Annotated in this window: 43 protein-coding genes, 1 tRNA gene and 1 pseudogene (1 of these 45 running past the window's edge); 31 read left to right on the plus strand and 14 right to left on the minus strand. The window is 65.5% G+C overall.

The annotated features are described in order from the left end of the window. The 14 genes from AC1DOP_RS23340 to AC1DOP_RS23405 all read left to right on the plus strand — a co-directional run. Positions 1–149 (plus strand): EF-Tu C-terminal domain-related protein (locus AC1DOP_RS23340; protein ID WP_477252125.1); only part of this gene is annotated, 149 nt, incomplete at its 5' end. A 110-nt stretch (positions 150–259) separates the two neighbouring features. Then, a tRNA-Trp gene (locus AC1DOP_RS23345) sits at positions 260–335 on the plus strand. Between the two features lie 37 nt (positions 336–372). Beyond that, the gene (gene secE / locus AC1DOP_RS23350) at positions 373–762 is read left to right on the plus strand and encodes a preprotein translocase subunit SecE (protein ID WP_442124886.1); all 390 of its coding nucleotides are present in this window, start codon (positions 373–375) and stop codon (positions 760–762) included. Next, positions 762–1,373 carry a transcription termination/antitermination protein NusG gene (gene nusG, locus AC1DOP_RS23355; RefSeq protein WP_442124885.1) on the plus strand — a complete coding sequence of 204 codons (612 nt, stop codon included), beginning with the start codon at positions 762–764 and terminating at the stop codon, positions 1,371–1,373. Before secE ends, nusG begins: the two co-directional genes overlap by 1 nt. A 112-nt stretch (positions 1,374–1,485) precedes the next feature. After that, entirely contained in the window at positions 1,486–1,917 is a 432-nt protein-coding gene (gene rplK, locus AC1DOP_RS23360; protein ID WP_258846865.1) for a 50S ribosomal protein L11, read from the plus strand. Continuing rightward, a complete protein-coding gene (gene rplA, locus AC1DOP_RS23365; RefSeq protein WP_442124884.1) occupies positions 1,918–2,613 on the plus strand; it encodes a 50S ribosomal protein L1 in 696 nt (231 codons plus the stop codon). It abuts the gene before it with no gap. Between the two features lie 355 nt (positions 2,614–2,968). Next, positions 2,969–3,505: a 50S ribosomal protein L10 gene (rplJ, locus tag AC1DOP_RS23370; protein WP_442124883.1), complete on the plus strand. Its 537-nt coding sequence runs from the start codon at positions 2,969–2,971 to the stop codon at positions 3,503–3,505. Positions 3,506–3,559: 54 nt separating this feature from the next. Then, positions 3,560–3,940, plus strand: a complete 381-nt coding sequence (gene rplL, locus AC1DOP_RS23375; RefSeq protein ID WP_442124882.1) for a 50S ribosomal protein L7/L12 — start codon at positions 3,560–3,562, stop codon at positions 3,938–3,940. A gap of 280 nt (positions 3,941–4,220) precedes the next feature. Continuing rightward, positions 4,221–8,330, plus strand: coding sequence for a DNA-directed RNA polymerase subunit beta (gene rpoB / locus AC1DOP_RS23380; RefSeq protein ID WP_442124881.1), 4,110 nt, complete (start codon positions 4,221–4,223; stop codon positions 8,328–8,330). A gap of 162 nt (positions 8,331–8,492) precedes the next feature. Then, positions 8,493–12,740: a DNA-directed RNA polymerase subunit beta' gene (rpoC, locus tag AC1DOP_RS23385; protein ID WP_442124880.1), complete on the plus strand. Its 4,248-nt coding sequence runs from the start codon at positions 8,493–8,495 to the stop codon at positions 12,738–12,740. Positions 12,741–13,133: 393 nt separating this feature from the next. Next, on the plus strand, positions 13,134–16,085 hold the full coding sequence (locus AC1DOP_RS23390; RefSeq protein WP_442124879.1) for an outer membrane beta-barrel protein: 2,952 nt from the start codon (positions 13,134–13,136) through the stop codon (positions 16,083–16,085). Positions 16,086–16,165: 80 nt separating this feature from the next. Beyond that, positions 16,166–16,723 (plus strand): cysteine hydrolase family protein, encoded by a 558-nt coding sequence (locus tag AC1DOP_RS23395; RefSeq protein ID WP_477253653.1) that lies wholly within the window; start codon positions 16,166–16,168, stop codon positions 16,721–16,723. 52 nt (positions 16,724–16,775) lie between these two features. After that, positions 16,776–17,360 (plus strand): helix-turn-helix domain-containing protein, encoded by a 585-nt coding sequence (locus tag AC1DOP_RS23400; RefSeq protein ID WP_442124877.1) that lies wholly within the window; start codon positions 16,776–16,778, stop codon positions 17,358–17,360. Beyond that, positions 17,357–17,878 (plus strand): N-acetyltransferase family protein, encoded by a 522-nt coding sequence (locus AC1DOP_RS23405; RefSeq protein WP_477253655.1) that lies wholly within the window; start codon positions 17,357–17,359, stop codon positions 17,876–17,878. Before AC1DOP_RS23400 ends, AC1DOP_RS23405 begins: the two co-directional genes overlap by 4 nt. On the opposite strand, the gene AC1DOP_RS23410 is transcribed toward AC1DOP_RS23405, so the two are convergent. Both AC1DOP_RS23410 and AC1DOP_RS23415 read right to left on the minus strand, forming a co-directional pair. Next, positions 17,879–18,406 (minus strand): DUF3828 domain-containing protein, encoded by a 528-nt coding sequence (locus AC1DOP_RS23410; RefSeq protein ID WP_477253657.1) that lies wholly within the window; start codon positions 18,404–18,406, stop codon positions 17,879–17,881. Positions 18,407–18,426: 20 nt separating this feature from the next. Continuing rightward, positions 18,427–18,816 carry a hypothetical protein gene (locus tag AC1DOP_RS23415; protein WP_477253659.1) on the minus strand — a complete coding sequence of 130 codons (390 nt, stop codon included), beginning with the start codon at positions 18,814–18,816 and terminating at the stop codon, positions 18,427–18,429. 213 nt (positions 18,817–19,029) lie between these two features. Between AC1DOP_RS23415 and sodC the strand changes: the two genes are divergently transcribed. The 3 genes from sodC (at position 19,030) to AC1DOP_RS23430 (ending at position 23,530) form a co-directional block, all read left to right on the plus strand. Then, positions 19,030–19,614, plus strand: coding sequence for a superoxide dismutase [Cu-Zn] SodC (gene sodC, locus AC1DOP_RS23420; protein ID WP_477253661.1), 585 nt, complete (start codon positions 19,030–19,032; stop codon positions 19,612–19,614). A gap of 187 nt (positions 19,615–19,801) precedes the next feature. Then, complete coding sequence (locus AC1DOP_RS23425) at positions 19,802–22,444, plus strand: hybrid sensor histidine kinase/response regulator (RefSeq protein ID WP_477253663.1); 2,643 nt, start codon at positions 19,802–19,804, stop codon at positions 22,442–22,444. Between the two features lie 69 nt (positions 22,445–22,513). Continuing rightward, entirely contained in the window at positions 22,514–23,530 is a 1,017-nt protein-coding gene (locus tag AC1DOP_RS23430; RefSeq protein ID WP_442124140.1) for a hypothetical protein, read from the plus strand. An 88-nt stretch (positions 23,531–23,618) separates the two neighbouring features. Here the strand turns inward: AC1DOP_RS23430 and AC1DOP_RS23435 are convergent, their stop codons facing one another. The 3 genes from AC1DOP_RS23435 to AC1DOP_RS23445 form a co-directional block, all read right to left on the minus strand. Further along, complete coding sequence (locus tag AC1DOP_RS23435) at positions 23,619–25,256, minus strand: M28 family peptidase (RefSeq protein WP_442124141.1); 1,638 nt, start codon at positions 25,254–25,256, stop codon at positions 23,619–23,621. A 52-nt stretch (positions 25,257–25,308) separates the two neighbouring features. Next, positions 25,309–27,660, minus strand: coding sequence for a M28 family peptidase (locus AC1DOP_RS23440; RefSeq protein ID WP_477253666.1), 2,352 nt, complete (start codon positions 27,658–27,660; stop codon positions 25,309–25,311). A gap of 76 nt (positions 27,661–27,736) precedes the next feature. Then, positions 27,737–28,411 carry an energy transducer TonB gene (locus AC1DOP_RS23445; RefSeq protein ID WP_477253668.1) on the minus strand — a complete coding sequence of 225 codons (675 nt, stop codon included), beginning with the start codon at positions 28,409–28,411 and terminating at the stop codon, positions 27,737–27,739. Between the two features lie 195 nt (positions 28,412–28,606). Here AC1DOP_RS23445 and AC1DOP_RS23450 point away from each other — a divergent pair, with 195 nt between their 5' ends. The 4 genes from AC1DOP_RS23450 to AC1DOP_RS23465 all read left to right on the plus strand — a co-directional run bounded on the left by AC1DOP_RS23450 (position 28,607) and on the right by AC1DOP_RS23465 (position 33,532). Next, positions 28,607–29,257 carry a response regulator gene (locus AC1DOP_RS23450; RefSeq protein ID WP_442124144.1) on the plus strand — a complete coding sequence of 217 codons (651 nt, stop codon included), beginning with the start codon at positions 28,607–28,609 and terminating at the stop codon, positions 29,255–29,257. Between the two features lie 128 nt (positions 29,258–29,385). Then, positions 29,386–30,276 (plus strand): hypothetical protein, encoded by an 891-nt coding sequence (locus tag AC1DOP_RS23455; protein ID WP_442124145.1) that lies wholly within the window; start codon positions 29,386–29,388, stop codon positions 30,274–30,276. Continuing rightward, positions 30,273–31,790, plus strand: a complete 1,518-nt coding sequence (locus tag AC1DOP_RS23460) for a sensor histidine kinase (RefSeq protein WP_477253671.1) — start codon at positions 30,273–30,275, stop codon at positions 31,788–31,790. The genes AC1DOP_RS23455 and AC1DOP_RS23460 overlap by 4 nt, the downstream gene beginning before the upstream one ends. Before the next feature lie 53 nt (positions 31,791–31,843). Continuing rightward, positions 31,844–33,532: a M14 family zinc carboxypeptidase gene (locus tag AC1DOP_RS23465; RefSeq protein WP_477253673.1), complete on the plus strand. Its 1,689-nt coding sequence runs from the start codon at positions 31,844–31,846 to the stop codon at positions 33,530–33,532. Positions 33,533–33,538: 6 nt separating this feature from the next. On the opposite strand, the gene AC1DOP_RS23470 is transcribed toward AC1DOP_RS23465, so the two are convergent. Then, the gene (locus tag AC1DOP_RS23470) at positions 33,539–34,072 is read right to left on the minus strand and encodes a hypothetical protein (RefSeq protein WP_477253675.1); all 534 of its coding nucleotides are present in this window, start codon (positions 34,070–34,072) and stop codon (positions 33,539–33,541) included. Positions 34,073–34,144: 72 nt separating this feature from the next. Between AC1DOP_RS23470 and AC1DOP_RS23475 the strand changes: the two genes are divergently transcribed. Further along, complete coding sequence (locus tag AC1DOP_RS23475; protein WP_477253677.1) at positions 34,145–35,845, plus strand: PQQ-dependent sugar dehydrogenase; 1,701 nt, start codon at positions 34,145–34,147, stop codon at positions 35,843–35,845. 147 nt (positions 35,846–35,992) lie between these two features. On the opposite strand, the gene AC1DOP_RS23480 is transcribed toward AC1DOP_RS23475, so the two are convergent. The 3 genes from AC1DOP_RS23480 to AC1DOP_RS23490 form a co-directional block, all read right to left on the minus strand. After that, positions 35,993–37,804 (minus strand): DUF885 domain-containing protein, encoded by a 1,812-nt coding sequence (locus tag AC1DOP_RS23480; protein WP_442124150.1) that lies wholly within the window; start codon positions 37,802–37,804, stop codon positions 35,993–35,995. An 85-nt stretch (positions 37,805–37,889) separates the two neighbouring features. Continuing rightward, positions 37,890–39,029 carry a branched-chain amino acid ABC transporter substrate-binding protein gene (locus AC1DOP_RS23485; RefSeq protein ID WP_442124151.1) on the minus strand — a complete coding sequence of 380 codons (1,140 nt, stop codon included), beginning with the start codon at positions 39,027–39,029 and terminating at the stop codon, positions 37,890–37,892. A gap of 50 nt (positions 39,030–39,079) precedes the next feature. Then, positions 39,080–39,565 (minus strand): Lrp/AsnC family transcriptional regulator, encoded by a 486-nt coding sequence (locus AC1DOP_RS23490; RefSeq protein WP_442124152.1) that lies wholly within the window; start codon positions 39,563–39,565, stop codon positions 39,080–39,082. Positions 39,566–39,727: 162 nt separating this feature from the next. Here AC1DOP_RS23490 and AC1DOP_RS23495 point away from each other — a divergent pair, with 162 nt between their 5' ends. Together AC1DOP_RS23495 and AC1DOP_RS23500 are read left to right on the plus strand one after the other, a co-directional pair. Then, the gene (locus tag AC1DOP_RS23495) at positions 39,728–41,818 is read left to right on the plus strand and encodes an aminotransferase class V-fold PLP-dependent enzyme (protein WP_442124153.1); all 2,091 of its coding nucleotides are present in this window, start codon (positions 39,728–39,730) and stop codon (positions 41,816–41,818) included. Between the two features lie 110 nt (positions 41,819–41,928). Next, the gene (locus tag AC1DOP_RS23500) at positions 41,929–42,822 is read left to right on the plus strand and encodes an outer envelope protein (RefSeq protein WP_442124154.1); all 894 of its coding nucleotides are present in this window, start codon (positions 41,929–41,931) and stop codon (positions 42,820–42,822) included. A 3-nt stretch (positions 42,823–42,825) separates the two neighbouring features. Here AC1DOP_RS23500 and AC1DOP_RS23505 read toward each other — a convergent pair whose 3' ends face one another. Then, positions 42,826–43,311 (minus strand): Lrp/AsnC family transcriptional regulator, encoded by a 486-nt coding sequence (locus tag AC1DOP_RS23505; protein WP_442124155.1) that lies wholly within the window; start codon positions 43,309–43,311, stop codon positions 42,826–42,828. Positions 43,312–43,386: 75 nt separating this feature from the next. Between AC1DOP_RS23505 and ilvB the strand changes: the two genes are divergently transcribed. The 3 genes and pseudogenes from ilvB to AC1DOP_RS23520 all read left to right on the plus strand — a co-directional run bounded on the left by ilvB (position 43,387) and on the right by AC1DOP_RS23520 (position 48,040). Further along, positions 43,387–45,138: a biosynthetic-type acetolactate synthase large subunit gene (ilvB, locus tag AC1DOP_RS23510; protein ID WP_442124156.1), complete on the plus strand. Its 1,752-nt coding sequence runs from the start codon at positions 43,387–43,389 to the stop codon at positions 45,136–45,138. Next, positions 45,135–46,130: pseudogene (gene ilvA, locus AC1DOP_RS23515) on the plus strand (threonine ammonia-lyase, biosynthetic); the annotation flags it as partial. The gene ilvB and the pseudogene ilvA, both read left to right, overlap by 4 nt. A 245-nt stretch (positions 46,131–46,375) precedes the next feature. Then, complete coding sequence (locus tag AC1DOP_RS23520; RefSeq protein WP_477253681.1) at positions 46,376–48,040, plus strand: CehA/McbA family metallohydrolase; 1,665 nt, start codon at positions 46,376–46,378, stop codon at positions 48,038–48,040. Here the strand turns inward: AC1DOP_RS23520 and AC1DOP_RS23525 are convergent. Next, the gene (locus tag AC1DOP_RS23525) at positions 48,037–48,612 is read right to left on the minus strand and encodes a TMEM165/GDT1 family protein (RefSeq protein ID WP_442124158.1); all 576 of its coding nucleotides are present in this window, start codon (positions 48,610–48,612) and stop codon (positions 48,037–48,039) included. The genes AC1DOP_RS23520 and AC1DOP_RS23525 overlap by 4 nt on opposite strands. 148 nt (positions 48,613–48,760) lie before the next feature. Here AC1DOP_RS23525 and AC1DOP_RS23530 point away from each other — a divergent pair, with 148 nt between their 5' ends. After that, the gene (locus AC1DOP_RS23530) at positions 48,761–50,377 is read left to right on the plus strand and encodes a serine hydrolase (RefSeq protein WP_442124159.1); all 1,617 of its coding nucleotides are present in this window, start codon (positions 48,761–48,763) and stop codon (positions 50,375–50,377) included. Positions 50,378–50,380: 3 nt separating this feature from the next. On the opposite strand, the gene AC1DOP_RS23535 is transcribed toward AC1DOP_RS23530, so the two are convergent. From AC1DOP_RS23535 to AC1DOP_RS23545, 3 genes are all read right to left on the minus strand, one after another. Next, entirely contained in the window at positions 50,381–51,310 is a 930-nt protein-coding gene (locus AC1DOP_RS23535; RefSeq protein WP_477253683.1) for a hypothetical protein, read from the minus strand. A gap of 2 nt (positions 51,311–51,312) precedes the next feature. Continuing rightward, positions 51,313–52,860, minus strand: a complete 1,548-nt coding sequence (locus tag AC1DOP_RS23540) for a S1C family serine protease (RefSeq protein ID WP_477253685.1) — start codon at positions 52,858–52,860, stop codon at positions 51,313–51,315. An 87-nt stretch (positions 52,861–52,947) separates the two neighbouring features. Next, positions 52,948–53,724, minus strand: coding sequence for a class I SAM-dependent methyltransferase (locus AC1DOP_RS23545; RefSeq protein WP_477253687.1), 777 nt, complete (start codon positions 53,722–53,724; stop codon positions 52,948–52,950). Between the two features lie 327 nt (positions 53,725–54,051). On the opposite strand from AC1DOP_RS23545, the gene AC1DOP_RS23550 reads away from it, so the two are divergent. The 3 genes from AC1DOP_RS23550 to AC1DOP_RS23560 all read left to right on the plus strand — a co-directional run. Beyond that, on the plus strand, positions 54,052–55,689 hold the full coding sequence (locus tag AC1DOP_RS23550; protein ID WP_477253689.1) for a TldD/PmbA family protein: 1,638 nt from the start codon (positions 54,052–54,054) through the stop codon (positions 55,687–55,689). Between the two features lie 17 nt (positions 55,690–55,706). After that, complete coding sequence (locus AC1DOP_RS23555; RefSeq protein ID WP_442124164.1) at positions 55,707–57,044, plus strand: TldD/PmbA family protein; 1,338 nt, start codon at positions 55,707–55,709, stop codon at positions 57,042–57,044. Positions 57,045–57,112: 68 nt separating this feature from the next. Further along, positions 57,113–57,671, plus strand: the beginning of a protein-coding gene (locus AC1DOP_RS23560) for a TldD/PmbA family protein (protein WP_442124165.1). Its footprint extends 1,079 nt past the window's final position; the window shows 559 of its 1,638 coding nt (coding positions 1–559); its start codon is at positions 57,113–57,115; the stop codon falls past the right edge of the window.

The raw sequence follows: 57,671 nt of genomic DNA on the forward strand, positions 1-57,671 counted from the left end.
CCGACAAAGAAATGGTGATGCCGGGCGATAACGTGTCGATCACCGTCAAGCTGATCGCCCCGATCGCGATGGAAGAAGGTCTGCGCTTCGCAATCCGCGAAGGCGGCCGTACCGTCGGCGCCGGCGTGGTTGCCAAGATCATCGCCTAAGTAGTAAATAGCTTCACACCGGGAGGGACGTTCCTGTTCCTCCCAACAACAGAGTGTTGCGCGGTGCGTCCGCACCGCGTATAATGCTCGATTCAGCTAGAAGTTTATGTAGGGGAGTAGCTCAATTGGCAGAGCGTCGGTCTCCAAAACCGAAGGTCGCGGGTTCGATTCCCTCCTCCCCTGCCACCGAATTCGGTGCTCAGCACCCGAAAGTAAATTAAGTATGTCTAATCAATCCGTGCAAACCGTCAGCACCTCGAACGACAAGTTCAAGGTTGCGCTGGCAGCGATTGCTACGATTGCAGGCGTGGTTGGCTTTTTCATTCTGAAAGGCCAGAACAAACCAGCTCTGGTGTGCGCAGGCGCACTCGTGGCTGGTTTGGTCGTTGCCGTCCTGCTGTTGTGGACTTCCGCTACCGGGCGCGACTTCCTGGGCTTCGCCAAAGAGGCCGTGCGCGAGACGAAGAAGGTTGTTTGGCCCACTCGCAAGGAAGCGACCCAGATCACCATGGTGGTTTTCGGTTTCGTCCTCGTGATGGCGATTTTCCTGTGGGGCACGGATAAGATTCTCGAATTCCTGATGTACGACGTGATCCTGGGGTGGAAACAATAATGAGCGAAAACGTGCAAGATAACGTGCCGGGCGACGCCCCGGCACAAGACGCTGGTGCGCCGCTGAGTACTCCGGTCAGCAACAAGCGCTGGTACGTCGTGCATGTCTATTCCGGCATGGAAAAGAGCGTGATGCGCGGCCTGACCGAACGCATCGAGCGCGGCGGCATGCAAGAACAATTCGGCCGCATCCTGGTCCCGACCGAAGAAGTGGTCGAGGTCAAGAATGGCAGCAAATCGGTGTCCGAGCGCCGCTTCTTCCCGGGTTATGTGCTGGTCGAGATGGAAATGACCGATGAGTCCTGGCACCTCGTGAAGAACACGCCGAAAGTCACCGGCTTCATCGGCGGCAAGAGCAACAAGCCGACCCCGATCCCGGCCCGCGAAATCGACAAGATCATGCAGCAGGTCCAGGAAGGCGTCGAAAAGCCGAGGCCCAAAGTGCTGTACGAAGTGGGCGAACAGGTGCGTATCAAGGAAGGCCCGTTCACCGACTTCAACGGCAACGTCGAGGAAGTCAACTACGAAAAATCGAAGGTGCGTGTCACTGTCACCATCTTCGGCCGCGCAACTCCGGTGGAACTGGAGTTCGGGCAGGTAGAGAAAGTCTAAAAGCGCTGAATCGGAGCGTCGCAGCAGCAAGGCGGAATCCGGTAAGAGGAGCTCCGCCTGATAAGTGGTACAGGTGGAGCGCTACCACTCAATCGAGAGATTAGGAGCCATCATGGCAAAGAAAATCATCGGTTTTATCAAGCTGCAAGTGCCGGCTGGTAAAGCAAACCCCTCCCCCCCGATCGGTCCGGCCCTGGGCCAGCGCGGTCTGAACATCATGGAATTCTGCAAGGCCTTCAATGCCAAGACCCAAGGCATGGAACCGGGCATGCCGATTCCGGTGGTGATCACCGCCTTCGCGGACAAGTCCTTCACCTTCGAGATGAAGACCCCGCCGGCGACCTACCTGATCAAGAAGCTGTCGGGCGTCACCAAGGGTTCGGCCAAGCCGCACACCGACAAGGTCGGCACCCTGACCCGTGCCCAGGCTGAAGAAATCGCAAAAACCAAACAGCCGGACCTGACCGCTGCCGACCTGGACGCCGCTGTGCGCGTCATCGCCGGCTCGGCACGTTCGATGGGCATCACGGTGGAGGGTATCTAAATGGCTAAGCTGTCCAAGCGCGTCAAAGAAATGAAAGCCAAAGTGGATCGTAACAAGGTCTACGCTTTCGACAACGCAGTCGCAATCGTCAAAGAATTCGCTACCGCCAAGTTCAACGAGTCGATCGACGTCGCCGTCCAGCTGGGCGTGGACCCGAAGAAGTCGGACCAGGTCGTTCGCGGTTCCGTCGTTCTGCCGGCAGGTACCGGCAAGACCGTCCGCGTCGCTGTGTTCGCACAGGGCGACAAGGCCGAGCAGGCTAAAGCCGCCGGCGCCGACATCGTCGGTATGGAAGACCTGGCAGAGCGCGTGAAGGCCGGCGACATGCCGTTCGACATCGTGATCGCTTCGCCGGACACCATGCGTATCGTCGGTACCCTGGGTCAGATCCTGGGCCCGCGCGGCCTGATGCCGAACCCGAAGGTCGGCACCGTGACCCCGGACGTCGCTACCGCCGTCAAGAACGCCAAGGCCGGTCAGGTTCAGTACCGTACCGACAAGGCTGGTATCGTTCACGCCACCATCGGCCGCAAGTCGTTCTCGGACGAACAGCTGAAGACCAACCTGGTCGCACTGATCGACGCCCTGAACAAGGCCAAGCCGGCATCGTCGAAAGGCGTGTACCTGCGCAAGGTCGCTCTGTCGTCGACCATGGGCGCTGGCGTCCGCGTCGACCAGGGCACCCTGGCTGCCTAAGAAATAACGGAGCGTTAGCGCTCTTCGACGAAGCCGGGTTGACTGGCTTCTTCGACGAAGCCAGGTTAACTGGCTTCGTCGTCCCCGCGAAGGCGGGGATCCAAGTTTTAGACCCTGTAGTTGTTACGCGGGGCAGATCTTTGGGCTGGTGGGGCAACCCGCCAGGCAATCAAAGACCGTTGGGCCGAAAGCAGAGCGAGTTTTAGCACTGGCCGGAGGTTAATAGACAAACCCAACGCAGATGGCGAACCCGAACAAGTTTTGTAGTCGATGCTTTTGTCGTACTTCTTAACTTCGGACGCCGTGTTCGAACCGATGCGGGGGATGTCCCTCACATCATTTAAGGAGATTGACCGTGGGTCTTAATCTGAATGACAAAAAGGTCGTCGTCGAAGAAGTTAGCGCAAAAGTAGCAACCGCGCAAACCATCGTCGTCGCCGAGTACCGTGGCATCCAGGTTAGTGCTCTGACGAAACTCCGTGCAAATGCTCGTTCGCAGGGTGTGTACCTGCGTGTTCTGAAGAACACGCTGGCACGTCGCGCTGTGGAAGGCACCCAGTTCGCACCGCTGGCTGAGACCATGGTTGGTCCGCTGATCTACTCGATCTCGGATGACGCCGTTGCCGCAGCTAAAGTGATCGCTGACTTCTCCAAAACCAACGACAAGCTGGTGGTGAAGGGCGGTAACTACGCTGGTAAGAACCTGGATGTCGCTGGCGTCACCGCGCTGGCAAGCATCCCGAGCCGTGAAGTCCTCATCGCCCAGCTGCTGGGCGTCATGCAGGCTCCGGTTTCCGGCTTTGCACGAGTTCTGGCTGCCGTGGCAGCACAAAAAGGCGAAGGTTCCGCAGCTCCGGCAGAAGCCGAAGCGGAACCGGCAGCGGCTGAATAAGCCCTGGCTTTTTTGCTCAAGTACTAATCACACACTAAATATTTGGAGTTTCAAATGGCAATTAGCAAAGAAGAGTTCCTGGACGCAGTTGGCGCAATGTCGGTCATGGAACTGAACGACCTGGTCAAGGCTTTCGAAGAGAAGTTCGGCGTGTCGGCAGCTGCAATGGCAGCCCCGGCAGCTGGCGGTGCCGCTGGCGCCGGCGCAGCCGCTGCTGAAGAGCAGACCGAATTCAACGTCGTGCTGGCTGAAGTCGGCGCGAACAAGGTCGGCGTCATCAAGGCCGTCCGCGAAATCACCGGTCTGGGCCTGAAAGAAGCCAAGGACCTGGTCGACGGCGCACCGAAGACCGTCAAGGAAGCCCTGCCGAAAGCTGACGCTGAAGCCGCCAAGAAGAAGCTGGAAGAAGCTGGCGCCAAGGCCGAGCTCAAGTAATACATATGCAAAGGGCGCTGGCAACGGCGCCCCGAGCCGGAGTCAAAGCTTGCAGACCCCCGCCGGAAGGTGGGGTATGCGGCTTTGGCTCTTTTGTCGTCCCTGCAGCACTTGTACTACCCCGGCAGCACAGCAGTAATCAGCAGTAATCGTATCACAGCAGTACCGGCTGTCCCTTAATACCTGGCGGAACGCGACGAGTTTTGAGGCCTTGCATGTGGTGCGTCGACCACTGGCAATTCCTGAAGTCTCATCCCTTTCTGTCACTCACGGAGTGTCCATGCACTACTCATTTACTGAGAAGAAACGCATTCGCAAGTCGTTCGCGAAGCGCGCCAACGTTCACAACGTTCCCTATCTCCTGGCTACGCAGCTGGAGTCTTACGAGAATTTCCTGCAGGCGGACGCAGGTCCCTCCGCACGCAAGAACGAAGGCCTGCAGTCGGCTTTCAGCTCCATTTTCCCGATCGTGTCGCACAACGGTTTTGCGCGCCTCGAGTTCCTCTCATACGTGCTGGGTGACCCCGCTTTCGATGTCAAGGAATGCCAACAACGCGGTCTGACCTTCGCGTCGCCGCTGCGCGCCAAGGTGCGTCTGGTGATCCTGGACAAGGAATCGCCGACCAAGCCGGTCGTGAAAGAGATGAAGGAACAGGAAGTGTACATGGGCGAACTGCCGCTCATGACCGCCAACGGCTCGTTCGTCATCAACGGCACCGAACGCGTGATCGTCTCGCAGCTGCACCGCTCGCCGGGCGTGTTCTTCGAGCACGACCGCGGCAAGACCCACTCGTCGGGCAAGCTGCTGTTCTCGGCACGTATCATTCCCTACCGCGGCTCCTGGCTGGACTTCGAATTCGACCCGAAGGACATCCTGTTCTTCCGCGTCGACCGCCGCCGCAAGATGCCGGTGACGATCCTGCTGAAAGCCATCGGCATGACGCCGGAGCAGATCCTCGCCAACTTCTTCGTGTTCGACAACTTCAATCTGCGCTCGGAAGGCGCGGAACTGGAATTCGTGGCCGAGCGCCTGCGCGGCGAAGTCGCGCGCTTCGACATCGTCGATCCGAAGACCGGCAAGACCCTGGTGCAAAAAGACAAGCGCATCAACGCCAAGCACGTGCGCGACATCGAAGCCGCCGGCATCACCTATATCTCGGTGCCCGAAGACTACCTGGTCGGCCGCGTGCTGGCCAATAACGTGGTCGACGGCGAAACCGGCGAGATCATCGCCAACGCCAACGACGAGCTGACCGACGAGCTGCTGGGCAAGCTGCGCGACGCCAACATCGCGTCCATCCAGACCCTGTACACCAACGACCTGGACCAGGGCGCCTACATCTCGCAGACCCTGCGCACCGACGACACCGCCGACCAGACCGCCGCACGCGTGGCGATCTACCGCATGATGCGTCCTGGCGAACCGCCGACCGAAGAGTCGGTGGAAGCCCTGTTCAACGGCCTGTTCTACAGCCCGGAACGTTACGACCTGTCGGCCGTCGGCCGCATGAAGTTCAACCGCCGTATCGGCCGTGACGAACTGGTCGGCGACATGACCCTGTCGAACGAAGACATCCTGGCCGTGATCAAGATCCTGGTCGAGCTGCGCAATGGCCGCGGCGAAGTCGACGACATCGACCACCTGGGTAACCGCCGCGTGCGTTGCGTGGGCGAACTGGCCGAGAACCAGTTCCGCGCCGGTCTCGTGCGCGTCGAGCGCGCCGTCAAGGAGCGTCTGGGCCAGGCCGAAGCCGACAACCTGATGCCGCACGACCTGATCAACAGCAAGCCGATCTCGGCCGCGATCCGCGAATTCTTCGGTTCGTCGCAGCTGTCGCAGTTCATGGACCAGACCAACCCGCTGTCGGAAATCACGCACAAGCGCCGCGTTTCCGCACTGGGCCCGGGCGGCCTGACCCGCGAACGCGCCGGCTTCGAAGTGCGCGACGTGCACCCGACCCACTACGGCCGCGTGTGCCCGATCGAAACGCCTGAAGGCCCGAACATCGGCCTGATCAACTCGCTGGCACTGTATGCCCGCCTGAACGAATACGGCTTCCTGGAAACCCCGTACCGCAAGGTCGAAGGTTCGAAAGTCACCGACAAGATCGAATACCTGTCGGCGATCGAAGAAGGCCGCTACATCATCGCCCAGGCGAACGCCGCGATCAACGCGGAAGGCCAGCTGGTCGACGAACTGGTGTCGGCACGTGAAGCAGGCGAAACCATCCTGGTCTCGCCGGAACGCATCCAGTACATGGACGTGGCCCCGGGCCAGGTCGTGTCGGTGGCAGCTTCGCTGATTCCGTTCCTCGAGCACGATGACGCGAACCGTGCACTGATGGGCGCCAACATGCAGCGCCAGGCCGTGCCTTGCCTGCGTCCGGAAAAAGCCTTCGTCGGTACCGGCATCGAGCGCACCGTGGCGGTCGACTCGGGCACCACCGTGCAGGCCACCCGTGGCGGCCTGGTCGACTACGTCGACGCCGGCCGTGTGGTGATCCGCGTGAACGACGACGAGGCGCAAGCCGGCGAAGTCGGTGTGGACATCTACAACCTGATCAAGTACACCCGTTCGAACCAGAACACCAACATCAACCAGCGTCCGATCGTGAAAGTGGGCGATCGCGTGGCACGCGGCGACGTCATCGCCGACGGCGCCTCGACCGACCTGGGCGAACTGGCACTGGGCCAGAACATGCTGGTGGCCTTCATGCCGTGGAACGGCCTGAACTTCGAGGACTCGATCCTCATCTCGGAGAATGTCGTCAAGGACGACCGCTACACCTCGATCCACATCGAGGAACTGTCGGTGGTTGCCCGCGACACCAAGCTGGGTCCTGAAGAAATCACCCGCGACATCTCGAACCTGGCTGAGAACCAGCTGGCGCGTCTGGATGAATCCGGCATCGTCTACATCGGCGCCGAAGTGCAGGCCGGCGACGTGCTGGTCGGTAAGGTGACCCCGAAAGGCGAAACCCAGCTGACCCCGGAAGAGAAGCTGCTGCGCGCGATCTTCGGCGAAAAAGCGTCCGACGTGAAGGACACCTCGCTGCGCGTGCCGTCGGGCATGGTCGGTACCGTGATCGACGTGCAAGTCTTCACCCGTGAAGGCATCGTCCGCGACAAGCGCGCCCAGCAGATCATCGACGACGAGCTGAAGCGCTTCCGCCTGGACCTGAACGACCAGCTGCGTATTGTCGAAGGCGACGCCTTCCAGCGTCTGGAACGTCTGCTGGTCGGCAAGACCGTCAACGGCGGTCCGAAGAAGCTGGCCAAGGGCGCCGTGATCAGCAAGGAATACCTGGCCGATCTGGACAAGTTCCACTGGTTCGACATCAGGCCGAGCGACGACGAAACCGCCAACGCACTGGAGGCGATGAAGGAGTCGATCAACGAGAAGCGTCACCAGTTCGACCTGGCCTTCGAAGAGAAGCGCAAGAAGCTGACCCAGGGCGACGAGCTGCAGCCGGGCGTGCAGAAGATGGTCAAGGTCTACCTGGCCGTCAAGCGTCGCCTGCAGTCGGGCGACAAGATGGCAGGCCGTCACGGTAACAAGGGTGTGGTCTCGCGTATCGTTCCGGTGGAAGACATGCCGTTCATGGCTGACGGTACCCCGGCCGACGTCGTGCTGAACCCGCTGGGCGTGCCATCGCGTATGAACGTCGGTCAGATCCTGGAAACCCACCTCGGTTGGGCAGCGAAGGGTCTGGGCCTGCGTCTGGGCGAAATGATCAAGGCCAAGGCACAGACCGAGCAGCTGCGCGCTTTCCTGGGCAAGATCTACAACGAGACCGGCAAGTCGGAAGACCTGGACAGCTTCAGCGACGAGGAAATCGTCGAACTGGCGAACAACCTCAAGAACGGCGTGCCGTTCGCGACCCCGGTGTTCGACGGTGCGCACGAAGATGAAATCCGCCGCATGCTGGATCTGGCCTTCCCGGACGAGATCGCGGCCCACCTGGGCATGACCCCGTCGAAGAACCAGGTCACGATGTACGACGGCCGCACCGGCGAAGCATTCGAGCGCAAGGTCACCGTCGGCTTCATGCACATGCTGAAGCTGCACCACCTGGTCGACGACAAGATGCACGCCCGTTCGACCGGCCCGTACTCGCTGGTGACCCAGCAGCCGCTGGGCGGTAAAGCCCAGTTCGGTGGCCAGCGCTTCGGTGAGATGGAGGTGTGGGCACTGGAAGCGTACGGCGCCTCGTACGTGCTGCAGGAAATGCTGACCGTGAAGTCGGACGACGTGAATGGCCGTACCAAGGTGTACGAGAACCTGGTCAAGGGCGACCACGTGATCGATGCAGGTATGCCGGAATCGTTCAACGTGCTGGTGAAAGAGATTCGTTCGCTGGGTATCGATATCGATCTGGAACGCAACTAAGACAGCAGTACGGTACCGCGGCTATGCCGGTACCGTCGTCCCCGCGAAGGCGGGGATCCAAGTTTGGCGGTATGCCACGAACTTGGGTTCCCGCCTTCGCGGGGACGACGAAGTAAGCGTAGCGTGGTAGGAAGTAAAGAATTCAATCACCCGGAGTGATAAATGAAAGCACTGCTCGATCTATTCAAGCAAGTTCAGCAAAACGAGAGCTTCGACGCCATCAAGATTGGCCTGGCGTCGCCCGAGAAAATCCGTTCGTGGTCGTACGGCGAAGTCAAGAAGCCGGAAACCATCAACTACCGTACCTTCAAGCCGGAGCGTGACGGTCTGTTCTGCGCCAAGATCTTTGGTCCGATCAAGGACTACGAGTGCCTGTGCGGCAAATACAAGCGCCTGAAGCACCGCGGCGTGATCTGCGAGAAGTGCGGCGTCGAAGTCACGCTGGCCAAGGTGCGCCGTGAGCGCATGGGCCACATCGAGCTGGCCTCGCCGGTCGCCCACATCTGGTTCCTGAAATCGCTGCCGTCGCGTCTGGGCATGGTCCTGGACATGACCCTGCGCGATATCGAACGCGTTCTGTACTTCGAAGCATACGTCGTGACCGATCCGGGCATGACCCCGCTGAAGAAGTGCCAGATCATGTCGGAAGACGACTACGCCGCCAAGTACGAAGAGTACGGCGACGATTTCACCGCATTCATGGGCGCCGAAGGCATCCGTGAACTGCTGCGCTCGATCGACATCGACCGCGAAGCCGAAGCGCTGCGCGTCGAACTGAAAGAGTCGAAGTCGGAAGCGAAGATCAAGAAATACGCCAAGCGCCTGAAAGTGCTCGAGGCATTCCAGCGCTCGGGCATCAAGCCCGAGTGGATGATCATGGAAGTGCTCCCGGTTCTGCCGCCGGAGCTGCGTCCGCTCGTCCCGCTGGATGGCGGCCGTTTCGCGACCTCCGACCTGAACGACCTGTACCGCCGCGTCATCAACCGTAACAACCGTCTGAAGCGCCTGATGGAACTGCGCGCGCCGGAAATCATTACGCGTAACGAGAAGCGCATGCTGCAGGAAGCAGTGGACTCGCTGCTGGACAACGGCCGTCGCGGCAAGGCGATGACCGGCGCCAACAAGCGTCCGCTGAAGTCGCTGGCCGAAATGATCAAGGGTAAGGGCGGCCGCTTCCGTCAGAACCTGCTGGGCAAGCGCGTCGACTACTCGGGCCGTTCGGTCATCGTGGTGGGTCCGCAGCTGAAACTGCACCAGTGCGGCCTGCCGAAGCTGATGGCCCTGGAACTGTTCAAGCCCTTCATCTTCAACAAGCTGGAACTGATGGGTCTCGCGACCACCATCAAGGCTGCGAAGAAGCTGGTCGAGCAGCAGGAACCGGTGGTCTGGGACATCCTGGAAGAAGTCATCAAAGAGCACCCGGTCATGCTGAACCGTGCGCCGACCCTGCACCGTCTGGGTATCCAGGCGTTCGAGCCGGTGCTGATCGAAGGCAAGGCAATCCAGCTGCACCCGCTGGTCTGCGCGGCGTTCAACGCCGACTTCGACGGTGACCAGATGGCAGTCCACGTCCCGCTGTCGATCGAAGCGCAGATGGAAGCCCGCACCCTGATGCTGGCCTCGAACAACATCCTGTTCCCGTCGAACGGCGAACCGTCGATCGTGCCGTCCCAGGATATCGTGCTGGGTCTGTACTACGCGACCCGCGAGGCGATCAACGCCAAGGGCGAAGGCATGATGTTCCCGGACGTGTCGGAAGTCATCCGCGCGTACGACAACAAGGAAGTCGAGCTGGCGACCCGCATCACCGTGCGTATCGTCGAGTTCCCGAAGAACGAGCAGGGCGGTTTCGACCAGACCCTGACCCGCTACGAGACCACGGTCGGCCGTGCGATCCTGTCCGAGATCCTGCCGAAAGGCCTGCCGTTCTCGGTGCTGAACCGCGCGCTGAAGAAGAAGGAAATCTCGAAGCTGATCAACACTTCGTTCCGCAAGTGCGGCCTGCGTGCCACCGTCGTGTTTGCCGACAAACTGATGCAGTCGGGCTTCCGCCTGGCGACCCGCGCCGGTATCTCGATCGCCGTGGACGACATGCTGATCCCGGACGTCAAGAAGACCATGATCGCGACCGCCGAAGCGGAAGTGAAGCAGATCGAGCAGCAGTACGCTTCGGGTCTGGTCACCGCCGGCGAGCGTTACAACAAGGTCGTCGACATCTGGGGCAAGACCTCGGACGAAGTCGGCAAGGCGATGATGGACCAGCTGAAAGTGGAACCGGTCGTCAAGCGCGACGGCAGCCACGGCACCCAGGAATCGTTCAACGCGATTTACATGATGGCCGACTCGGGCGCCCGTGGTTCGGCAGCCCAGATTCGCCAGCTGGCCGGTATGCGAGGCCTGATGGCCAAGCCGGACGGCTCGATTATCGAGACGCCGATTACCGCGAACTTCCGCGAAGGCCTGAACGTTCTGCAGTACTTCATCTCGACCCACGGCGCCCGTAAGGGTCTGGCCGACACCGCGCTGAAGACCGCGAACTCGGGTTACCTGACCCGCCGCCTGGTCGACGTGACCCAGGACCTGGTGGTGATCGAGGACGATTGCGGCACCACCAACGGCACGCACATGAAGGCGATGGTCGAAGGCGGTGAAGTCATCGAGCCGCTGCGCGACCGTATCCTCGGCCGCGTCGCAGGCACCGACATCGTCAATCCGGAAACGCAAGAGACCCTGTTCGAAGCCGGCACCCTGCTGGACGAAGACATGGTCGAAGAGATCGAGCGCGTCGGTATCGACGAAGTCAAGGTCCGCACCCCGCTGAACTGCGACACCCGTTATGGCCTGTGCGCGAAGTGCTACGGCCGTGACCTGGGCCGCGGCATGCTGGTGAACAGCGGCGAAGCGGTCGGTGTGGTTGCCGCGCAGTCGATCGGTGAGCCGGGTACCCAGCTGACCATGCGTACCTTCCACATCGGTGGTGCGGCATCGCGTGCGGCGGTGGCATCGTCGGTCGAAGCCAAGTCGAACGGCACGGTCCGCTTCACCGCGACCATGCGTTACGTCACCAACGGCAAGGGCGCGCAGATCGTCATCTCGCGTTCGGGCGAAGTGCTGATCACCGACGACCACGGCCGTGAGCGCGAGCGTCACAAGGTGCCGTACGGCGCGACCCTGACCGTCCATGACGGCATGGTGGTGAAGGCCGGCGTGGCGCTGGCAACCTGGGATCCGCTGACCCGTCCGATCATCACGGAATACGGCGGCACGATCAAGTTCGAAAACGTGGAAGAGGGCGTCACCGTCGCGCGCCAGGTCGATGAGGTCACTGGCCTGTCGACCCTGGTCGCGATCGATCCGAAGCGCCGCGGTTCGGGCAAGACCCTGCGTCCGCAGGTCAAGCTGCTGAACGAAGAAGGCCAGGAAGTCAAGATCGCCGGCACCGAGCACGCCGTGACGATCGGCTTCCAGGTCGGCGCGCTGATCATGGTGAAGGACGGCCAGCAGGCATCGGTGGGTGAAGTGCTGGCACGTATCCCGACCGAGTCGCAGAAGACCCGTGACATTACCGGTGGTCTGCCGCGCGTTGCCGAGCTGTTCGAAGCCCGTTCGCCGAAAGACGCCGGCATGCTGGCGGAAGTCACCGGTACGGTCGCCTTCGGTAAGGAAACCAAGGGCAAGCAGCGCCTGGAAATCACCGACATGGACGGCAACAAGCACGAGTTCCTGATCACCAAGGACAAGCAAGTGCTGGTGCACGACGGCCAGGTGGTGAACAAGGGCGAGATGATCGTGGACGGCCCGGCCGATCCTCAGGACATCCTGCGCCTGCTGGGTATCGAAGCGCTGGCCCGCTACATCGTCGACGAAGTGCAGGACGTGTACCGTCTGCAGGGCGTGAAGATCAACGACAAGCACATCGAGGTGATCGTTCGCCAGATGCTGCGCCGTGTCCAGATCGTCGAAGCCGGCGACACCGACTACATCGTCGGCGAGCAGGTGGAGCGTTCGGAACTGCTGGAAGCGAACGACCGCATCGAAGCCGCGGGCAAGCTGCCGGCGACTTACGAAAACGTGCTGCTCGGTATTACCAAGGCATCGCTGTCGACCGACTCCTTCATCTCGGCCGCATCGTTCCAGGAAACCACCCGCGTGCTGACCGAAGCGGCGATCATGGGCAAGCGCGACGGTCTGCGCGGCCTGAAGGAAAACGTCATCGTCGGCCGCCTGATTCCTGGCGGTACCGGTCTGGCCTTCCACCGCGCCCGCAAGGAAAAAGAGGCGTGGGAAGCGGAAGAGCGCCAGCAGCTGCTGCAGCAGGAGAAGGCCAATATGGCTGCCGAGCTGCAGGCGATGGAAGACCAGCAGAATGCTGCGGCTTCGATCGAGCAGCATCATGGCGACGGCGAGTAATCCACTGCGCTTCAGCTTCTAGCCGGTTCAACGGCTAGCCAGGAACGGCACCTTCGGGTGCCGTTTTTTTTCGCCCATCGGAAATGTCAATTCGCCGTGCATATCCCATGCGTATGTTGTGCATACGCCACCTTGTCTAGACATTTGCATTGACACAACATTACCAAATGTTAATACTCGTGAAGTTTTCGTAACGAAAATATTTTGCAAGAGCTGATACAAGTTCTTTCGTGTGTAAAGTTATGTAAAGAAGACCTGCCGGGAAGACTTGTCGTTTGCTGATGTATCTGTTGTCCAGTTGTCTTAATAATAGGGAGAGATATGTTGCATAAAGAAAAACAAGTGTCGAGAGTGTCCGTGCTGCGCCGGTCCGCAGTTTCACTGGCAGTCGGTATGTGCTTCATCGGCGCCGCATGGGCTGCTGAAACCGGCGGCCTGCGCATTTCGATTACCGGAGCGGGTGGCAAGCCTGTCGCTGGCGCGACGGTGAAGATCAGCTCGCCAAGCAGCCTGGTGACCAAGACTGTCGTGACCGAGGCGGATGGTTCGGTCCGCGTTGCGGGCCTGGACCCGGCAAGCGACTACAAGATCGAAGTGGTAGCGCCCGGCTATTCGGCCTTCAATGCCACCGGCGTCGCGGTGGTCAGCGGCTCCAACCCCAGCGTGAGCTATAACCTGGCCGACGCCGGCGGCGCAGGCGGTGCGCAACAGGTGGTCGTCACCGGTTCGCGCCTGGCCCAGGTGGACACCACCTCCGCCACCGTCGGCACCATCCTGAACCTCGCCGTCGTCGAAGCGCTCCCGACCACCCGTAGCTACCAGGGCTATCTGCAGCTGGTGCCGGGCGTGAAACCTTCCGCCGGCGGCAACCCGTCCTCGAAATCCGGCGTCAACTACGCGGACATCGGCGGCGCCACCGGCACCTCCTCGGACAACGTCTACATCCTCGACGGCGTCGACGTCACCGACCCGTTGACCGGCACCTTCGGTTCGAACATCAACTCCGAGATCATCCAGGAACAGCAGATCCTCACCGGCGGCATCCCGGCCGAGTACGCAGGCGGTTCGGGCCTGGTCTCGAAGGTGATCACCAAGTCGGGTGGTAACGAGTTCCACGGCTCGGTCAACTACTACTTCCAGAACGACAGGCTGGTGTCGAAGAACCAGCACAACACCAACTCCGGCTTCTCGACCTACGATACGGCCTTCACGCTCGGCGGTCCGATCATCAAGGACAAGCTGTGGTTCTTCACCTCGTACCAGAAGAAGGGCCGCGACACCGACGTGACCAACGCGTCGACCGGCGACTTCATGCGCAAGGTGAAGCGCGACGACAAGCTGGGCTTCGCCAAGCTGACCTGGCAACCGACCGATAACGACCGCCTGTCGTACAGCTTCTTCAACGACCCGACCAGGATCAGCGGTTCGACCACGGCGACCACGCTGAACAACCGCGACACGCGTCAGGAGCAGGGCGGCACCAACAACAAGGTCGAATACTCGCGCGACATGGACAACCTGCGGGTGAACGCCTATGCCTTCAAGCACAAGGGCCAGCTGTCGACTTTCGCGGCCGACCAGTCGACCCTCAACAACGTTGCCTTCTTCAGGCCGACCACGACGCCGACCATCGCCGAGCGTAGCCTGGGTGGTGCCGGTTCGAACTCGGTCTCGTGGCGCAACCGCAAGGAGTGGGGCCTCAATGCCGAGTACTTCCTCGAAACCGCCACCGCGGGTACCCACACCTTCAAGTCCGGCTTCGTGAATTCCACCGACTCCTACACCTCGGATGCCTACCGGACCGGCCCGGAGAACGCGAACTACACCTCCATCGCGGCAGCCAACACCGGCGTCACCTTTGCCCAGCACGTCGGTTCCGGCTGGACGGGTTCGAAGAGCCTGGCCGCCGGCGATATCCCGCGTATCATCGATGCGATCAACGCCAGCCCGAACAAGACCTACTTCCTGGGCCTGCTCGACACGAACCACGACGGCGTCGTCACCGACCCCGAGATCCGGGCCTACAAGTTCGCCAGCACGGCCGGCAATCCGAACGGGCAGGTGAACGCCTATCGCATCTTCAACTCGCGCGTTGCGCCGTACACCGTGGAAGCGACCGGCAAAGCCTTCTACCTGCAGGATACGTGGACGAAGGACAAGCTGACGGTCAACGCCGGCGTGCGCACCGAAGAGTGGGTGCACCGCGATTCGGCCGGCAAGCAGACCGCCAAGTTCAAGTGGGAACTGGCGCCGCGCCTCTCGACCGTGTATGACCTGAACGGCGACGGCCGCAGCAAGGTCTGGGCATTCCTGGGCCGTTACTACGACCCGATCCGCAACAACATGTCCGACTTCGCCGGCAACGTGACCGGTCCGATCCTGGATGAACAGGTCTACCTGGGCAACCAGTGGCTGACCTTCCGCCAGCGCGGCGGTTCGGATGCCGCGATCGCACCGTCGACCAAGACCCCGTACACCGACGAGTTCATGCTCGGCTATGCCACCAACCTGGGCAAGGATTACACGCTGTCGGTCACCTACACCAAGCGCCGCACCCGCGACCTGCTCGAGGACTACGACCTGGCGCTGTACTCGGATCCGAGCCTCACCGCCGCCACCGCGCCGGAAGGTTCCGCCTACCCGGGTTCGGCTTACTACCTGCCGTACTCGTACTTCGGCTACTCCGCGGCACCGAAAACGAACTATGTGATCGGCACGCTGGCAGGCGGCAAGCGCGACTACCAGGGCATCGAAGTCAGCCTGAACAAGGCAAAGCGCGATAACTGGATGGGCCAGGTTTCGTACACCTACAACGACGCCAAGGGCAATACCAACTCCGACAGTACCGCCGACTTCCAGGGCGACTGGATTGCACTCGATCCGCGCGCACCGAACGCCTACGGCCCGCAGCCGGGCAACATCAAGCACCAGTTCAAGGGCTACGGCACCTACTTCTTCAACAACGGGCTCGAGCTGAGCGGTGTGTTCAACTGGAACAGCGGCGTCCTGTACAGCAAGACCCAGCTGGTCTCCAGCCGCTACCTGCCGGTCATGGACGATCCGTACGTGAATGGCGGCGTGCTCGATTCGTGGATCACGCCGGGTTCGATCGGCGCCTTTACCGGCCCGTCGTACTACACCTTCGACGTGCGCCTGAAGTACCAGTACAGGTTCGCCGGCAGCCAGAAGGTCGAGTTCTTCCTCGACGTCTTCAACGTGCTGAACAAGCAGTCGGCCACCACGGCGATGCCGCTGGCAGCCGGCAACGGCGTCTACAAGTTCGGCGAGGCGAACGCCTGGAACGACCCGCGTCGTTTCTACTTCGGCGCACGCTACAGCTTCTAAGCTGAAAACAAAGAAGTTTCTTAAGCTTTGCCGGCCCTCGCAAGGGGGTCGGCTTTTTTTTGCATCCCGAACCAAAAGCCATGAGCGAACAAACCGCACTGATCATCATCGACATGCAGAAGGGCATGCGCAGCCCGACCCTGCCACCCAGGAACAACCCCCAGGCCGAAGACAACATCGCCCGCCTGCACGCCGCCTGGCGCGAATCCGGCCAGCCGGTCATCAGCGTGCGCCACATCAGCCGCTCGCCGGCGTCCGTGTTCGCGCCCGGCCAGAGCGGCGCCGAGTTCCAGGAGCGCTTCCTGCCGCTGCCGCACGAGCACGTGGTCGAGAAGAACGTGCCGGATGCCTTCATCCACACCAGTCTCGAACGCTGGCTGCATGCGCGCGCTATCCGGCATCTGGTGATCGCCGGCGTCAGCACCAATAATTCGGTGGAGGCGAGCGCGCGCACGGCCGGCAACCTGGGCTTCGGGACAGTGGTGGCGGCGGATGCCTGCTTCGCCTTCGACAAGCAGGACTTCGGCGGCACCTGGCGCAGCGCCGAGGAGGTGCATCTGATGGCGCTGGCGAACCTGCATGGGGAGTATGCGCAGGTGCTCTCCACCGACGACGTCATCGCGCAGCTGACATCCTGAGGCGATAAAAAATCCAGTTTACAGGATTTATTTATCCTATATACTGGATTTCATGGACATCAACCACCTCATCGCCCAACGCCTGCGCGAACTGCGCGACGCCCGTGGACTGACGCTCGCGCTGCTGGCCGAACGCAGCGGCGTCAGCAAATCCAATATCTCGCTGATCGAACGCGGCGAGAGCAGCGCCACCGCCACCGTGCTGGACAAGCTGTCCGCCGCCCTCGGCGTCACGGTCGCCTCGCTGTTCGAGAAGCCGGCCGACGATGCGCCGTCGCCGGTAGCACGCGCCGAGGACCAGCCGGTATGGACCGATCCGGCCTCCGGCTACGTGCGGCGCAACCTGTCGCCGGCCATGTATTCGCCGATCCAGCTGGTCGAGATCAGCTTTCCGGCGGGCCAGCGCGTCGCTTATGAAACCAGCGCGCGCGACGTCGACGTCCACCAGCAGGTCTGGATCATCGAGGGCACGATGGAAGTCGGCGTCGGCGGCACCTCCTGGACCCTGAACGCGGGCGACTGCCTCGCCATGCGCCTCGACCAGCCGATCGCCTACCACAACCCGACCGGCAAACCGGCGCGCTATCTGGTCTCGCTGGTCTCGCAGGCGCACAAGCCACCGCGGAGGGAAGCATGACGAAGGACCCGAGCATCCGCCAGCTGCGCGCCGATGAAGTCGTGCACCGCATCGGCCAGCTGGCCGACGTGCTGCTCGATTGCGTCGAAGGCGGCGCCTCGGTCAGCTTCATGCTGCCGATGGCGCGCGAGACGGCCCTGGATTTCTGGCGCAAGGTGGCGGACGGCGTCGCCCGCGGCGAGCGCACCCTGATCGTGGCCGAGGATGACGAGGGCATCGCCGGCACCGTCCAGCTGATCACGGACATGCCGGAGAACCAGCCGCACCGCGCCGACGTCGCCAAGCTGCTGGTGCACCGGCGCGCCCGCGGCGCCGGCATCGGCCGGAAGCTGATGGAAGCGGTGGAGGATGCGGCGCGCGGGCAGGGCAGGCGCGTGCTGGTGCTCGATACGGCCAGCAGCACCGCCGAAAGGCTGTACGAGCGCCTGGGCTGGCAGCGGGTCGGCGCGGTGCCGGATTATGCGTACATGCCGGATGGCGCGCTGTGTCAGACGGCCTTCTACTACAAGCACATCTGACTACGGCAGCTTCGTCATCAGCAGTTTCTTGAGCGAGGTATCGTCCGGATAGATGACATCGGTGATCCGTGGCCCACTGCGTGTCGGCGCGAGCAGGTATTGAATCGTGATCCGCTCTCCGTTCGACGGATAGCGGAAACTGACGATGACCCTGTTTGTCGTTGCGGCTTTGATGCTGAGATCGACCGCACCTGGATCCTGCGATGCATACAGCATATCGAAGTCGAGATTGCAGATTTCCTGTGTTTTGGTTACGCACTGTCGCTCCTTCACCAGCAAAGAAACCAGAGGGCCATCGAAATATTTTCCGAGGACGGAACGGCTTTGCTCGGTCACGGCTTTTCGCCGATCGGCTTCAGGAGAGTCGCACTTGGGCGCGGATACCGACGGGCCGGGACAGCCGAAATCCATGTACAGACCGTTGATGAGTTGTTCGCCCGCTGCCGGATTTGCTGCCGTCGCGATAGCGGAACAAAAACATGACAGTGCGATGGAAAGGAATAACGCAAAATGACGTGATCCGAACATGATGGCTCCTGTAGAGGGGATTAACGGCGATAGATGGCGAAGCTGGGCTTTGCACGGCGGTATCCTTGGCCAGGCCAGAAGTCCCGCTGAACAAAGTCCGAAATCCAATGCTGTCCATCCCATACCTGAATATGTCCGGATATGCTGCCGCCCGTGTACGGCTGGATGACGGCGATATCACCTGCGCGGGCCGAATAAGACTGGAGGCTGATGACTCCTATCTTTTGATAGCCATTCCTTAACAATACCCCACCCCAGTCTTTTGCATGTGCCGGGTGGCCGCTGGTTTTCGCGCCGCCTGCTTCCAGAGCGAGCCGGACGTGATGTGCACAACGTCCAAGACTATGTGCTTTCGCATTTTTACGTAATGTGAGTGAAAGCTCTTTCACGTCGATCGATGGTTCGGGCATACGGTCTCCTATGTGAATGTCAAAGGCAGCACTAACCATCGCCATTCTCCTCAGCCTGAATCTTTCTTTTTTAGCGCAGGCGCAAACGTCCTAAAGTCAGGAATGTTTGTGCCGAACCCAGGTACCGTCCTCCCGTCCGCCCCCGGCAGTAGCGATGACATACACTATCTCCGCATTTCACCCTGCCACCCGAAGCACTGAAAGGAGACGGTAATGAAGGACACGAATACCAGGACCGCCCTGTTGGCCTGCATCCTCGCCGCAGCCGCCATCGGCAGCGCCAGCGCACAGACCTCCGTGCCGGCGACCGCGCCAACGCCGGCGTCCTCCGGCGACAAGCTGCAAGCCCCGATGACGCTGGTAACCGCCGGCGGCACCGGCAAGATGATCGGCACGGTGACGATCACCGAATCGCCGAACGGCCTGGTGTTCACTCCGGCGCTGACCGACCTGCCTGCCGGCCCGCACGGCTATCACGTGCACGAAAACGGCAGCTGCGGCGTCAACGAAAAGGACGGGAAGAAGGTGGCGGCGGGCGCCGCCGGCGGACATTACGACCCGCACGGCAGCAAGCAGCACCTCGGCCCCACCGGCAACGGCCACCTGGGCGACCTGCCGCCGCTGGTGGTGGGGGGAGACGGCCGCGCCACCCTGGCGGTGACGGCGCCGCATCTCACCAGGCTGGCCGACGTGAAGGGCAAGGCGCTGATGATCCACGCGGGCGGCGACAACTACGCCGACAAGCCGCAGCCGCTGGGCGGCGGGGGCGCGCGCATCGCCTGCGGTGTCATCCAGTGAGTGTCCGGCCAGGCAACGTAAAAATTGTTCATTACTTGCATGCATTGATTTAACAATGCCTGCTATGATGAGCCGGCGAGCCGACCCTCCGGCTCGGCTTTGCTGACGAATACCTATGTCCTGGCCTTTCGACCCTGCCGCATCCGGCGATACGTCGCCACCGAACGTAAGTGAGATGGAGCTGCGGATGCGGCGCCATCCCTGGGAAGACACACCCGTCGGTCCGGTCGCCTCCTGGCCTTTCAGCCTCAAACTGGCGGTGCGCACCCTGCTGGACTGCCGGCTGCCGATGTGCCTGGCCTGGGGCGAAAGCCAGATCCAGTTCTTCAACGACGCCTATCTGCCTTCCCTCGGCAACAAGCAGGATACGGCCCTGGGCGAAGACGCTCGCGTCACCTGGGCCGATATCTGGCCGGTGATGGCCGAGCGCTGGGGACGCGCCTGGCGCGGGGAGTCGATCGGCTCCGACAAGCTGGCCCTGACGGTCACCCGTTTCGGCTATCCCGAAACCTGCTGGTTCCACTATTCGTACAGCCCGGTCTACGACGATGCCGGCCGGGTCGGCGGCGTGCTGGCCGCCTTCGTCGAAACCACCGGCGGCGTGCGGGCCGAGCGCCGCCATGCCTTCCAGCTGGCGCTGGCCGACATCCTGCGCCGCGAAACCGAAACCGGTCCGCTGCTGCAGGCCGCCGCCCGCCAGGTGAGCGGCCACGCGGCCGGCGCGGTGACGATCTTCGCGACGGTCGACCATGCGGCGCAGGCGGCGGTGATCCGCGAGCAGTGGCGCGACGGCGCGCCGGACGGCGAGCCGGGACGCGCGGTGCCGCTCGGGCTGCTCGCGTTCGGGCGCGAGGCCCAGCTGCTGCGCGGCGAGATCGTGTGCGTGCCGGACGTCGCCGCCGAGCCGGACATTTCCGGCGGCGGTGCCTGGCTGGCGCAAGGCATCGCCGCCGGCCTGATGGTGCCGCTGATGGAGGAGGGGCGCCTGCAAGCCGTGCTGGCGCTGCACGCGCCCACCGCACAGAGCTGGGAAACCGCCGACGTCGAGCTGATCGGCGACAGCGCCCACCGGATCGCGGATGCCTTGCGCCGCATCCGTACCGAGCAGGCGCTGCGCGAAGAGAGCCGCCTGCTGGCGCTGATGAAGGACGCCACCGGGCAGCTGGCCTCGACCCTCGACCTCGAAACGCTGATGCAGGCGATCACCGACGCCGCCACCCAGCTGACCGGCGCCGAATTCGGCGCCTTCTTCCATAACGGCACCGACGGCAACGGCGACGCCTATCTGCTCTACACCCTGAGCGGGGCGCCGCGCGAGGCCTTCCAGGACTTCGGCCATCCGCGTCCCACCAAGGTGTTCGGCCCGACCTTCTACGGCAGTGCGCCGATCCGCAGCGACGACATCACGAAGGATCCGCGCTACGGTTCGATGGGACCGCACCACGGCATGCCGCCCGGCCACCTGCCGGTGCGCAGCTACCTGGCGGCGTCGGTGGTTTCGCGCTCGGGCGAGGTGATCGGCGGGCTGTTCTTCGGCCACTCGACCCCGGGCATGTTCAGCGCGCGCACCGAGGAGCTGATCGGCACCTTCGCCGGCCAGGCCGCGATCGCGATCGACAATGCGCGCCTCTACGACATGGCGCAGAAGGCGGCCCTGGAGCGTGAAAGCCTGCTGGCCAGCGAGCGCGCCGCGCGCGCCGAGGCCGAGCGCCACAACAAGATGAAGGACGAGTTCCTGGCGATGCTGGCGCACGAACTGCGCAATCCGCTGGCGCCGATCTCCAACGCGGCCCAGCTGCTGCGCCTGCCGGAAGCGAACGAGGGCCTGCGCCTGAAGGCCAGCAACATCATCTCGCGCCAGGTGCGCCACATGAAGGAGCTGGTCGACGACCTGCTGGACGTCTCGCGCGTGACCCGCGGCCTGGTCAAGCTGGAGAACGAAGTGCTCGACCTGAACAAGGTGGCGATGGCCGCCGTCGAACAGGCGCGCCCGCACATCGAGGAGCGCGGCCATGCGCTGACGGTCGACCTGCCGCCCGAGCAGGTGCCGGTCGAGGGCGACCGCACCCGCCTTATCCAGGTGCTGGTCAACCTGCTCAACAACTCGGCCAAGTACACGCCGGCCGGCGGCCGGATCACGCTGGCCGTCACCGGCACAGGGGCCTCGGCCGAGGTGAGCGTGCGCGACAACGGCAGCGGCATCGACGCCCAGCTGCTGCCCCACATCTTCGACCTGTTCACCCAGGCCGACCGCGCGCCCGACCGCTCGCAGGGCGGTCTCGGCATCGGACTGGCGCTGGTGAAGAGCATCGTACGCATGCACAACGGCGCGGTGACCGCCAGCAGCGACGGTCCCCAGCGCGGCACCACGATGACGGTCACGCTGCCCCTCGCGCAGGCGCAGGCGGGCGAGACGCCGCGCGCGGGTGGCATCGCCGGCGAGACCCGGCCGCTCTCGGTCACCATCGTCGACGACAACCTGGACGCCGGCCATTCGCTGGCGGTGCTGCTGCGCGCCCACGGTCACAACGTGCAGGTCTACGAGGACGCCTCGACCACCTTGCGCGCGCCCGAAGTGGAAGGCACCGAAGTCTTCATCCTCGACATCGGCCTGCCCGACATGACCGGCTACGAACTGGCGCGCCGCCTGCGCCGCCGGCCCGGCCACGCCGGCGCGGTGTTCGTGGCGCTGACCGGCTACGGCCAGGAGCGCGACCGCGAACTCTCGCGCCAGGCCGGCTTCGACCACCACCTGGTCAAGCCGGTCGATATCGCCAAGCTGGCGCAGATCCTGGCGCACGCACCTGCCGTCGCTCCCGCAACTTCTTGATCCGTCATTCCCGCCTTCGCGGGGGCGTGGCATATTGACAATTAATTTCCAACCGCTCAGTATTCGGTGATGTCCCGCAAAAAGAACAGCCGTCAGTGGGCCCGCCTGCGCATCCTGTGCCACGCGGGTCTCGACCTGATGACGATCGTCCCGGACGCCTTCGGGCTGGTGCGCGAGCTCATCCCGAATTCCTCCGCCCACCTGACGCTGCTTCCGCAACTGCCCGCGCAGCCGGCGCCCGACGCCGGCCGGGACGATGCCGCCTTCGCCCAGGTGCTGCCGCCGCCGCGGGGCTATTTTTACGGCGACCATGTCGGCTTCGATGCGCCGTCCGCGCCGCCCGTCCATGTGCTGGAGGCGCCGCTGCAGGGCGGCGGGCGCAGGCGCGGCGAGATCGTCCTGTGGCGCGCCGAGGGGCCTGCCTTCGACCACCATGACGAGGAAGACCTGCGGCGTGTCGCCGGCTATTTCGAGCATGCGCTGCGCAATGCGCCGGAACTGGGCGCGGGCGGCGCCGCCGTGGTCGAGGACGAAGCCATGCTGCTGGCCACCGGCGACGGCCAGATCCTGTATCTGAGCGACTCGGCCGGCGGCTTGCTGGACCAGCTGGCCGCGCAGGAGCGCCAGCGCTTCGACCGCCGCACCGTGCCGCCGTTCTGCATGCGCCTGGTGGAATCGGTGGTGCACGGCGACCGCTATCCCTGGCTGCTGCCGCTGGCGACCCTGGCGATGGCCGGCGGCATCCTCGAGGCGCGCGCCCAGTGGATGAGCGTGGGTGGCGCCGCGGCCCTGCACACGGGCGGCGATGCCGGCGCCGCCAGCCGCACGGTCGGCATCTTCATGAAGTTCGTGGTGCCGCTGCCGCTGCGGATCTGGCGCGCGATCGGCTCGGTGGAGCTGTCGCCGCAGCAGGCCGAGGTGGCGTTCTGGATGGGCGTCGGCGGTGGGCGCGAATCGGCGCGCGCGAATATGGAAGTCAGCGACGCCGTGCTGCGCGACTGCGTGAAGGCGGTCTACGAAAAATTCGGCTGCTCGTCCGAGGCCGGCCTCCTGGAGCAGCTGCGGCCGGCGATCTCCCGCATGTAACCCCGCTCTCGACAGACAGCTTGCAAACAAGGACGGTAATCCCGCGCAGCCTTTCCGGGCTGCGCGGGATGTCATTGTTGCGGGAGGCTCAGTTGGCGGCGCGGGCTTTCGCGAACTGGTCGCCCGGCTTCCAGGTCGGCATCGCGGGCGCGTCCGCCACCGCGCGGCCCAGGTTCAGCGTGTACTGCGCCTGCTGCACCATGCCGGACAGATCCCAGTTAGGATCGTATTCGTCGTTGGCCTGGTGGTAGCGCGGGCCGTAGGCCTTGCGCTTGGCGTCGTTGGCCTCCTTGTCCTTCACCCAGTCGTGGCCGCCGCCCACCGAGAACGCTGGCACGCCGGCCTTGGCGAAGCTGAAGTGGTCGCTGCGGAAGTAGCCGCCGCCCAGGTCCGGACGCGCCTCCGCCACCTTCAGGTTCATCGCCCTGGCGGTGCCGGCCGCAAGCAGCCCCAGGCTGCTGCGTTCGCTGCCCTGCACGCCGATGTCCTTGGCCATGGCGACGAAGTTCAGGCTGTCCAGGTTCAGCGCCGCGGCGGTCTTGTCCAGGGGCCAGAGCGGGCGCGCCGCATAGGCCGCGCTGCCCAGCAGGCCCTGTTCTTCGGCCGCCACCCACAGGAACATCTGGCTGCGTTTGGCCGGATGGCGCACCGCCTCCTGGGCCATCGCCAGCAGGCCGGCGCTGCCCGAGGCGTTGTCGACGGCACCGTTGAAGATGGTGTCGCCAGTGTCGCCCTGCTTGCCCAGGTGGTCCCAGTGCGCGCTGTAGATCACCAGTTCGTCCTTCAGCTTCGGATCGGTGCCCGGCACGATGCCGGCCACGTTGAACTGTTCCAGGGTACGCACCGCGGCCTTGGCCTGTCCCTGCACGCGGGCGTTCAGCACGACCGGCTTGAAGGACTTGTCTTCGGCGGCGGCGCGCAGCTTGTCGAGGTCCTGGCCGGCGGCGCCGAACAGGGCGCGCGCGCTGGCCTCCGTCATCCAGCCTTGGAGGCCGGTGCCGAGATCGGCGTCGGCCAGCTGGAAGCGCTCGGCGGTCCAGCTGTTCTGCACCACGCTCCAGCCGTAGGAGGCCGAGGCATCGGTGTGGATCAGCAGGACGCCGGCGGCGCCGCGGCGCGCGGCTTCCTCGAATTTATAGGTCCAGCGGCCGTAGTAGGTCAGGCCCTTGCCATTGAAGCGGTCCGGTTCCGCGCCGGTCGGCGCCGGGTCGTTGACCATCATGACCAGCACCTTGCCCTTCACGTCGAGGCCCTTGTAGTCGTCCCAGCCGCCTTCTTCCGGCGCACTGATGCCGTAGCCGACGAAGACCAGTTCGGCGTCCATGTCGTGCACCGGTTTCGCATCGCCGGGCGCCCACACCCAGTCCTTCGCGAAGGCCAGCGGCAGCGGCTTGCCGCCCGCGACCAGGGCCACCGAACTTTCCTGCGGGTGGGCCTTCACGCCGGCGATCCTGACGCTCTGGCGGTAGCTGCCCTGGTTGGCCGGCAACAGGCCGACGGCCATCGCCTGGGTCTCCAGGTAGGTGACGGCCAGCTCGCCGCCGCGCTGGCCGGTGCCGCGGCCTTCCAGGGCGTCCGAGGACAGGAAGGCCAGATGGGCGCGCAGCGGGGCTTCCTGGACGGTGGCGCCATGGTTGGCGCCGGCGGGTTTCGCGGGGCTGGCCGCGTGGGCTGCAAAGGCCAGCGCCAGGCTGGCGGCGAGGGTCGGGCGGACGATCTTGTGCATGGATTCCTGGTGCGAGAATGGATCGGATTTACAAAGCAGAAGCCCGGCCATTCTAGCGGAACAGGAGCACGTCGGACGAGACCGTGGTGGCGGTTTGCGGCAGCAGGCGCGGAAGCATGCCGGCGGGACGCGGCGGCAGGTCGCGTTCCGGCAGGCCCGGCATGCGTTCCTGGACATACACCAGGAAGAAGGGATCGCCGACCAGGTCGAAGGCGAAGTGCAGCTCGCGGTCCTGCATGCCGTGCAGGTCGAGCCGCCATCCGCGGTAGCGGCTGGCCGTGAGCACGCGGCCGTTGACGCTGGTCTTGAGGCTGTCGGCGCCGACGATGCGCAGCATCAGCGCCGGCGCCCGGTTCTTCGAGCGCAGCCGGATTTCCACGTGGCGCACCGGGCCGCCGCGTACGTCCTTTTCGATCAGCAGGTCCGGGTAGGCGATGCTGTCGTCGCGCTTGGCCGCCGCATACCATACCGAGGGCGAACCGGGCGGGAACAGATAGGGCAGCTGGTCGGGGTGCAGGCTGTTGGGGAAGAACTTGCGGGTCCAGGCATCGAGCGGCACCGGCGGATACAGCCAGAAGGATTGCCAGCTCGGGGTGTCCTTGAAATACAGCAGCCGGTTCGGCTGCGGCAGCTCCGGCCGCAGCGTGCCGCCGCGGTGGGCCAGCAGCAGGCAGGCGCACACGCCCAGCAGCAAAGGGCGCACCACCAGGCGCGCGCCGACGCCGGCCAGCAGCGGGCCGCACAGGGCCGGCAGGCAGCACACCAGGGCACAGGGCAGCAGCAGCCAGGCCGGCGACAGGAACAGCAGGCTGTCGCGCGCCGCCGGCAGGATCAGCAGCGCGGCCGGCACCGCGGCCACTAACATGGCGGCCAGCCGCTGCGGCGCCGTCCACGCGCGGGTGCGGCGGCTGTTCAGCACCAGATACGCCGCCTGCGACGCCAGCAGCGGCCAGGCCAGCACATAGCTGGCGCCCGGCGCGAACCAGCTGACGACGGCCAGCGCCGTGGCCAGCAGGCACATCGCCCCCAGCAGCGCGGCGGCGGCGCCGATCCGCGCCTGCAGCCTGCGCTGCAGCGCGATGAAGACGGTCAGCGGGACCAGCGTGAAGGCCAGCAGTTGCCAGCGCACGGTGGCGGCCAGGCCCGCGCCGTCGGCCAGCAGGCCGGCATCGTAGCGCTCCGCGAGGCCGGGCAGGGCTTCGCGGCACAGCCAGGCGGCGAAGGTGGCCAGCGCCCCCATCGCGAGCATGCCGAAGACGCCCTGCACGATGTCGGTGACGTCGATGTTCTGGCGCCGGATGCCGGTGCGGCAGGCGGCTATGCACAGCAGGCAGGCCAGCAAGGTCAGCGGCCACACCAGGGAATAGCCGTAGTGCAGGATGCCGAGGCCGGGCAGGGCGAAGAAGACCTGGCCGCGCGCGCCGGGTTCCGGCAGCGTGGCGGCGCCGAAGTGGCGCAGCAGGGCCAGCATGGTGTCGCCCTCGTGCCGCAGGCTGGCGCGGTCGAGGCGTTCGGCGATGTCCCAGGCGCCCCCGCCCAGCGGTCCGGCGGTGGTGGCGAAGTGCAGGACCGCCGGCCCGTGATCGGGATCGGGACCGGCCAGCAGGGCCGCGCCCTCGTGATGCGGCAGCGTGGCGTACAGCTCGCTCATGAAGGAGGAGCCCTGGGGATCCGGCGCCACCGCCGCCCAATCGCCGAGCGTCGAAGAGTCGGCGCGGTCGGCGCCGATCAGCTGCAGGGCGCCGCGGTTGCCGGGATTATCGAAGCGCAGCACGACCCTGGCGCGGCGCGCCCAGGGATGCGACTGCACGAAGCCGCGCGTGCCGAGGGCCTGGCCGGCATCGCCGTCGGTGAAGACGACCAGCAGGTCGTTGTCGAGCGCGGGCCCGGCCTGCAGCACGCGCAGGGTTTCCAGCAGCGCGGCGCTGGAGGCGGCGCCGTCGGCCGCCCCCAGGGAGTCGCTGCCGGAATCGTAGTGGGCGACCGCCAGCACCGCCGGCCTTCCGGCATGGCCGGACAGCACGCCCGGCTTCCTGACGATCACGTTGTGGACCTCGGCCATGGTCACGCGCACGTTGGCGGTCAGGTCGGAGGAGGAGGTCTGCACCGTCTCCGTCTGTACTTCCGGCTCCAGGTCGAGTGCGCGCAGGCGGGCCAGCAGGTACTCGCGCGCCTGCTGGTTGGCCTGGCTGCCGACCGGACGCGGCGTCGCCGCAAGTTCGCGCACGTGGGTCTGGGCGCGGATGGCGGAAAACCCGGGCATCGCGGACGCCGTGACGGCGGTGGGCGGCGCCGGCAGGTGACGCGGAGCCAGTGCGAGCCAGGCCAGCAGCGCGCCGAGCAGGCATGCGGCGGCCAGGCCCTGGACCCCGGCGGCGGGCAGGACGGATTCACGGGATGACATTGCTTCTCCAGGCGAAAAAAAGCCCGCCAGGCTTCGAGGAGAGGGGGCGGGCGAAGGGACGCTTGATGCTTCGGGCTCAGTCCAGCTTCCAGACATAGGCCATCTGGGCCCAGCCGGCTTCCGGCGCACCGTTATTGGTGGCCGGCTTGAACTTGCACAGGCTGAGCGCATTGAGGGCGGCGCGGTCCAGCACCCGCGAGCCGCTCGATTGCTGGATGCGCGCCGAGCTCACGCGGCCGTCCGTACCGACCAGCAGGGCCAGCGTGGTGGTGCCGGTGTCGCCGTTGCGGGCCGCGCTGGCCGGGTAATCGGGCAGGGCGCAGCTGTTGGCGTCGGCGAATACGGCGGTGCGCATCTGGCCACTGTTCGCATTCGCGTTCGCGTTGGCGGCGGGCGGCGCTTCGGAGGCGGTCGCGGGCGGCGTGAACGGATGCGGCGAGGGCTCGGCCTCGGTGGTGGCCGTCACCGGCGCCGGATCGGGCGGTGGGGCGACGTCGACCTCGAGCTTCGGGATCACGACTTCCGGCGGCGCCAGCTGCTGCGTGGGCTGCGGCGGCTCGGGCGGCGTGGGAGGCGGTTCGAGGCGCTCCGGTTCGAGCATCACCAATACCTGCTCGGGCAGGATCGAGAGCGTATGCCGGGTGCCCAGGCTATGGACGATCAGGGCGCCGAGCGCCACGTGCAGGCCGGCAACCAGCGCGAACTTGCTGGCCTTGCTGCCATTCGCATGGTTCGAGTAAGAGAAATGCATGGCCATCCTCCTTGTTGTTATCGGACATGAAGCGGTTTGGCTAAGCTATGGAATTAATATATGCTATGTCATAGCAAGGTGTAAAGCTAATTCTTGGCAAATTTTCTTCCATTCGTTTCATCAATTTCCTTCGTTGGCCTTGCTGTCCTTGTATGGAATAATCACACCATTCACATGCCAGAGAATGGTAAGACGATGCAGAAAGAGCAAAAGCCGATCCGCGTGATGCTGGCGGACGACCACCCGATCGTGATGACCGGTTTCGCCATGTCGCTTGGCGCGCAGGGGATGGAAGTGGTGGGCCAGGCCAAGTCGCCCAGCGAGGCGGAGGCGATGTACGCCGAGCAGAAACCCGACGTGGCGGTGCTGGACATCCGCTTCGGCACCGAGCTGACCGGTATGGACGCCGCCCAGAACATCCTGAAGGCCGATCCGCAGGCGAAGATCGTGTTCCTCAGCCAGTTCGACCAGGACAGCCTGATCAAGGAAACCTACCGCCTCGGCGCGCACGCCTTCGTCACCAAGGACTGCGACCCGGCCGACCTGGCCGAGGCCGTGCGCCAAGCCCACGCCGGCAAGCTGTACTTCCTGCCGCAGATCGCCGAGCGCCTGGCCAGCCTGGCGGTGCGCGGCGACGTCTCGCCGCAGTCGATGCTGGACGAGCGCAGCCTGGAGATCTTCAAGCTGATGGCCGAGGGACTGACCAACAACGAGATCGCCGAGCGATTGAACCTGTCGACCAAGACCATCAGCAATATCAGCCAGTCGGTGAAGGAGAAGCTGGGGGTGCATCGGCAGGCTTATATCACCAAGCTGGCGGTGAAGCATGGTTTGATCGAGCCGTAAGGGATATGCTGAGGAACTTGGGTCCCCGCCTGTGCGGGGACGACGTTTTAAGGCAGCAGGCCACCGGGGCGACCGCAGCCCGCACTTCGTCGTTCCCGCGAAGGCGCCTCGCCGTGCGAGGCTCCAAGTTGATTTTCGTAGCCAGTATCCTCGCAGCGCTCAGCCTCACCGCCCAAGCCGCCAAACCCACCCACGAACCCGCCCAGGGCTTCCGCTTCCAGTTCGTCACCGCCGACGACAGCGCCATCACCCAGCGCATCACCGAAGACCTGTACAAACGCCTGGTCCCGATCTTCTCCACCTTCCGCACCGAGCTGGCCCAGCGCCGCCGCATGCTGTACGTGGCGATCGGTCCGGCGGCCCTGCGCGAGGTGGCGTCGAAGCGCTGCGATTGCGTGGTGATCTCGGCCTTCACCTCGAGCCAGGTGTACCGCGCCATCATGGCCAAGGCCGCGCAGGGCGGGGCGCAGCCGGTCGCCAGCACCGCCGTCTATGCCGAACCCTCGCCTGCCGACCAGCTGCGCCTGGCCGCGCTGCTGTACCGCAGGCCGGTACGGGTGGCCGCCATCCTCGGCGCCGACACCAGTTTCATGCGCCCCGCGCTGGAAGCGGATAGAGTGACGGTGCTGGACGCCGGCGGCGAGGACATCAACCGCCTGCTGAACCAGATCGCCCAGACCGACGTGCTGCTGGCCCTGCCCGACAGCACCGTCTACAGCACCGAGAGCATCCGCAACATCCTGCTCTCGACCTACCGCCACAAGCAGGGCGTGATCGGCTTTTCGAGCGACATGGTGAAGGCCGGCGCGCTGGCCACCACCTATTCCGAGATCGAGGACATCGACGCCCAGGTGGCCGAGCTCGCTAGCGCCTATGTGGCCGGCGGCGAGCTGGCGCCGCCGCAGTTCCCGCGCTACTTCCGCACCATCGTCAACGAAGGCGTGGCGCGTTCGCTCGACCTCACGGTCAGCGACGAGGTGCGCGGCTTCTCCAGGCCGGCGCCGCCGCGCCGCCCATGATGCGCTACCTGTCCTTCTGGCGCGGCTGGAGCATCGGCCTGCGCATGGCCTTCATCACCATGCTGCCGGTGGCGCTGCTGTTCTCTTCCTTCGTCTGGTATTCCTGGTATTCGCACCGCGCCCAGGTCGACGAGGAGCTGGCCGAGCGCGGACGCATCCTGGCGCGCGCGCTGGCCGAGACCAGCGAATACAACGTCATCTCCGGCAACCTGTCCGACCTGCGCCTGACCATCAACGGCCTGGTGCAGTCGGACCGCAGCGTCTACCGCATCGACGTGGTCGACACCAATGGCCGCAATGCCGTCAGCGTGGTCTCCGAACATCCGATCCAGGCCGAGCCGCATTCCTTCGAGGCGCCGATCCGCAAGCAGGTGGTGTGGCTCAACCTGTTCTCGGACAACGGCACGCCGCACGTCTCCGCCTCCAGCGACACCCGCCCGCCGACCCTGACCACCGAGGTGGTGGGGCGGGTGAGGGTGACGATGTCGCCGACCAGCATGATGGCCAAGCAGCTGCGGCGCTTCCGCATCGAACTGGCGATGGCGGCGCTGGCTCTGGTCGCGAGCGGCTTACTCGCTTATTTCCTGGCGCGCAGCCTGACGGTGCCGCTGCAGGAGGCGATCGCCGTGCTGCGCGCGATCCGCGGCGGCGACTACCGGGTCGAGCTGCCGGTCACCACCGGCGGCGAGGTCGGCGAACTGCAGGCCTCGATCGGCGAAATGTCGGTGGCGCTCGACCGTTCCAAGCAGGACCTCGAGAACAAGGTGGCCGAGCGCACCCGCGACCTGCTGGAATCGCGCAACGAGGCCCTGCGCGCCGACGCCGACAAGCGCAAGCTGATCCAGAAGGTCAACAACATCATCGAGGACGAACGCAAGAGCATCGCGGTCGAGATCCACGACGAACTGAACGCCTCCCTGATCGCGGTGCGGCTGGAATCGCAGACCATCCAGCAGTTGGCAAGCAAGGCCGTGCCTGGACCGGAAGTCGAGCAGATCGGCGCCAAGGCCCAGGCCATTACCAGGCTGGCGCTGGACCTGTACGCCAACGGCCGGCGCCTGGTGCGGCGCCTGCGTCCGGAAGTGCTGGACATGCTGGGCCTGCACGGCGCGGTCGAGGAGATGGTCAGCCATTACCGGTCCAGCTCGGGCATCGATTTCGAATTCCATACCGAGGGCGACTTCTCGCGCCTGAACAACGAGCTGGCGATCTCCGCCTACCGCATCGTGCAGGAGGCGCTGTCGAATATCATGAAGCACGCGAATGCCTCGGCCGCCCACGTCAGCCTGGTGCTATCGGATGCCGACGATGCCCTGCACATCGAGGTCGGCGACGACGGCGAAGGCTTCGATCCGGCCCTGTCCTCGGAAGGCATCGGCATCATCGGCATGCGCGAGCGCGTGTTTGCCGTCGGCGGCAGGATACGGGTGCGGTCCCGGCCAGGGCGCGGCACCACGCTGGCCATCACCCTGCCGCTGCACGAGGCGGCCGGCGGCGCAACTGAGGTACATTAGCGGTCTTCGCATCACCATCACCATCACCATCACCATCACCAGCAGCCACGACCATGTCCAATGAATTGAAGACGCCTTTCGAGAAGGGCAACCAGAACCAGACCACCACCTGGGCCGACTGCATCGCCTGGTACGAGGAGCTCGCCAAGCGCTACCCGCGCGTGCTGCGCTTCAGCCAGATCGGCACCTCGGATGCGGGCGTGCCGATCCATGCCGGCGTGGTGTCCGCCGACGGCGTGTTCGACCGCTTCGAGATCAAGCGCGACAAGCGTCCGGTGTTCTTCAACAATAACGGCATCCACCCGGGCGAGCCGGAAGGCGTCGACGCCTGCATGGCCCTGGTGCGCGACTTCTGCCAGGAGCCGGAACGCCTGGCCGCGCTCGGCCGCACGGTGTTCATCTTCATCCCGCTGTACAACGTCGACGGTGCCTTCAACCGCAACGATACCTCGCGCGTGAACCAGGACGGCCCCGAGTCGTTCGGTTTCCGCGGCAACAGCCGCCACCTCGACCTGAACCGCGACTTCGTGAAATGCGACACCCTCACCGCGCGCGTGTTCAACGAGTTCTTCACGGCCTGGGATCCGGACGTGATGGTCGACACCCACACCTCGAACGGCGCCGACTACAGCTACACCATGACCCTGATCCAGACCCAGGCCGACAAGCTGGGCGGGGAGCTGGGCGACTTCCTGCGCGAGACCATGGTGCCGGCGATGTTCGCCGAGATGGACAGGCGCGGCTGGCCGACCTGCCCCTACGTGAACCCGGTCAAGGACAGCCCGGACGACGGCATCGCCGACTTCCTGGAGACGCCGCGCTTCTCGACCGGCTACGCGGCCCTGCACCACACGATCGGCTTCATGCCCGAGACCCACATGCTGAAGCCCTTCGCCGACCGCTATCACTCGATGCGCGCGCTGGTGGAGACGGCGCTCGGCTTCACCGTCGCGAATGGCGACAAAATCGTGCAGCTGCGCCGCGCCGCCAAGGATGAGGGCCGCACCCGCCGCGAGTGGCCGATCCACTGGGCGATGGACGAGGCCAATCCGTCCAGCTTCCGCTTCAAGGGCTACGCCGCGAAATACAAGCAGAGCGTGCTGGGCGACTACCAGCGCCTGTGGTACGACCGCAGCGCGCCGTATGAGAAGGACATCCCTTACTTCAACCGCTTCCCTGCCGACGTCGTCGTGTGGGCGCCGCGCGCCTACGTGGTGCCGCAGCAGTGGCGCGAAGTGATCGAACGCCTGCAGTGGAACGGCGTGCGCATGGAGCGCGTCGAGGCCGAGCGCGAGCAGGAACTGGCCTGCTACCACATCAAGTCGGTCAGCTCGCGCCCGCATGCCTACGAAGGCCACATGTTCCACGACGACGTCCAGCTCGAACGCCGCTGCGCCACCGTCACCGTCCGCGCCGGCGACTACATCGTGCCGCTGGACCAGGACAATGCGCGCTACGCGGTCGAGATGCTCGAGCCACTGGGCCACGACAGCTTCTTCCGCTGGGGCTTCTTCAACAGCGTGCTGGAGAAGAAGGAAGCCTATTCGGACTATGTGTTCGAGGACGAAGCCGAGAAGCTGCTGCGCGACGAGCCGGAGCTGGCCGCCAGGTTCGCGGAGTGGAAAGAGCTGAACCCGCAAAAGCTGTCCGACCAGTACGCGGTGCTGGATTTCATCTTCGCCCACTGCGCGCGCTACCGTGAGCCGGAGTGGCGCCGTTATCCGGTGTTCATGATCGACTGAAGCGGCTCAGTCCTGGCAGCTCTCCCAGGCCCAGTCGACCCGGGCGAGCACCTTGTCGCGGAAGGTGAGGGTGATGGGATCGGCGCAGCCTTCACCCTCGGTGCGCTTCAGGACCAGGGTGTCGCCGCCGCTGGCCGACGCGCCGAGGACGTCCTCGACCGCGCCGCGCCGATCGCCGATGTGCAGTCCCAGCGGCAGCGGATAGCCCGCGCGCGAGATCGCCAGCGAGCCCGGAAACGTATTGCCGCCGCCCGACTCGGTCGTCAGTTCGATGCCGGGCTGGCGGTAGGTCTTGCGCGTGAGCTTGCCGTTGAAGCCCTCGACGCGCCTGGTGCGTTGGGCGGACGAGGAAGCCGCCAGCGCCGCGGCCACGCCCTCGCCGAAGCCGTGCAGGTGGGCGAAGCCGTCCGCCATCCGGGCGGCCTGCCGCTGCCGCAAGGCTTCCTGCTCCGGCGCCTGCGCGGTTTCCCGGGCCGCGGCCGGCAGGGCCGCCAGCATGGTCACGCCCAGCAGCGCACACGCCAGCAGTTTTCCTTCCATCCGCGCCTCCTTTTATTGATTGTTCTGGCAATATTGCGCCTATTATTTGGCGGATTCAACAAGGAGAAGAACATGCATCGCACCATCCTCGCGGCCCAGGTCGCCGCGCTGGCCTGGCTGGCCGCCGGGGCTGCGCAAGCCGCGCCCCCGGCCGGCCAGACTTACTTCGAGCGCAACTGCGCCAGCTGCCACACGGTCGATCCCAAGCTGGGTTCGCGCGCCGGTCCCGGCCTGTACAACGTGGTCGGCCGCAAGGCGGGCGCGGTGCCCGGCTATAACTACACCGATGCGCTGGCCAGGGCCGGCGCCGCCGGCAAGACCTGGACCCGCGAAGAGCTCGACGTCTTCCTGCGCGATCCGACCAGGGACGTGCCGGGTACCGCGATGCCGATCGGGATCCCCGATGCGAAGGCGCGCGCCGCCGTGATCGGCTACCTGGCCGCGCAAAGCGGCAAGGCGGCGGCACCGGCGATGGCCTCGAAAGCGGCGGAGGGCAAGGTGATCGATGGCGCCGGCGGCTGGCTTGATGACAAGCCGGGCGACCTGCATCACGTCACCGCCGACAAGCTGGCGGCGCCCTTCGCCAGCGAGAGCGCCGGCAACGGTCCGAAGGTGGCCGCGCGTCCAGGCGGTGCGATGCCGGCCGTGCCGAAAGGCTTCAAGGTGTCCGTGTTCGCCGGCGACACCGGCAAGGCGCGCCTGGCGCTGCGCGCGCCGAACGGCGACATCATCGTCTCCGAGGCGAGCAAGGGCCAGGTCAGCATCCTGCGCCCCGGCAGCGGCGGCGAGAAGGTGGAGACCGTGAGCGTGTTCGCCGGCGGCCTGTCGCGGCCCTACGGCCTGGCGCTGTGGCCGTCCGGTCCGAACCCGAAATACCTGTACGTCGCCAACGTCAATTCGGTGGTGCGCTACCCGTATTCGGCCGGCGACCTGAAGGCGAAGGGCGAGCCGGAAACCGTGGTCGAAAAGATCGCCGATACCGGCGGCGGCCACGTCACCCGCACGCTGGCTTTTTCGAAGGACGATAGAACGATGCTGCTGTCGGTCGGTTCGGCCACCAACATCGCCTCGAGCATCGGACCCAAGCCGCCCGAGGCGCTGGCCCAGTGGGAAGCGAAGCACGGCCTGGGCGCCGCCTGGGGAGAAGAAACCGACCGCGCCGCGGTGCTGGCCTTCGACCCCGACGGCAAGAACCGCCGTTCCTTCGCCAACGGCCTGCGCAACTGCGTGGGCATGCTGGTGCACCCGCAGACGGGCGACCTGTACTGCAGCGTGAACGAGCGCGACGAACTGGGCGACAACCTGCCGCCGGACTACGTGACGCGCGTGAAGCAGGGTGGATTCTACGGCTGGCCGTGGTACTACCTGGGCGCCCACGAAGACCCGCGCCTGAAGGGCATCCGCCCCGACCTGAAGGACAAGGTGACGATTCCCGACACCCTGATCCAGGCCCACTCGGCGCCGCTGGGCATGGTGGTCTACCAGGCTCCGGCGGGCGCCAGGCACGCCTTCCCGAAAGAGTACGAGGGCGACATCTTCGTGGCCCTGCACGGCTCGTGGAACCGCGGCATCCGCACCGGCTACAAGGTGGTCCGCGTGATGATGAAGAACGGCGTGCCGACCGGCCAGTACCAGGACTTCATGACCGGCATGGTGCTGAGCGACCGCGACGTCTGGGGCCGCCCGGCGGCGGTGACGGTGGCGCAGGATGGGGCGCTGCTGGTGGTGGACGATGCGGGCAGCGTGGTGTGGCGCGTGGCGCCGGAAAAATAATCGCGTCGACCCGCGACGTTCAAACCGTCGTTCCCGCGATCTTAAATACCGTCGTCCCCGCGAAGGCGGGGACCCAAGTTCTGTACGAGCTATCGATACGCATGCAAACTTGGGTTCCCGCCTGCGCGGGAACGACAGTTCATATGTTTACTTGGATTCCGCAATCCACCGATCCACCTTCTTCTCCAGCAGCGCCAGCGGCAGCGTACCCTCGCCCAGCACGATCTCGTGGAACTTCGGCAGGCTGAACTTCGGTCCCAGCGCCTTCTCGGCGCGGGCGCGCAGTTCCTGGATCTTCAGGGCGCCGATCTTGTAGCCCAGCGCCTGTGCCGGCCAGGCCATGTAGCGCTCGGTCTCGCTGCGTGCCAGCGCTTCCGGATAGCCCAGGGTCTCGCGCATGTACTTGATCGACTGCTCGCGGCTCCAGCCCTTGGCGTGCATGCCGGTGTCGACCACCAGGCGCACCGCGCGCAGCATTTCGTCGTTCAGGTGGCCGAACCAGTCTTCCGGCTTGCCGTACAGGCCCATCTCGGTGCCGAGGGTCTCGGCGTACAGCGCCCAGCCTTCGGTGAAGGCATTGTTGCCGCCGAAGGTGCGGAAGTTCGGCAGGTTCAGCTCCTGCATCAGGGCGATGTGGAAGTGGTGGCCCGGCTGGCCTTCGTGCAGGAACAGCGTGACCATGCCGGGGCCGCTGTATTTGGCCGGGTCGTTCACCACGGTCCAGAACACGCCCGGACGCGAGCCGTCCGCCGCCGGCGGGGTGTAGTGGTCCGAGGCCGTGGCGCGCGTCAGTTCCGGCTCCAGGCGGATGTCGAGCGGGGTCTTCGGCCGCAGCGAGAACAGCTTCGGCAGCTTGCGATTCAGCTCGGTGTTCAGCTTGCGGTAGACCTCGATGATCTCGCCCTCGGTCTTGAAGGGCGTGTACTTCGGCTGTTCCGAGACCCAGGTCGGCAGGCCGGATGCCGGACCGGTGTAGCCCATCTGCGGGCCGATGCGGGCGTATTCCTGCTGGATGCGGGCGACTTCCTTCAGGCCGGTCTGGTGGATCTGCTCCGGGGTCAGGTCGGTGGTGGTCTGGCTGGCGACGCGCGCCAGGTACCAGTCCTTCCCTTGCGGCAGGGCGTCGTAGCCGGTGCTGGTGCGGCAGGCCGGCAGGTAGTCGTGCTCCAGGAAGTCTGCCAGGCGTTTCACGGCCGGGTTGACCCTGGCGCCGATCGTGTCGTGGTAGGCGGCCGTCAGTTTCGCCTTGTCGGCGCTTGAAAAGCCGGCCGGGAAGTGCTTGACCGGCGAGGCATAGATGCTGTCCTCGGCCTTTGCCGCCACCAGGTGCCGGATCTGCGGCAGGGTCGAGACCATCACCGCCTTCTGCGCCGTGACGCCGCGCTTCATCCCCTCGCGCATATTGGCGATGGCCTGGTCGATCCAGGGGCCGAGCTGGTTCAGGCGGCTCAGGTAGGCCTGGTAGTCCTTCACCGTGTTGAGCGGCTGTGCGCCCTGGCCGCTCGCGTAGTTCGCCAGCTCGACCGGGACGTTGTCCATCTGGTTCAGCGGCAGCAGGTGCTCGGGAAAGGGCTCCAGGCGCAGCGCGGTCTTCAGCTCGTAGTCGAGGATGTCGTAGCTGGTCTGGTCGCGCTGGGGCAGGGCGTCGCGGCGGATCGCGTGCAGGCGTTTCAGGTAGTCCTTGTACAGGGCGAACTGGCGGGCTCGGTTCTGCGGCGCGATCGACATGCCGATCTGGTCGGCGAAGCGGTTGTCGCCGGCCTCGCCGGCCATGATGGGGTCGAAGCGCGCTTCGGCATCCCAGTAGTCGTCGGCCAGCTTGTTCAGGCGCTGGGATTCGGCGCCGGCGCTGGCGGCGGCCGTCTTGGCGGCGATGGGTTTCGGCTCGAGCGCGCCGGCGGGAGCGCAGGCGAGCATGGCGGCGCAAGCGATCGCGCCCAGCTTCAGGATCTGTTTCATGTGCGGTTTGTGTGCGGAATAAAAACGAAGGCGGCGACAAGGATACGCTTGTCGCCGCCCGCGGCCCAGTCTTTACGGGGTCTTCTTAATAAGTGGCCAGGGGGGCCAGGGCGCCGTTCTTGAAGGTGTAGACGGTGACGGCCGTCTTTTTCAGGTTGCCGCTCGGGTCATAGCCGTAGGTGCCGGCCACGCCCTGGTAGCTCATGGTATGGAGAAGCTTGCTCACCGCGGCCGCGTCGACCGTGTTGGCGTTCTTGATGGCCTGGGCGATGAACATGGTCTGGTCGTAGAAGGCCGGCGCGTAGACGTCCGGGTCGCGCTGGAAGCGCTGCTTGAAGCGCTGCTTGAAGGCCGGGCCGCCGGGCTGCTTGTCCAGCATGGCGCCGGCCTGGGCGCACAGCACGTTCTCGCCGACGGCGTCGCCGCCCAGCTTGGCCATCTCCGGGCTGCACAGGGTGTCGCCGCCGAGCAGGCGGACGCCGCCCATGCCGAGCTGCTTCATCTGGCGCGCCATCGGCGCTCCCTGGGGGGCATAGCCGCCGAAGAAGATCGCGTCGACCTTCCTGGCGCGGAAGGCGGTCAGGATGGCAGAGAAGTCGCTCGCCTTTTCATTGGTGAACTCGCGGCCGGCCACGGCCAGGCCGGAAGCGCGCGCCTGCTTGGCGAATTCGTCGGCAATGCCCTGGCCGAAGGCGGTGCGGTCGTCGATCACGCCGACGGTCTTGATTTTCAGTTCCTTCGCCGCGTAGGCCGCCATCGAGCCGCCGACCTGGTTGTCGCTGGCGACGATGCGGAACACGTTCGGGTAGCGCGACTGCGTGATCTTCGGGTTGGTGCCGACCGTCGACATCAGGATGCCGGCATCGTTGTAGACGCGCGAGGCGGGAATCGCGACGCCCGAGTTGTAGGGGCCGAGCACGAACTTGACGCCGGCGTCGGCGAATTTCTGGGCCACGTTCACGCCGGCCTTGGGGTCGCCCTGGTCGTCCTCGGACATCAGCTCGAAGCGTAGCGTCTTGCCGCCCGCCTTGATCTTCTGTGCGTTGAGTTCCTCGACCGCGAGCCGCACGCCGTTTTCGTTGTCCTTGCCGGCGAAGGCATTGGCGCCCGACAGCGGCCCGCTCACGCCGATGCGCACCAGCTGGTCCTGGGCGGCGGCGGCGGCGCCGAGCGTCATCATGCCGGCGGCCAGCGCCAGCGGCGCAATCTTGAATTTCGATGGCATTACCTAGTCTCCGTTATGTTCCAACGGGCGCCATCATCGCATGATTCAGTTCAGGCAGCGAGACCGTGCGAAATCAGTTCCAGCGGCAGCGCGGTGGTGCACTTGATCTGCTCCATCGAGAAGGCCGAGGACACGCCGGCCAGCTGGGCGGTCTTGATCAGCTTCTTGTAGAAGCGGTCGTAGCCTTCGATGTCGGTGGTGACCACCTTCAGCAGGTAGTCGACGTCGCCGCTCATGCGGTGGAATTCGAGCACCTCGGGCAGCGCGATCACGGCCGAGGCGAAGCGCTCCAGCCACTTTTCGTCGTGCTCCTTGGCGCGCACGCTGACGAAGACCGTGACCGGCAAGCCGACCTTGTTGCGGTTGACGATGCTGACGCGGCTCTCGATATAGCCCTCTTCTTCGAGGCGCTTGACGCGCTTCCAGCAGGGGGTGCTGGACAGCCCGACTTTCTCGCTCAAACCGGAAATCGACAGGGTGGCGTCCGCCTGCAGGGCGGCCAGAATCGCACAATCGTATTTGTCGAGTGAGTTCATTTCTCTTATGCAGTAAGAATGAGAATGCCAGTTCTTCTTTTCAGCGAAAACAAAGGAATTTTAGTACATCTTATTCTGCGTCAGTCCGTAACATATTACTCAACTATGGCACGTTGTGTGCATATTATTTTTTGTTTTTAGCAATTTTTTCGGTTGTTATTCATGAGCCACGATATTTACCTCGACGCCAACGCCACTTCGCCCGTGCTGCCGGCCGCCGCCAGCGCCGCGCTGGAGACGATGCAGGCCTGCTTCGGCAATCCGAGCAGCAGCCATGCGACCGGCCTCCGCGCCAAGGTCATCCTCGACGCCGCGCGTGCGCGTGCGCGCCGCGTGCTGGGCGCCGGCGCCGGCCGCGTGCTGTTCACCAGCGGCGCCACCGAAGGCATCCAGACCGCGGTGCTGTCGGCGCTGTGCGCGATCCGCGAACGGCGTGCGGCGGGCGAGGACTGTGGTGATCTGCTGATCTACGGCGCCACCGAGCACAAGGCGGTGTCCGAAAGCCTGGTGCACTGGAACCGCCTGCTCGGTACCAGGCTGACCCTGTGCGCGCTGCCGGTCGACGGCGCCGGCCGCCACCGCCTGGACCTGCTGCGCGAACTGGCGCCGCGCGCGGCGATGGTCTGCACCATGGCCGCCAACAACGAGACCGGCACCGTCTCCGACCTCGAGCGTATCGCCGCCGTGCTGGCCGAGCGTGCGCCGCGCGCGTTCTGGATGGTCGACTGCGTGCAGGCCCTCGGCAAGCTGCCGCTGGATCTTGCCAACAGCCGCATCGACTACGCGCCCTTTTCGGGCCACAAGCTGTATGCGCCGAAGGGCATCGGCATGCTGTACGTGAAGGAGGGCACGCCCTACACGCCGCTGATCATCGGCGGCGGCCAGGAAGCGGGCCAGCGCTCGGGCACCGAGAACATGGCCGGCATCGCGGCGCTCGGCGCCGTGCTGGAAGCACTGGAGGAGGGCGGCACCTTCCGCGGCCACGCCGAACTGGCGGCGATGCGCGACCGGGTCGCGGCCAGCCTGGTTGATGCCTTTCCGGGCATCGTGTTCAACACGCCCTTCGAACTGGCGCTGCCGACCACCCTGAACTTCGCGGTGCCGGACATGGCGAGCAAGGAACTGCTCGACCTGTTCGACGCCGCCGGCATGCGCGTCAGCGCCGGTTCCGCCTGTTCGGCGGCGAAGGCCGCGCCCAGCTATGTGCTGGAAGCGATGGGCCTGCCGGCGTGGCGCACCAGCGGCGCCGTGCGCCTGTCCTTCGGACCGCTGGCGACCGAGGAATTCATCGACGAAGCCTGCGCGCGGATCCGCCGCTGCGGCCAGGCGGCGCGGCGTCCGGCACTGGCGTCGTCGAGTCTCAGCGGCGAGCGCCGCGGCCTGCTGCAGGTGAGCTGCGAGGGACGTCACGGCTGGATCCTGTTCAACCTGGAAGCCGGAGCCTGCGTGGCGATCGATCCGCCGGCCGGCATGGCGGCGCGGATCGCGGCCCAGATCCGCGCTAGCCACCTGCGCACCCTGGCCGTGCTGGGGACGGATGGCGGCGCGGACGGCGACGCCCGCGCCGTGCTGCGCGCAGGCCTCGGCCTGGATGCCGGCGAGCCGGGCGCCCTCGGCTGGCCGCGCGAAGGCGGCGTGGTGACCCTGGCCGACGGCAGCGCCGCGCCGGCGCTCGCGCTGGGCGACGAAGTGCTGGTGCGCCTGGCGGACCGGGACGGGCGCGGCGCCGCCTATCTGCTGGGCCGGGCGCAGGAAGGTCGGCTCGAGGCGGCGGCGGTGCGCCTGGCCTTCGTCGGCGGGATCGCGATGGACGGTGCCGATGCGCGGGAGCTGGCGCGACTGATCGATGGCGCCACGGTGCTGTGCCACGGCGCCGATGTCGGCGGCGCACCCTGCACCATGCTGGAGGCGGCGCATGCCGGGTCGGCTGCCGGCGAGTTGCGCCAGCTGGCGCCGCAGCAGCTGGACGCCTTCCTGCGCAGCCACGAGGATGCGCTGCTGGTGGACGTGCGCGAAGCCTGCGAGCTGGAAGCCGGCGGCATGCGCCTGCAGGGCCGCGCGGCGCAGGCGCTGCCGATGTCGCGCCTGGCCGAACACCTGGGCCAGCTGCTGGCGGCGCCGCGGCGCCCGCTGGTGTTCGTCTGCCGCAGCGGCAACCGCAGCGCGCGGGCGGCGCTGTGCCTGCAGCGCCTGGGCCATGCCGAGGCCTGGAGCCTGAGCGGCGGCCTGGCCCTGGCCGGATCGGAGGCATAGTTTCGTTGACTCTGCGGCGCGCGCGCCACAGGCCCCTGCCGGCAGGGGCGGCTTCCGGCTACACTAGCGTCAACCCGGCTTGCCGATAACCCATCCGACAGAGAAAAACAATGAGTGAACGTACGAGTGCCGCGTCCCTGGCCGCCACAGTTGCCGCGGTTGCCGTCCTGGCGGCCAGCGTGGCGCCGCCGGCCGCCGCAGCCGACTGGAGCGACACGGCGATCAGCTGGCGCTATGGCCAGCGCTTCCGCGAGCCCTTCAACCCCTCCGACATCAAGAAGAACATCTTCGCGCTGACCCACGCCAGCGGCTACAAGTACGGCTCGAACTACTTCAACCTCGACCTGCTGCAGTCCGACAGCAACGACCCTGGTTCGTTGAACCAGCGGGATGGCGCGCAGGAAGCCTATATCGTCTACCGCCACACGCTCGACATCGGCGCCCTGCGCGGCGCACCGATCGCCTACGGCCCGGTAAAGGGACTGGGCCTGGTGCTGGGCTTCGACTGGAACACCAAGAACGACGTCGGCTACAACTCGCGCAAGCGCATGCTGGTGGCCGGCCCGACCCTGATGTGGGACGTGCCGGGCTTCCTCAGTACCGGCATCCTGCTGCTCCGCGAGAGCAATGCGCCGAGCGGCGCCTTCCCGCCGATCTCGGAAGTCCGCAGCCGCTACACCTACGACTACCACCCGATGTTCTCGGCCAGCTGGGGCATCCCGGTGCCGGAGAGCTGGATGCCGGGTTGGTCCTTCGAAGGCTACCTGAACTACATCGCCGCCAAGGGCCGCGACGAGGTCGGCAACGGGACCGGCGCCGAGACCAATCTCGACATGCAGCTGATGTACGACCTCGGCAGCCGCTTCGGCCAGCCGAAGAACCGCTTCCGCGTCGGCCTCGAATACCAGTTCTGGAACAACAAGTTCGGCAACACCGCGGCCACCACCGGCAACCGCGGCCAGCGCGCCAGCACGCCGATGGTGCGCGCCGAATACCACTTCTGATCCTCAGCGCGTCAACGGGGTATCCGCCTTCTTCAGCGTCCGCAGCACGAAGCTCGATTTGCTGTGGCGGATACCCGGTATCTTGTACAGCTGCTCCCTCAGCAGCCTTTCATAGTCGCGCGTGTCCTTGACCGCGATCCGGATGAAGTAATCGTAGTCGCCCGAAATCAGGAAGGCTTCCAGGACTTCGGGGATGGATTCCAGCGCCTGCGCAAACTCATTCAAGGTCTCCTGGCTGTGACTGCCCAGTGTCACCTGCACGATCACCGTGTCCTGGTAGCCGATCTGGGCCAGGTCCACCTTCACCGTATAAGCCTGGATGGCGCCGGAGTCGGTCATGCGCTTGATGCGGTTCCAGCAGGAGGTGGTCGACAGCCCCACCGCCTTGCCGATCTCCTGCAGCGGCGTGCGTGAGTCCTCGAGAAGGATGCGCAGGATCGCTTGATCCTGCTGGTCGAAAGATTTTCCGTTGTAGTCGCTCGTTTCCATAAATTTTTCCATATTTTCTCGAATATGATGGAAATTATGAAGCACTTTCAGGGGCTGCGTCGATAAAATTTAAGGATGAGAACTCCTTCGGACCCCACCCTGACCGGCGCGCAGCTGCTGCTGCGTTGCCTGATCGACGCCGGCGTCGATACCGTTTTCGGCTATCCCGGCGGCGCCGTGCTTCCCCTCTACGATGCCTTGTACCTCGAACCGCGGCTGCGCCATGTGCTCGTCAGGCACGAGCAGGCGGCGGTGCATGCCGCCGAGGGCTATGCGAGGTCGACCGGCCGCCTTGGCGTCGTGTTCGTCACCTCGGGACCCGGCATGGCCAACACCACCTCCGGCCTGCTCGACGCCCTGTGCGACTCGGTGCCGGTCCTGTGCATCAGCGGCCAGGTCGCCACGAACCTGATCGGCACGAACGCCTTCCAGGAGTGCGATGCGCTCGGCATCTCGCGCACCGTCACCAAATGGAATGCCCAGGTCCGCAGCGCGGACGAGATCGTGGACATGGTCGGCGCCGCGGTCCGGCAGGCGACCCGGGGCCGCCCGGGGCCGGTGCTGGTCGACGTGCCGAAGGATGTCCAGCTGCAGCCAGTCGCCGTGTCCGCGCCGCGCTCGCTGGCCGCAAGCCCGCCGTCCGTCCCGCAGTCCCTGGTGCCGGACATTCCGGGTGCGCTGCTGGAACAGGCGGCCAGGCTGATCGCCGGTTCGCGCCGTCCCGTCTTTTACGGCGGCGGAGGCTTGACCGCTTCCGGCAGCGCGGCCTGCGCCACGTTTGCAGACCTCGTGCGCATGAAAAACGCGCCGTGCACGCTGACCCTGATGGGACTCGGCGCCTTTCCGGCATCGGATCCGCGGTGGCTGGGCATGCTCGGCATGCACGGCACCCTGGAAGCCAACCTGGCGATGCACGAGGCCGACCTGGTGGTCTGCGTGGGGGCGCGCTTCGACGACCGGGTCACCGGCAAGCTCGATCAATTCTGTCCTGACGCGCGCATCGTCCACATCGACATCGATCCGGCATCGATCGGCAAGATCGTGCGCGCCGACGTCGGTCTGGTGGGCGATTGCCACGCGGTCCTGGCGGCCCTGGAGCGCGAGCTCGCCGCCATGCAGGCCGAGGTCGCGTCCACGGACGCGTGGTGGCAGCGCATCCAGGCATGGCGGGACGTGGACTGTCTCGGCTTTGCCGCCACGTCGCCGACGATCGTCCCCCAGCAATTGATGAAGACCCTGGCCGGCGCGCTGGACGGACGGGACGCCATCGTCTCCACGGACGTCGGCCAGCACCAGATGTGGGCGGCGCAATACCTTCCCTTCGATGGGCCGCGGCGCTGGCTGACCTCGGGCGGCGCGGGGACGATGGGCTTCGGCATCCCGGCCGCGATCGGCGCCCAGATCGCGCATCCGGAAAAGACGGTCGTGTGCGTGAGCGGCGACGCCTCGATCCTGATGAACATCCAGGAACTCGCCACCGCCGTGCAGCATCGCTGTCCGATCAAGGTCGTGCTGTCGAATAACGGCTGCATGGGCATGGTCCGGCAATGGCAGGAACTGCATCACGGCGCCCGCTATAGCCACAGCTATGCGGAGGCCCTGCCGGATTTCCCGGCGCTGGCGCGCGCCTTCGGATGGCAGGCGCGCCGGGTCGCCAGGGCGGACGAGCTCGACGACGCGATCGCCGAGTGCATGTCGTCGGAAGGTCCTTTCCTGCTCGACGTGGTGGTCGAACAGGCCGAGAACTGCTTCCCCATGATTCCGGCTGGCCGCGGACACCACGAAGTCATGCTGTCGAAAGACCGGACCTACGAAAGCGGCCGATGACGGCCGGCTACCTGAAGCGCATCCTGGGCGCGCAAGTGTATGAGGTCGCGGGCGTGACGCCGCTGGACATGCTGCCCTCGCTCTCCCAGCGCCTGGGCAACCGTATCTGCCTCAAGCGCGAAGACATGCAGAGCGTCTTCAGCTTCAAGCTGCGCGGGGCCTACAACAAGATGGCCAGGCTGTCGCCGGCGCAGCGCCGGCGCGGCGTGATCTGCGCATCCGCCGGCAATCATGCCCAGGGTGTGGCGCTGGCGGCGGCCCGGCTGGGTTGCCGGGCGCTGATCGTGATGCCGACCACCACGCCGAGGATCAAGATCGATGCGGTGGCAAGGCGCGGCGGTCCCTGCGTCGACATCGTCCTGCACGGGACCTCCTATACCGATGCCCACGACCACGCGGCCGCGCTTGAAAAAGAGCAGGGGCTCGTCTTCGTCCATCCTTTCGATGATCCGGATGTGATCGCCGGCCAGGGGACAGTCGGCATGGAAATCCTGCACCAGCACCGGGACCCGATCCATGCGATCTTCGTCGCCATCGGCGGCGGCGGGCTGGTCGCCGGCATCGGCGCCTACGTCAAGGCCTGCCGGCCGGACATCAGGATCGTCGGCGTGCAGACCGTCGATTCCGATGCGATGGCGCGCAGCCTGGCGGCGGGCGAGCGCATCGCGCTGCCGGAAGTCGGACTGTTCTCCGACGGGACCGCCGTCCGGCTCGTCGGCGAAGAGACTTTCCGCATCGCCAGGCAGGTCGTGGACGAGATCGTCCTGGTCGGTACCGACGAGGTCTGCGCGGCCATCAAGGAGGTGTTCCAGGAGACGCGCAGCGTGCTCGAGCCGGCGGGCGCCCTGGCGGTGGCCGGGCTGCAGGCCTATGTGGAACGTGCCGCGCTGGCTGGCGCGCCGGTCCGGGACCAGACCCTGGTGGCGGTCGCCGGCGGCGCCAACATCGACTTCGACCGCCTGGGCTACGTGGCCGAGCGCGGATCGAACGGGTGGGCAACAAGCTGCGCCCGATGATGCCGTGGATTGCGAAGAACAAGCTGGTAGATCAGTCGAAGAACCAAGTACGGCCTGTTGGCTGTTGAGCCCTCATTCCCGTTTTCGCGGCAATGACGTGAAAGCATTGCAAACCAGATATTCCAGCTGACTTTATTTTTGTCAATTAGTTAATAACAATTTTATATCGTTATGATCCGAGGATCAAGGTGAAGGAGTGATGCAATTGCAAAAATTGCATCATGATAACCTCATCCCTTATCCCTTCCCTGGCCTGGTCCCGCTGCCTCGTCTTCGCAGCGGCCAGCTTCTTCCACCTTGCGGCCGCTGCCGCTCCGGCGCAGCGCATTGCACCGGCGCCGCACGAGCACCAGGAATTCGAGGCGACCCTGGACGCGCCCTATCGCGGCGAGGCCCGCGGCGCCGAATCACGCACCTTCCGCCTGTCCTTCGATTACCCTGGCCTGCAGGGCCGCCGCAGCGTGCACTGGCGCCTCGAGTTGATGGCGCCGAACGGCCGCGAAGTGGCGCGCTGGCAGGGGCAGGCGAACCTGACCGGGCGGCCGGTCGACGTGCCGGTGCGTTGGCAGGGTAAATTGGCGAAGGGACTGCCTGCGCCCGGCGTGTACCGGGTGCGCCTGCACGCGACGGCCGGGGATGAAGCGGTCGAGCAGTCCTGGGACATCGCCGTCGGCAACCCGCCGGCGCCCGCGCTGCCGGCTTTTTCTCCCATGCCGGGCCGGCGCAAGGTGCTGCAGGCGGCGCCGGCGGCGGGTGCGCTGCCGTTCACGGTCTATTACGGCAACCTGCACAGCCAGACCAGCCACAGCGACGGCGGCGCCGCCCTCGATAACTGCAAGGGTGCCCAGGACCCGCAGACCGCGCCCTTCGGTCCGGATACCGCCTTTCCCTACGCCCGCGAGCATGGCCTGGACATGCTGATGGTCTCCGAGCACAACCACATGTACGACGGCTCGGACGGCACCAAGCTTGATGCCGATCCGGCCGCGGCCAGGGCGCTGTACCAGTCCGGCCTCGGGATGGCGCGCGCGTTCAACGAGCAGCATCCGGACTTCCTGGCCCTGTACGGCATGGAGTGGGGCGTGATCAGCAACGGCGGCCACCTGAACATCTTCAACAGCGACGAGCTGCTGGGCTGGGAAAAGAACGGCAAGGGCGAGCTGCTGGCCGACACGCTCAGCAGCCGCAGCGACTACGGCGCGCTGTACACGCTGATGCGAAAGCAGGGCTGGATCGGCCAGTTCAACCACCCGGCGCTGAAGGACCAGTTCAAGGTCGGCGGCGTGCCGCTGGCCTGGACGGCGGACGGCGACGAGGCGATGGCGCTGTGCGAAGTGATGAACACCTCGGCCTTCTCCACCAACGACAAGGAGGGCGAGACCCGCCGCAGCAATTTCGAGGCGGCCTGCAACAAGCTGCTGGAAGCGGGCTACCACGTGGCCTTCAGCAGCAACCAGGACAACCACTGCGCCAACTGGGGCAGCTCATACACCAACCGCACCGCGGTGCTGGTCCCGAACGGCGTGCCGCTGACCCGCGACAGCTTCATCGACACCCTCAGGGCGCGGCGCGTGTTCGCGACCATGGACAAGGCATCGCAGATCGTATTTACCGCCAACGGCCACCTGATGGGCGAGCGCATCGACAACCGCGGACCGCTCCAGCTGTCGGTGCAGTTCGCGAACGATGCCGGCCGGCGTGCGGCCACGGTGGCGATTATGGAAGGGGTGCCTGGCCGGAACGGCAACGTGAGCCAGCTGGCGGCGCAGGCGAGCGTCACGCTGACGCCGTCGCCGGGGCCGCATTTCTACTATGCGAAGCTGACCCAGGACGACGGCAAGGTCTTGTGGTCGGCGCCGGTCTGGGTCAACCAGGCGGGCGACTAGAAGCCCAGGTTCTTGCCGAGGCCGAACAGGGTCGCCAGGCCCAGCACCACGAAGATCAGGGCCGCGATGCCGTGCACGAGCTTCAGCGGCACGCGGCCGGCGATGCGGTCGCCGAAGTACACGGCCGGCACGTTCGCCAGCATCATGCCCAGGGTGGTGCCGGCCACCACCGCCACCGCGGAGGGATAGCGCGCGGCCAGCGCCACCGTCGCCACCTGGGTCTTGTCGCCCATCTCGGCCAGGAAGAAGGCCAGCACGGTGGTGAGGAAGACGCCCAAGCGCGCCGGCGTCGTCTCGTTCTCGTCGATGTCGTCCGGGACCATGATCCAGGCCGCCATGCCGATGAAGGCCAGGCCCAGAACCCAGCGCATCACTTCGGGACCGAGCAGCTTGCTGACCAGCGCGCCGACCGCGGCGGCAAAGGCGTGGTTGGCGATGGTGGCGGCGAAGATGCCGAAGACGATGGGCAGCGGACGGCGGAAGCGCGCGGCCAGCAGGAAGGCCAGCAACTGGGTCTTGTCGCCGATTTCGGCGAGGGCGACGATGCCGGTGGAAACGAGGAAGGCGTCCATTGAAGCGACAGGGCGGGGAAAGGCAAAGGGGCGATCATAGCAGAGGCGGGCGGCGCCTACCTATCGGGACGGGTTCCGAAGTGCTATCCTGCTCGCGCCTGAATTCAGCTTCCGACCATCACGCCAAGGAATCCCACAAGTGCACTCCATGAACCGCATCGCAGCAGCCCTCCTGATCGCATTCTCCGGCGCCGCCCTGGCGCAAGTTCCCGCCACCGTCCCGGCTTCCGTGCCCGCCGCCAGCAGCACGGCGCCGCTCCAGCTGAACCACCTCGACGCCGACGTCGAGCGTGTCATGAAGCAGTTCGACGTGCCGGGCATCGCCATCGCCATCGTGAAGGACGGCCAGGTGCTGGCCGCGCGCGGCTTCGGCGTGCGCAAGCTGGGCGCCCCGGAAAAAGTCGACGGCAAGACCCTGTTCGAAGTGGCCTCGAATTCGAAAGCCTTCACGGCCGCGGCGCTGGCGATGCTGGTCGACGAGGGCAAGCTGGCCTGGGACGATCCGGTCACCAAGCACCTGCCTGACTTCCAGATGTACGATGCCTACGTCACCCACGAGATGACGGTGCGCGACCTGCTGACCCACCGCAGCGGCCTGGGCCTGGGCGCCGGCGACCTGCTGTGGTGGCCGACCACCGGCTTCTCGACCGACGAGATCATCCACAAGCTGCGCTTCATTCCGCCGGCGACCAGCTTCCGCAGCAGCTATGCCTACGACAACCTGCTGTACATCGTGGCCGGCAAGATCATCGCGGCGAAGTCCGGCAAGAGCTGGGGCGAGACCATCCGCGAGCGCATCCTGACCCCGGTCGGCATGGCCACCACGACCACCAGCCTGCTCGAGAACGAAGGCAACCCGAACGTCGCCAACGCGCACAGCAAGATCAACGACAAGATCGCCGCCGTGAAGGCGATGCCGGTACCGAACGCGGTCGGCGCGGTCGGCATCAACACCAACGCCGAAGACATCGCGCGCTGGATGAACGTGCTGCTGGCGCAGGGCAAGCTGGGCACCGGCGCCGACGGCAAGGAAACACGCCTGTACAGCGCCAAGCAGGCGCGCGAACTGTGGACCGCGCAGACCCCGATGCGCATCAGCGAGCCGAATCCCAAGCTGGCCGGTACCAAGCCGAACTTCGCGGCCTACGGCCTCGGCTTCCAGCTGCGCGACTACCACGGCAGGCTGCTGGCCATGCACAGCGGCGCGCTGCAGGGCTTCTATTCGAAGGTGGTGCTGGTGCCGGAAGAGAAGCTGGGCATCGCCATCCTCACCAATGCCGAAAGCGGCGGCTCGCTGAACGCGCTGCAGTGGCAGCTGCTGGGCCGCCTCGTGGACCGCGACGACAAGACCGACTGGATCGGCGCCGTCGCCGCCGTCGAGGACGAGATGCACGCCAAGGAAAAGGCGCGCCTGGCCAAGAACAGCGCCGCCCGCGCCGCGAAATCCCAGCCGTCGCTGCCGCGCACCGCCTACGACGGCGACTACCAGGACCCGTGGTACGGCATCGCCACCATCAAGCACGTCGGCGGAAAACAGATCCTGTCGCTGACGCGCACGCCGGACCTGAGCGGGGAAATGGAGCACTTCCAGCACGACACCTTCATCGTGCGCTGGAAGGAGCGCAACTTCAACGCCGATGCCTACGTGACCTTCGCGCTGAACCCGGACGGCAGCATCGAGCGCATGAAGATGCAGCCGATTTCCACCGAGACCGACTTCAGCTATGACTTCCAGGATTTGAACTTTACGCCGGTGAAGAAGTAAGGATCAGATCGGCGGCACCGGATTGAACCCCGAAATCGCCCGATACTTCCCATCGCTGTAGCGCAGTACCTGGCGCTGGTCGATGGCGCTGGGTGGCGCGGCGTGGGATTCGGCGCGGCTGATCGCGCCCTGGTAGCGGATCACGAGGTCGCCCGGCTGCTCGCGCGAGGGCTCGATGCTCCAGTCGCTTTCGATGGCATAGCAGTCGTGGCCGTCGGGCGGGGTGCGGTCGTCGTCCGGGTGGGTGTCCTGCGGGTGCGCCTTGATCAGCGGCTGCAGGCGGCGCATGCAGTCGCCGGTACTGTCGACGTTGATGCCCGACAGCGCCATCTCGACCACCGCTTCGTGGTGCACCGTGCCCTTGTCCAGTTCGTACAGCGACATCCAGGTGCCGCAATAGCCCTGCCAGCAGCTGCCGTATTCCACTGCGATGCCTTGGCGCTGGCCGGACAGCGGCACCGCGCGCACATTGGCCTCGCCGAAGAAGCCGCGCAGCGCGAACACGCCCTGGCGGCCCACGACCTTCCACTGGCCGCCGCTCTGCTCGAACTGGTAGGCGGCCAGCGCCATCGGCGTCGTATGGTTGACCGCGGGCGTGCTGCCTTCTTCCGACGGCACCAGGCCGGCAATCAAGGTCAGGTGCGAGGCATCGGTACGCAGCAGCAGCCGCGGTTCGGCGACTACCCGGTTCGTTCCCGCGGTCCAGCCGCCGTGGCCGGCCTTGCGGGACATGCCGGGCAGGCGCGGCAGGCTGACGGTCACGACCCGTCCCGCCGGGTTGTCGCTCCAGCCCGGGAAGGCCAGCGCCGCCAGCCTCGCCGGCGTCACGCCGGGAGCGGCGTCGGCCGCCGCCTGCGGCGATGCCGCCAGCGCCAGTCCGGTCGCCGGCGCCAGGCCCAGCCAGGCCATCCGCTGCAGGAAGGACGCTCGCATGCTCAGATCTTCTTGCCGTTCCAGATATCCATCATGTCGGCCGATCCCTGGGAACGGATGCCGTTGTCGGACAGGATGCCCTCGGTGGCGGCCACCATCTCCTTGCGCGGCAGGACCATGGTCTCGCCCTCGCGCTGGTCGAAGCGCAGCACCACCATGTCGTCCTTCAGGTCGCGCAGCAGGGCCACCAGGTGGCGCAGGCTGCGCACCGGCACGCCGTTTACCGACTCGACCACCGCGCCCATGCGGTTGCTGTAGCCGGCCACCAGCTTGTGCGGGAAGAAGGGGGAGCTGATCACCACCAGTTCCTCGTGCTGGGCGTCGGGCGAATCGCCGCGGCGCGTGACCAGCGGGCTGGCGTTGAAACTGAAGCCGTTCAGCGCGGCCGCGTTGGCGGCGATGAAGGACAGGTACTCGGCGGTGGCGCGCGTGAACACGATCGGGCCGTACACGAAGTAGGACGGGTAGCCGCCGGCCAGGTCCGGGATCAGGAGCTGGCGCGCGCCGCCAACCGGCACCTGCACCTGCATGGTCTTGCCGCCGCGGACGATGGTCAGCGGCACCTTGCCGTCCTTCGCCACCTGCTGCACGCGGTACTGGAAGCGCACCCGCAGGTTGGGACCCAGCTTGACCATGCCCTGGTTGTCGACCGGGTGCTCGCCGATGCGGGTGATGACGTCCCATTCCTTCAGCGGATAGGCGGCGTCGCTGCGCGCGGGACGGTGCACGACCGCGCCCTCGACCGACCTGTCGAGCTTGAGGTACTGGCGCAGCACCGGATTCTCCAGCGTCTGCACGCTGTCGAGCAGCAGCGGCTTGCCGTCGTAGCGGCCGTCGGCGACGTCGCTCAGGAACAGCTCGATCTCCTCGTTCGGGATCACGTAGCCGATGTTGTTGGCGCCGGCCACGCCGGAGAAGGCCAGGCCGATCATCTTGTCGCCGGCGATCACCGGGCCGCCGCTGTTGCCGGGATTGATCGGGGCGTCGATCTGCACCCGCAGGCCGGCGTTGCCGAAGCCGTAGGGGACGAATTCGACGCGCGAGACGATGCCCTTGGTGATCGACAGCGAGTTGCCGCCGACCGGATAGCCGTAGGCGAACACTTGTTCGCGCACGTCCGGCAGCACGCTGGCGCGCGGCAGCGCCGGATGCTTGTTGAAGTAGGACTCGTCGTCGAGCTTGAGCAGGGCCAGGTCCATCCCGCGCGCCACCGCCACCACCGTGGCGGCGACCTTGTCGCCGTCCTGGCTGGCCTGGATCTCGACCTGGCTGGCGTAGCCGACCACATGGGCATTCGTGAGAATCCGCTTGCCCTCGATGATCACGCCCGAGCCGGTGACGTCCTGCGGCGTGGCCTTGGTCCAGGGTTTATACGGGTCGGGGCGGCGCAAGGTCGAGAAGATCTTGACGACCGAGTTTTCGACGCGAGACGGAATGGCGGATTTGGTCGGTGCGGCCTTCGCATCGAGGTCCTGGGCCTGGACCTGGATCTGGACCATCGTACAGGCGGCGGCAAGCGCTGCGGCGGCAGCGAGTCGGAAAAGTGTCATGCGTCTCTTTGAATCGGAAAGATTGCTGAGCGAATATACACCGTGGCGAAGCGTGAAAGTTCACAAATACTCACCACGGCGTGACATTTACGGTTTGACGAACTTGAGGGTCATGCGGTCGCTTTCGCCGATGGCCTGGTATTTGGCGCGGTCCTCGTCGCGGTTGGCCAGGGTCGGCGGCAGGGCCCACACGCCGCCCTTGTGGTCGGCCTTGTCCTTCGGGTTGGCGTTGATCCCGGATTTCCCAGCCAGCTTGAAGCCGGCGCTTTCGGCCATCCTGATCACATACGACTCATGGATGTAGCCGCTCGTGGCCTTGGCATCCTGCGGCATGGATTCCGGCAGGCGGTGGTCGGTCACGCCCAGCACGCCGCCCGGCTTCAGGCTGGTGTACAGCGCCTTGAACATTTCCTTGACCTTGTCGTCGCCCAGTTCGACGAAGTTGTGCACGTTGCGGAAGGTGAGCACCATGTCGACGCTGTTTGGCGGGGCGAAGTTGTAGATGGCCTTTGGTGGATTGAAGGCGCCCCGCACGACCTTGTCATACACCGCCGGGTTGGACTCCAGCAGCGTCTTGGATATGAGGCCGGCGCCGATCAGCTTGCCGTCCTGGCGCAGGTAGGGCGCCAGGATCTCGGTGTACCAGCCGCCTTCCGGCAGCAATTCGACCACCGTCATGGTTGGCTTGATGCCGAAGAAAGTCAGCGTTTCGTAAGGATGGCGCCAGGTGTCGCGCGCCACGTTGGCGCTTGAGCGGTGGCTGCCGGCGATGGCCGCGCGTAGTTGGGCGTCGTCGGCCTGGTTGGCGGCCAGCGCCGTGCCGGCCAAGCCTGCCAGTACGGCGGCCAGGATGAATCGTTTCATGTCTCGGTCTCCAATGTCGGTGGGGTAGCGGCGCCATGCCGTGCCCTCCGCCGATCATCGGGCAGGCCCTAGTTGTCGTCAAGTAAAGATTGCGTATGTATTAAACCTGTCCGACCGGACACCTGCCGGACACAGGGCGGACGCGGCCCGCGCGGACACCGTCCGCCCTGGCCGCGCTGGCAAGCAGGAACCCAGGCACCTGGCATAAAGATTGCCTATTCAAGAACTTTACTTGCTGCTATGGTTCAGCAGATAAAGAGAAGAAGTAAAGCGCAGCACAACAAGAGCGGTCCGCCCGCCGGACCACTGTCCACCTCAGGAGACGTCATGGAACGCCGTACCTTCCTCAACATCAGCGGCCTGGCTTTCGGCACGATGCTGGTGCCCGTATTCGGCCGCGCGATCGCCGCCGAAGAGCTGCTCAATCCGATGCCGGTCGCGGCCAAGAAGCTGCTGGCCGACACCGCGCTGAACGCCGCCACCAAGGCCGGCGCCAGCTACTGCGACGTGCGCATCGGCCGCTACCTCAACCAGTACGTGATCACTCGCGACCTGAACGTCGAGAACGTGGTCAACACCGAGTCGGCCGGCATCGGCGTGCGCGTGGTCTGCAACGGCGCCTATGGCTTCGCCGCCACCAACGACATGAGCCCGGACGGCGTGGCCGGCGCGGCGCGCCAGGCGGTGGCGATCGCCAAGGCCAACGCCAAGCTGCAGCTTGAACCGGTGCAGCTGGCACCGGTGAAGGGCGTGGGCGAGGTCTCGTGGGCGACGCCGGTACAAAAGGACTGGCGCACGGTGCCGGTCAAGGAGAAGGCCGAACTGCTGATCGCCGCCAACAAGGCCGGCATGGACGGCGGCGCGACCTTCATGAACTCGATGCTGTTCCAGGTGAACCAGCAGAAGTACTTCGCGTCCACCGACGGCTCCTACATCGACCAGGACATCCAGCGCATGTGGGCGCCGCTGACCGCCACCGCGGTCGACAAGGGGACCGGCAAGTTCCGCTCGCGCCAGGGCCTGTCGGCGCCGGTCGGCATGGGCTACGAATACCTGGCCGCGCGCAAGGAAGACAAGATCAAGGCCGCCGGCGGCGTCGCCACCCTGTACACGACATCCTATGACATCGTCGAGGACGCCCGCGCCGCCGGCCGCGACGCCAAGCGCAAGCTGACCGCCAAGAGCGTCACCCCGGGCAAGTACGACCTGGTGCTGTCGCCAGAACACCTGTGGCTGACGATCCACGAATCGGTCGGCCACCCGACGGAACTCGACCGCGTGCTGGGCTACGAGGCCAACTACGCCGGCACCAGCTTCGCCACCCTCGACAAGTGGGAAACGAAGAAATTCAACTACGGTTCGCCGCTGGTGAACATCGTGGCCGACAAGGTCACCCCGGGCTCGCTGGGCGCGGTCGGCTACGACGACGAAGGCGTCAAGTGCAAGCGCTGGGACATCATCAAGGACGGCATCCTGGTGAACTACCAGGCCACGCGCGACCAGGCCCACATCATCGGCGAGAAGGAATCGCACGGCTGCTCCTACGCCGACAGCTGGAGCAACGTGCAGTTCCAGCGCATGCCGAACGTCTCGCTCCAGGCGGGCAAGAAGAGATTGAGCCCGGACGAGATGGTCAAGGACATCAAGAAGGGCATCTACATCGTCGGCGACGGTTCGTTCTCGATCGACCAGCAGCGCTACAACTTCCAGTTCGGCGGCCAGCTGTTCTACGAGATCAACAACGGCAAGATCGGCCAGATGCTGGAAGACGTGGCCTACCAGTCGAATACCCAGGAATTCTGGAATGCCTGCAGCGCGCTGTGCGACGAACGCGACTGGCGCATGGGCGGCTCCTTCTTCGACGGCAAGGGCCAGCCTCCGCAGATCTCCATCGTCTCGCACGGCGCCAGCACCGCGCGCTTCAACGGCATCAACGTCATCAACACCGCCCGCAAGATCGGCTAAGGCAGGGAGCACACCACATGACCATCCTGACCCAGGAACAAACCAAACGCATCTGCGACCGCGTGCTGTCGCTGTCCAAGGCCGACGAATGCAGCGTCACCGTGAACGGCAGCCGCCAGGGCAATATCCGTTTCGCGCGCAACGCCGTCTCCACCGCCGGCCTGGCGGAAGACACCAACATCGCCGTGCAGGTCGCCTTCGGCAAGCGCCAGGGCGTCGCCACCATCAACGAGTTCGACGACAAGTCGCTGGAAAAGGCCGTGCGCCGCGCCGAAGACCTGGCGCGCCTGGCGCCGGAGAATCCGGAATTCATGCCGGCCGTGGCCAAGCAGAACTACCGCGCCTCCGAGACCTTCAACAAGAAGACCGCCGCCATCGATCCGGAATACCGCGCCCAGGCCGCCGCCTATGCGATCGAAGCCTGCCGCAAGAATAAACTGGTGGCCGCCGGCTTCTTCACCGACAGCACCTCGTTCACTTCGGTCGGCAACTCGAACGGCGTCTACGGCCACCAGGACGAGACCGGCCTGGACTTCACCTGCACCGTGCGCACCGAAGACGGCCGCGGTTCGGGCTGGGTCAAGCGCACCGCCACCGACGCCGCCCGCTTCGATCCGCGCGAAGCGGCCGACGTGGCGATCGAGAAGGCGCTGCGCTCGGTCGACGCCAAGGCGCTGGAGCCGGGCCGCTACACCGTGATCCTGGAGCCGGCCGCGACCTCCGACCTGATCGGCTTCATGCTGTCCGGCTTCGACGCCCGCCAGACCGACGAAGGCCGCAGCTTCCTGTCGAAGAAGGGCGGCGCCTCGCGCCTGGGCGACAAGCTGTTCGACAGCCAGGTCAACATCTGGGCCGACCCGTGGAATCCGGACGTGCCGGTGCTGCCCTGGGACACCCAGAACCTGATCGCGCGCGAGCGCATGGATATCATCAAGGACGGCAAGGTCAACGCCCTGAACTATTCGCAGTACTGGGCCAAGAAGAAGGGCGTGAAGCCGACCGCGACGCCGGGCAACATCATCATGGCTGGCACCGACAAGTCGACCCTGGACCTGATCGCCAGCACCAAGAAGGGCATCCTGGTGACCCGCACCTGGTACATCCGCATGGTCGACCCGCAGTCCGTGCTGCTGACCGGCCTGACCCGCGACGGCACCTTCTACATCGAGAACGGCAAGATCAAGTACCCGATCAAGAACTTCCGCTTCAACGAGAGCCCGGTGACCATGCTGAACAACATCGAGGAGATCGGCAAGCCGGTGATCATCGGCGGCGACGAAGCGCCGTTCCAGATGGCGATTCCGCCGATGAAGGTCAGGGATTTCAACTTCACTTCGTTGTCGGACGCGGTGTAAAGCAAGGCCTGCGGCCTCAAAACGTCATTCCCGCTTTCGCGGGAATGACGGGTATTTTTGGAGATTCAATGGAACGCCGTACCTTCCTCACCCTGGCCGCCGGCACCGCCGGCGCGATGCTGGTCCCCGTCTTCGGCAACGCCATCGCCGCCGAAGAGCTGCAAAGCAGCATGCCCCTCAGCCTCAAGAAGGCGCTTGCCGACGCCGCCCTGAACGCGGCCACCCGCGCCGGCGCCAGCTATTGCGACGTGCGCATCGGGCGCTACCTGAACCAGTTCATCAATACCCGCGACCTGACGGTGCAGAGCGTGACGAATACCGAGTCGAGCGGCGTCGGCGTGCGCGTGATCGCCGACGGCGCCTACGGTTTCGCCGCCACCAATGCGATGAATCCGGACGCCGTCGCCAACGCCGCGCGCCAGGCGGTGGCGATCGCGAAGGCCAACGCCAGGCTGCAGCTTGAGCCGGTGCGGCTGGCGCCCGTGAAGGGAGTGGGCGAGGTGGCCTGGGCCACGCCGATCAGGAAGGACTGGCGCACCGTGCCGGTCAAGGAAAAGGCCGAGATGCTGATCGCCGCCAACAAGGCCGGCCTGGACGCCGGCGCCAGCTTCATGACCGCCAACCTGT

This window comes from Massilia sp. 01N410 (assembly GCF_056399665.1).

Bases quoted from the DNA above. Each gene is read 5' to 3' on its own strand.
- secE (WP_442124886.1), top strand. From the start codon at position 373: ATGTCTAATCAATCCGTGCAAACCGTCAGCACCTCGAACGACAAGTTC.
- nusG (WP_442124885.1), top strand. From the start codon at position 762: ATGAGCGAAAACGTGCAAGATAACGTGCCGGGCGACGCCCCGGCACAA.
- rplK (WP_258846865.1), top strand. From the start codon at position 1,486: ATGGCAAAGAAAATCATCGGTTTTATCAAGCTGCAAGTGCCGGCTGGT.
- rplA (WP_442124884.1), top strand. From the start codon at position 1,918: ATGGCTAAGCTGTCCAAGCGCGTCAAAGAAATGAAAGCCAAAGTGGAT.
- rplL (WP_442124882.1), top strand. From the start codon at position 3,560: ATGGCAATTAGCAAAGAAGAGTTCCTGGACGCAGTTGGCGCAATGTCG.
- rpoB (WP_442124881.1), top strand. From the start codon at position 4,221: ATGCACTACTCATTTACTGAGAAGAAACGCATTCGCAAGTCGTTCGCG.
- rpoC (WP_442124880.1), top strand. From the start codon at position 8,493: ATGAAAGCACTGCTCGATCTATTCAAGCAAGTTCAGCAAAACGAGAGC.
- AC1DOP_RS23390 (WP_442124879.1), top strand. From the start codon at position 13,134: ATGTGCTTCATCGGCGCCGCATGGGCTGCTGAAACCGGCGGCCTGCGC.
- AC1DOP_RS23395 (WP_477253653.1), top strand. From the start codon at position 16,166: ATGAGCGAACAAACCGCACTGATCATCATCGACATGCAGAAGGGCATG.
- AC1DOP_RS23400 (WP_442124877.1), top strand. From the start codon at position 16,776: ATGGACATCAACCACCTCATCGCCCAACGCCTGCGCGAACTGCGCGAC.
- AC1DOP_RS23405 (WP_477253655.1), top strand. From the start codon at position 17,357: ATGACGAAGGACCCGAGCATCCGCCAGCTGCGCGCCGATGAAGTCGTG.
- AC1DOP_RS23410 (WP_477253657.1), bottom strand. From the start codon at position 18,406: ATGTTCGGATCACGTCATTTTGCGTTATTCCTTTCCATCGCACTGTCA.
- AC1DOP_RS23415 (WP_477253659.1), bottom strand. From the start codon at position 18,816: ATGCCCGAACCATCGATCGACGTGAAAGAGCTTTCACTCACATTACGT.
- sodC (WP_477253661.1), top strand. From the start codon at position 19,030: ATGAAGGACACGAATACCAGGACCGCCCTGTTGGCCTGCATCCTCGCC.
- AC1DOP_RS23425 (WP_477253663.1), top strand. From the start codon at position 19,802: ATGCGGCGCCATCCCTGGGAAGACACACCCGTCGGTCCGGTCGCCTCC.
- AC1DOP_RS23430 (WP_442124140.1), top strand. From the start codon at position 22,514: ATGTCCCGCAAAAAGAACAGCCGTCAGTGGGCCCGCCTGCGCATCCTG.
- AC1DOP_RS23435 (WP_442124141.1), bottom strand. From the start codon at position 25,256: ATGCACAAGATCGTCCGCCCGACCCTCGCCGCCAGCCTGGCGCTGGCC.
- AC1DOP_RS23440 (WP_477253666.1), bottom strand. From the start codon at position 27,660: ATGTCATCCCGTGAATCCGTCCTGCCCGCCGCCGGGGTCCAGGGCCTG.
- AC1DOP_RS23445 (WP_477253668.1), bottom strand. From the start codon at position 28,411: ATGCATTTCTCTTACTCGAACCATGCGAATGGCAGCAAGGCCAGCAAG.
- AC1DOP_RS23450 (WP_442124144.1), top strand. From the start codon at position 28,607: ATGCAGAAAGAGCAAAAGCCGATCCGCGTGATGCTGGCGGACGACCAC.
- AC1DOP_RS23460 (WP_477253671.1), top strand. From the start codon at position 30,273: ATGATGCGCTACCTGTCCTTCTGGCGCGGCTGGAGCATCGGCCTGCGC.
- AC1DOP_RS23465 (WP_477253673.1), top strand. From the start codon at position 31,844: ATGTCCAATGAATTGAAGACGCCTTTCGAGAAGGGCAACCAGAACCAG.
- AC1DOP_RS23470 (WP_477253675.1), bottom strand. From the start codon at position 34,072: ATGGAAGGAAAACTGCTGGCGTGTGCGCTGCTGGGCGTGACCATGCTG.
- AC1DOP_RS23475 (WP_477253677.1), top strand. From the start codon at position 34,145: ATGCATCGCACCATCCTCGCGGCCCAGGTCGCCGCGCTGGCCTGGCTG.
- AC1DOP_RS23480 (WP_442124150.1), bottom strand. From the start codon at position 37,804: ATGAAACAGATCCTGAAGCTGGGCGCGATCGCTTGCGCCGCCATGCTC.
- AC1DOP_RS23485 (WP_442124151.1), bottom strand. From the start codon at position 39,029: ATGCCATCGAAATTCAAGATTGCGCCGCTGGCGCTGGCCGCCGGCATG.
- AC1DOP_RS23490 (WP_442124152.1), bottom strand. From the start codon at position 39,565: ATGAACTCACTCGACAAATACGATTGTGCGATTCTGGCCGCCCTGCAG.
- AC1DOP_RS23495 (WP_442124153.1), top strand. From the start codon at position 39,728: ATGAGCCACGATATTTACCTCGACGCCAACGCCACTTCGCCCGTGCTG.
- AC1DOP_RS23500 (WP_442124154.1), top strand. From the start codon at position 41,929: ATGAGTGAACGTACGAGTGCCGCGTCCCTGGCCGCCACAGTTGCCGCG.
- AC1DOP_RS23505 (WP_442124155.1), bottom strand. From the start codon at position 43,311: ATGGAAACGAGCGACTACAACGGAAAATCTTTCGACCAGCAGGATCAA.
- ilvB (WP_442124156.1), top strand. From the start codon at position 43,387: ATGAGAACTCCTTCGGACCCCACCCTGACCGGCGCGCAGCTGCTGCTG.
- AC1DOP_RS23520 (WP_477253681.1), top strand. From the start codon at position 46,376: ATGATAACCTCATCCCTTATCCCTTCCCTGGCCTGGTCCCGCTGCCTC.
- AC1DOP_RS23525 (WP_442124158.1), bottom strand. From the start codon at position 48,612: ATGGACGCCTTCCTCGTTTCCACCGGCATCGTCGCCCTCGCCGAAATC.
- AC1DOP_RS23530 (WP_442124159.1), top strand. From the start codon at position 48,761: ATGAACCGCATCGCAGCAGCCCTCCTGATCGCATTCTCCGGCGCCGCC.
- AC1DOP_RS23535 (WP_477253683.1), bottom strand. From the start codon at position 51,310: ATGCGAGCGTCCTTCCTGCAGCGGATGGCCTGGCTGGGCCTGGCGCCG.
- AC1DOP_RS23540 (WP_477253685.1), bottom strand. From the start codon at position 52,860: ATGACACTTTTCCGACTCGCTGCCGCCGCAGCGCTTGCCGCCGCCTGT.
- AC1DOP_RS23545 (WP_477253687.1), bottom strand. From the start codon at position 53,724: ATGAAACGATTCATCCTGGCCGCCGTACTGGCAGGCTTGGCCGGCACG.
- AC1DOP_RS23550 (WP_477253689.1), top strand. From the start codon at position 54,052: ATGGAACGCCGTACCTTCCTCAACATCAGCGGCCTGGCTTTCGGCACG.
- AC1DOP_RS23555 (WP_442124164.1), top strand. From the start codon at position 55,707: ATGACCATCCTGACCCAGGAACAAACCAAACGCATCTGCGACCGCGTG.